The 49,227-nt window shown below is 60.1% G+C and carries 73 protein-coding genes, 5 tRNA genes and 1 pseudogene (2 of these 79 running past the window's edge); 33 read left to right on the top strand and 46 right to left on the bottom strand.

The features are described from left to right. The 36 genes from ACQZ5H_RS05085 to ACQZ5H_RS04910 form a co-directional block, all read right to left on the bottom strand. Positions 1-2,544, bottom strand: the 5' portion of a protein-coding gene (locus ACQZ5H_RS05085; RefSeq protein WP_449096904.1) for a hypothetical protein. It extends 132 nt beyond the left edge of the window; the window shows 2,544 of its 2,676 coding nt (coding positions 1-2,544); the start codon lies at positions 2,542-2,544; the stop codon falls past the left edge of the window. Continuing rightward, positions 2,544-3,212 (bottom strand): hypothetical protein, encoded by a 669-nt coding sequence (locus ACQZ5H_RS05080; RefSeq protein WP_449096903.1) that lies wholly within the window; start codon positions 3,210-3,212, stop codon positions 2,544-2,546. Before ACQZ5H_RS05080 ends, ACQZ5H_RS05085 begins: the two co-directional genes overlap by 1 nt. A 5-nt stretch (positions 3,213-3,217) precedes the next feature. Then, positions 3,218-3,664, bottom strand: coding sequence for a hypothetical protein (locus ACQZ5H_RS05075; protein WP_449096902.1), 447 nt, complete (start codon positions 3,662-3,664; stop codon positions 3,218-3,220). A 67-nt stretch (positions 3,665-3,731) separates the two neighbouring features. Then, on the bottom strand, positions 3,732-4,037 hold the full coding sequence (locus ACQZ5H_RS05070; RefSeq protein ID WP_449096901.1) for a hypothetical protein: 306 nt from the start codon (positions 4,035-4,037) through the stop codon (positions 3,732-3,734). 13 nt (positions 4,038-4,050) lie between these two features. Beyond that, on the bottom strand, positions 4,051-4,887 hold the full coding sequence (locus ACQZ5H_RS05065) for a phage capsid protein (RefSeq protein WP_449096900.1): 837 nt from the start codon (positions 4,885-4,887) through the stop codon (positions 4,051-4,053). A 204-nt stretch (positions 4,888-5,091) separates the two neighbouring features. After that, positions 5,092-6,075, bottom strand: coding sequence for a hypothetical protein (locus ACQZ5H_RS05060; RefSeq protein WP_449096899.1), 984 nt, complete (start codon positions 6,073-6,075; stop codon positions 5,092-5,094). Further along, a complete protein-coding gene (locus ACQZ5H_RS05055) occupies positions 6,002-6,391 on the bottom strand; it encodes a hypothetical protein (protein ID WP_449096898.1) in 390 nt (129 codons plus the stop codon). Before ACQZ5H_RS05055 ends, ACQZ5H_RS05060 begins: the two co-directional genes overlap by 74 nt. Before the next feature lie 135 nt (positions 6,392-6,526). Then, the gene (locus tag ACQZ5H_RS05050) at positions 6,527-6,820 is read right to left on the bottom strand and encodes a hypothetical protein (protein ID WP_449096897.1); all 294 of its coding nucleotides are present in this window, start codon (positions 6,818-6,820) and stop codon (positions 6,527-6,529) included. Then, on the bottom strand, positions 6,813-8,477 hold the full coding sequence (locus tag ACQZ5H_RS05045) for a portal protein (RefSeq protein WP_449096896.1): 1,665 nt from the start codon (positions 8,475-8,477) through the stop codon (positions 6,813-6,815). The genes ACQZ5H_RS05050 and ACQZ5H_RS05045 overlap by 8 nt, the downstream gene beginning before the upstream one ends. Then, positions 8,477-8,689 carry a hypothetical protein gene (locus ACQZ5H_RS05040; RefSeq protein WP_449096895.1) on the bottom strand — a complete coding sequence of 71 codons (213 nt, stop codon included), beginning with the start codon at positions 8,687-8,689 and terminating at the stop codon, positions 8,477-8,479. The genes ACQZ5H_RS05045 and ACQZ5H_RS05040 overlap by 1 nt, the downstream gene beginning before the upstream one ends. Beyond that, a complete protein-coding gene (locus tag ACQZ5H_RS05035) occupies positions 8,689-10,275 on the bottom strand; it encodes a terminase large subunit domain-containing protein (RefSeq protein ID WP_449096894.1) in 1,587 nt (528 codons plus the stop codon). The genes ACQZ5H_RS05040 and ACQZ5H_RS05035 overlap by 1 nt, the downstream gene beginning before the upstream one ends. After that, on the bottom strand, positions 10,262-10,891 hold the full coding sequence (locus ACQZ5H_RS05030; protein WP_449096893.1) for a terminase small subunit: 630 nt from the start codon (positions 10,889-10,891) through the stop codon (positions 10,262-10,264). Before ACQZ5H_RS05030 ends, ACQZ5H_RS05035 begins: the two co-directional genes overlap by 14 nt. Further along, positions 10,884-11,078 carry a hypothetical protein gene (locus ACQZ5H_RS05025; RefSeq protein ID WP_449096892.1) on the bottom strand — a complete coding sequence of 65 codons (195 nt, stop codon included), beginning with the start codon at positions 11,076-11,078 and terminating at the stop codon, positions 10,884-10,886. The genes ACQZ5H_RS05030 and ACQZ5H_RS05025 overlap by 8 nt, the downstream gene beginning before the upstream one ends. Positions 11,079-11,120: 42 nt before the next feature. Beyond that, positions 11,121-11,456, bottom strand: a complete 336-nt coding sequence (locus tag ACQZ5H_RS05020; RefSeq protein ID WP_449096891.1) for a hypothetical protein — start codon at positions 11,454-11,456, stop codon at positions 11,121-11,123. Further along, a complete protein-coding gene (locus ACQZ5H_RS05015) occupies positions 11,456-11,656 on the bottom strand; it encodes a hypothetical protein (protein WP_449096890.1) in 201 nt (66 codons plus the stop codon). Before ACQZ5H_RS05015 ends, ACQZ5H_RS05020 begins: the two co-directional genes overlap by 1 nt. A gap of 43 nt (positions 11,657-11,699) precedes the next feature. Beyond that, complete coding sequence (locus tag ACQZ5H_RS05010) at positions 11,700-11,828, bottom strand: hypothetical protein (RefSeq protein ID WP_449096889.1); 129 nt, start codon at positions 11,826-11,828, stop codon at positions 11,700-11,702. 524 nt (positions 11,829-12,352) lie between these two features. Beyond that, complete coding sequence (locus ACQZ5H_RS05005; RefSeq protein WP_449096888.1) at positions 12,353-12,613, bottom strand: hypothetical protein; 261 nt, start codon at positions 12,611-12,613, stop codon at positions 12,353-12,355. 405 nt (positions 12,614-13,018) lie between these two features. Further along, the gene (locus tag ACQZ5H_RS05000) at positions 13,019-13,870 is read right to left on the bottom strand and encodes a hypothetical protein (protein ID WP_449096887.1); all 852 of its coding nucleotides are present in this window, start codon (positions 13,868-13,870) and stop codon (positions 13,019-13,021) included. Then, positions 13,867-14,340 (bottom strand): hypothetical protein, encoded by a 474-nt coding sequence (locus ACQZ5H_RS04995; protein WP_449096886.1) that lies wholly within the window; start codon positions 14,338-14,340, stop codon positions 13,867-13,869. The genes ACQZ5H_RS05000 and ACQZ5H_RS04995 overlap by 4 nt, the downstream gene beginning before the upstream one ends. Then, entirely contained in the window at positions 14,337-14,540 is a 204-nt protein-coding gene (locus ACQZ5H_RS04990) for a response regulator transcription factor (RefSeq protein WP_449096885.1), read from the bottom strand. The genes ACQZ5H_RS04995 and ACQZ5H_RS04990 overlap by 4 nt, the downstream gene beginning before the upstream one ends. Further along, positions 14,537-15,346 carry a helix-turn-helix domain-containing protein gene (locus ACQZ5H_RS04985; protein ID WP_449096884.1) on the bottom strand — a complete coding sequence of 270 codons (810 nt, stop codon included), beginning with the start codon at positions 15,344-15,346 and terminating at the stop codon, positions 14,537-14,539. The genes ACQZ5H_RS04990 and ACQZ5H_RS04985 overlap by 4 nt, the downstream gene beginning before the upstream one ends. Next, positions 15,343-15,645, bottom strand: coding sequence for a hypothetical protein (locus ACQZ5H_RS04980; protein WP_449096883.1), 303 nt, complete (start codon positions 15,643-15,645; stop codon positions 15,343-15,345). The genes ACQZ5H_RS04985 and ACQZ5H_RS04980 overlap by 4 nt, the downstream gene beginning before the upstream one ends. Continuing rightward, positions 15,642-17,000: a DUF4942 domain-containing protein gene (locus ACQZ5H_RS04975; protein WP_449096882.1), complete on the bottom strand. Its 1,359-nt coding sequence runs from the start codon at positions 16,998-17,000 to the stop codon at positions 15,642-15,644. The genes ACQZ5H_RS04980 and ACQZ5H_RS04975 overlap by 4 nt, the downstream gene beginning before the upstream one ends. Further along, positions 16,997-17,257, bottom strand: a complete 261-nt coding sequence (locus ACQZ5H_RS04970; protein ID WP_449096881.1) for a hypothetical protein — start codon at positions 17,255-17,257, stop codon at positions 16,997-16,999. The genes ACQZ5H_RS04975 and ACQZ5H_RS04970 overlap by 4 nt, the downstream gene beginning before the upstream one ends. After that, positions 17,257-18,687, bottom strand: coding sequence for a DnaB-like helicase C-terminal domain-containing protein (locus tag ACQZ5H_RS04965; RefSeq protein ID WP_449096880.1), 1,431 nt, complete (start codon positions 18,685-18,687; stop codon positions 17,257-17,259). Before ACQZ5H_RS04965 ends, ACQZ5H_RS04970 begins: the two co-directional genes overlap by 1 nt. After that, positions 18,684-19,250, bottom strand: a complete 567-nt coding sequence (locus tag ACQZ5H_RS04960) for an MT-A70 family methyltransferase (RefSeq protein WP_449096879.1) — start codon at positions 19,248-19,250, stop codon at positions 18,684-18,686. Before ACQZ5H_RS04960 ends, ACQZ5H_RS04965 begins: the two co-directional genes overlap by 4 nt. After that, positions 19,247-19,837: a hypothetical protein gene (locus tag ACQZ5H_RS04955; RefSeq protein WP_449096878.1), complete on the bottom strand. Its 591-nt coding sequence runs from the start codon at positions 19,835-19,837 to the stop codon at positions 19,247-19,249. Before ACQZ5H_RS04955 ends, ACQZ5H_RS04960 begins: the two co-directional genes overlap by 4 nt. 11 nt (positions 19,838-19,848) lie before the next feature. After that, entirely contained in the window at positions 19,849-20,244 is a 396-nt protein-coding gene (locus ACQZ5H_RS04950) for a hypothetical protein (RefSeq protein ID WP_449096877.1), read from the bottom strand. Between the two features lie 91 nt (positions 20,245-20,335). Further along, positions 20,336-20,905 carry a hypothetical protein gene (locus ACQZ5H_RS04945; protein WP_449096876.1) on the bottom strand — a complete coding sequence of 190 codons (570 nt, stop codon included), beginning with the start codon at positions 20,903-20,905 and terminating at the stop codon, positions 20,336-20,338. Positions 20,906-20,908: 3 nt separating this feature from the next. Further along, the gene (locus tag ACQZ5H_RS04940; protein WP_449096875.1) at positions 20,909-21,307 is read right to left on the bottom strand and encodes a hypothetical protein; all 399 of its coding nucleotides are present in this window, start codon (positions 21,305-21,307) and stop codon (positions 20,909-20,911) included. A 75-nt stretch (positions 21,308-21,382) separates the two neighbouring features. Further along, positions 21,383-21,598 carry a hypothetical protein gene (locus tag ACQZ5H_RS04935; protein ID WP_449096874.1) on the bottom strand — a complete coding sequence of 72 codons (216 nt, stop codon included), beginning with the start codon at positions 21,596-21,598 and terminating at the stop codon, positions 21,383-21,385. Next, positions 21,595-21,804, bottom strand: a complete 210-nt coding sequence (locus tag ACQZ5H_RS04930; RefSeq protein ID WP_449096873.1) for a hypothetical protein — start codon at positions 21,802-21,804, stop codon at positions 21,595-21,597. The genes ACQZ5H_RS04935 and ACQZ5H_RS04930 overlap by 4 nt, the downstream gene beginning before the upstream one ends. Then, entirely contained in the window at positions 21,801-22,151 is a 351-nt protein-coding gene (locus tag ACQZ5H_RS04925) for a hypothetical protein (protein ID WP_449096872.1), read from the bottom strand. Before ACQZ5H_RS04925 ends, ACQZ5H_RS04930 begins: the two co-directional genes overlap by 4 nt. Before the next feature lie 244 nt (positions 22,152-22,395). Beyond that, on the bottom strand, positions 22,396-22,818 hold the full coding sequence (locus tag ACQZ5H_RS04920) for a hypothetical protein (protein ID WP_449096871.1): 423 nt from the start codon (positions 22,816-22,818) through the stop codon (positions 22,396-22,398). Further along, positions 22,815-23,135, bottom strand: a complete 321-nt coding sequence (locus ACQZ5H_RS04915; protein WP_449096870.1) for a hypothetical protein — start codon at positions 23,133-23,135, stop codon at positions 22,815-22,817. Before ACQZ5H_RS04915 ends, ACQZ5H_RS04920 begins: the two co-directional genes overlap by 4 nt. Next, positions 23,132-23,347 carry a helix-turn-helix domain-containing protein gene (locus ACQZ5H_RS04910; RefSeq protein ID WP_449096869.1) on the bottom strand — a complete coding sequence of 72 codons (216 nt, stop codon included), beginning with the start codon at positions 23,345-23,347 and terminating at the stop codon, positions 23,132-23,134. The genes ACQZ5H_RS04915 and ACQZ5H_RS04910 overlap by 4 nt, the downstream gene beginning before the upstream one ends. A 93-nt stretch (positions 23,348-23,440) precedes the next feature. Here ACQZ5H_RS04910 and ACQZ5H_RS04905 point away from each other — a divergent pair, with 93 nt between their 5' ends. Then, the gene (locus ACQZ5H_RS04905) at positions 23,441-24,082 is read left to right on the top strand and encodes a S24 family peptidase (protein ID WP_449096868.1); all 642 of its coding nucleotides are present in this window, start codon (positions 23,441-23,443) and stop codon (positions 24,080-24,082) included. 29 nt (positions 24,083-24,111) lie between these two features. Here ACQZ5H_RS04905 and ACQZ5H_RS04900 read toward each other — a convergent pair whose 3' ends face one another. Then, positions 24,112-24,915: a hypothetical protein gene (locus tag ACQZ5H_RS04900; RefSeq protein ID WP_449096867.1), complete on the bottom strand. Its 804-nt coding sequence runs from the start codon at positions 24,913-24,915 to the stop codon at positions 24,112-24,114. Between the two features lie 200 nt (positions 24,916-25,115). On the opposite strand from ACQZ5H_RS04900, the gene ACQZ5H_RS04895 reads away from it, so the two are divergent. The 20 genes and pseudogenes from ACQZ5H_RS04895 (at position 25,116) to ACQZ5H_RS04800 (ending at position 33,620) form a co-directional block, all read left to right on the top strand. Continuing rightward, positions 25,116-25,304 carry a hypothetical protein gene (locus ACQZ5H_RS04895; RefSeq protein WP_449096866.1) on the top strand — a complete coding sequence of 63 codons (189 nt, stop codon included), beginning with the start codon at positions 25,116-25,118 and terminating at the stop codon, positions 25,302-25,304. Then, the gene (locus tag ACQZ5H_RS04890; protein WP_449096865.1) at positions 25,304-25,657 is read left to right on the top strand and encodes a hypothetical protein; all 354 of its coding nucleotides are present in this window, start codon (positions 25,304-25,306) and stop codon (positions 25,655-25,657) included. Before ACQZ5H_RS04895 ends, ACQZ5H_RS04890 begins: the two co-directional genes overlap by 1 nt. Next, positions 25,657-25,953 (top strand): hypothetical protein, encoded by a 297-nt coding sequence (locus ACQZ5H_RS04885; protein ID WP_449096864.1) that lies wholly within the window; start codon positions 25,657-25,659, stop codon positions 25,951-25,953. Before ACQZ5H_RS04890 ends, ACQZ5H_RS04885 begins: the two co-directional genes overlap by 1 nt. Beyond that, positions 25,950-26,273, top strand: a complete 324-nt coding sequence (locus ACQZ5H_RS04880; protein ID WP_449096863.1) for a hypothetical protein — start codon at positions 25,950-25,952, stop codon at positions 26,271-26,273. The genes ACQZ5H_RS04885 and ACQZ5H_RS04880 overlap by 4 nt, the downstream gene beginning before the upstream one ends. Continuing rightward, the gene (locus ACQZ5H_RS04875) at positions 26,270-26,548 is read left to right on the top strand and encodes a hypothetical protein (RefSeq protein ID WP_449096862.1); all 279 of its coding nucleotides are present in this window, start codon (positions 26,270-26,272) and stop codon (positions 26,546-26,548) included. Before ACQZ5H_RS04880 ends, ACQZ5H_RS04875 begins: the two co-directional genes overlap by 4 nt. Next, complete coding sequence (locus ACQZ5H_RS04870; RefSeq protein ID WP_449096861.1) at positions 26,545-26,826, top strand: hypothetical protein; 282 nt, start codon at positions 26,545-26,547, stop codon at positions 26,824-26,826. Before ACQZ5H_RS04875 ends, ACQZ5H_RS04870 begins: the two co-directional genes overlap by 4 nt. Next, positions 26,813-27,037 carry a hypothetical protein gene (locus ACQZ5H_RS04865; protein ID WP_449096860.1) on the top strand — a complete coding sequence of 75 codons (225 nt, stop codon included), beginning with the start codon at positions 26,813-26,815 and terminating at the stop codon, positions 27,035-27,037. The genes ACQZ5H_RS04870 and ACQZ5H_RS04865 overlap by 14 nt, the downstream gene beginning before the upstream one ends. After that, positions 27,037-27,219, top strand: a complete 183-nt coding sequence (locus ACQZ5H_RS04860; RefSeq protein WP_449096859.1) for a hypothetical protein — start codon at positions 27,037-27,039, stop codon at positions 27,217-27,219. Before ACQZ5H_RS04865 ends, ACQZ5H_RS04860 begins: the two co-directional genes overlap by 1 nt. Beyond that, on the top strand, positions 27,216-27,890 hold the full coding sequence (locus ACQZ5H_RS04855; protein WP_449096858.1) for a ribonuclease H-like domain-containing protein: 675 nt from the start codon (positions 27,216-27,218) through the stop codon (positions 27,888-27,890). The genes ACQZ5H_RS04860 and ACQZ5H_RS04855 overlap by 4 nt, the downstream gene beginning before the upstream one ends. Beyond that, positions 27,890-28,555: a Rad52/Rad22 family DNA repair protein gene (locus tag ACQZ5H_RS04850; RefSeq protein WP_449096857.1), complete on the top strand. Its 666-nt coding sequence runs from the start codon at positions 27,890-27,892 to the stop codon at positions 28,553-28,555. The genes ACQZ5H_RS04855 and ACQZ5H_RS04850 overlap by 1 nt, the downstream gene beginning before the upstream one ends. After that, positions 28,555-28,854, top strand: a complete 300-nt coding sequence (locus ACQZ5H_RS04845) for a hypothetical protein (protein WP_449096856.1) — start codon at positions 28,555-28,557, stop codon at positions 28,852-28,854. The genes ACQZ5H_RS04850 and ACQZ5H_RS04845 overlap by 1 nt, the downstream gene beginning before the upstream one ends. Continuing rightward, positions 28,854-29,612 (top strand): recombination protein NinB, encoded by a 759-nt coding sequence (locus tag ACQZ5H_RS04840; protein WP_449096855.1) that lies wholly within the window; start codon positions 28,854-28,856, stop codon positions 29,610-29,612. The genes ACQZ5H_RS04845 and ACQZ5H_RS04840 overlap by 1 nt, the downstream gene beginning before the upstream one ends. Next, positions 29,609-29,992 (top strand): HNH endonuclease, encoded by a 384-nt coding sequence (locus ACQZ5H_RS04835; protein ID WP_449096854.1) that lies wholly within the window; start codon positions 29,609-29,611, stop codon positions 29,990-29,992. The genes ACQZ5H_RS04840 and ACQZ5H_RS04835 overlap by 4 nt, the downstream gene beginning before the upstream one ends. A 146-nt stretch (positions 29,993-30,138) precedes the next feature. Beyond that, a pseudogene (locus ACQZ5H_RS04830) lies at positions 30,139-30,315 on the top strand (hypothetical protein); the annotation flags it as partial. Then, positions 30,312-31,121 (top strand): hypothetical protein, encoded by an 810-nt coding sequence (locus ACQZ5H_RS04825; RefSeq protein WP_449096853.1) that lies wholly within the window; start codon positions 30,312-30,314, stop codon positions 31,119-31,121. The pseudogene ACQZ5H_RS04830 and the gene ACQZ5H_RS04825, both read left to right, overlap by 4 nt. After that, positions 31,118-31,684, top strand: coding sequence for a hypothetical protein (locus ACQZ5H_RS04820; RefSeq protein WP_449096852.1), 567 nt, complete (start codon positions 31,118-31,120; stop codon positions 31,682-31,684). The genes ACQZ5H_RS04825 and ACQZ5H_RS04820 overlap by 4 nt, the downstream gene beginning before the upstream one ends. A 206-nt stretch (positions 31,685-31,890) precedes the next feature. Further along, complete coding sequence (locus ACQZ5H_RS04815; RefSeq protein WP_449096851.1) at positions 31,891-32,022, top strand: hypothetical protein; 132 nt, start codon at positions 31,891-31,893, stop codon at positions 32,020-32,022. Beyond that, positions 32,019-32,351 (top strand): hypothetical protein, encoded by a 333-nt coding sequence (locus ACQZ5H_RS04810; RefSeq protein ID WP_449096850.1) that lies wholly within the window; start codon positions 32,019-32,021, stop codon positions 32,349-32,351. Before ACQZ5H_RS04815 ends, ACQZ5H_RS04810 begins: the two co-directional genes overlap by 4 nt. Beyond that, positions 32,344-32,526, top strand: a complete 183-nt coding sequence (locus ACQZ5H_RS04805) for a hypothetical protein (protein WP_449096849.1) — start codon at positions 32,344-32,346, stop codon at positions 32,524-32,526. Before ACQZ5H_RS04810 ends, ACQZ5H_RS04805 begins: the two co-directional genes overlap by 8 nt. Continuing rightward, positions 32,526-33,620 (top strand): site-specific integrase, encoded by a 1,095-nt coding sequence (locus tag ACQZ5H_RS04800; RefSeq protein ID WP_449096848.1) that lies wholly within the window; start codon positions 32,526-32,528, stop codon positions 33,618-33,620. The genes ACQZ5H_RS04805 and ACQZ5H_RS04800 overlap by 1 nt, the downstream gene beginning before the upstream one ends. 8 nt (positions 33,621-33,628) lie before the next feature. Here ACQZ5H_RS04800 and ACQZ5H_RS04795 read toward each other — a convergent pair. The 3 genes from ACQZ5H_RS04795 to ACQZ5H_RS04785 form a co-directional block, all read right to left on the bottom strand. Then, positions 33,629-33,705 (bottom strand) — tRNA-Arg (locus ACQZ5H_RS04795). Positions 33,706-33,747: 42 nt separating this feature from the next. Next, entirely contained in the window at positions 33,748-34,053 is a 306-nt protein-coding gene (locus ACQZ5H_RS04790) for an ETC complex I subunit (protein ID WP_112711677.1), read from the bottom strand. Between the two features lie 169 nt (positions 34,054-34,222). Continuing rightward, positions 34,223-35,872 (bottom strand): phosphoethanolamine transferase, encoded by a 1,650-nt coding sequence (locus tag ACQZ5H_RS04785; protein WP_449096847.1) that lies wholly within the window; start codon positions 35,870-35,872, stop codon positions 34,223-34,225. Positions 35,873-36,056: 184 nt separating this feature from the next. On the opposite strand from ACQZ5H_RS04785, the gene ACQZ5H_RS04780 reads away from it, so the two are divergent. Both ACQZ5H_RS04780 and ACQZ5H_RS04775 read left to right on the top strand, forming a co-directional pair. Then, positions 36,057-36,133, top strand: a tRNA-Pro gene (locus ACQZ5H_RS04780). A gap of 56 nt (positions 36,134-36,189) precedes the next feature. Beyond that, positions 36,190-36,399: a hypothetical protein gene (locus ACQZ5H_RS04775; protein WP_130278408.1), complete on the top strand. Its 210-nt coding sequence runs from the start codon at positions 36,190-36,192 to the stop codon at positions 36,397-36,399. A gap of 15 nt (positions 36,400-36,414) precedes the next feature. Here the strand turns inward: ACQZ5H_RS04775 and ACQZ5H_RS04770 are convergent, their stop codons facing one another. Further along, a complete protein-coding gene (locus ACQZ5H_RS04770; RefSeq protein WP_449096846.1) occupies positions 36,415-36,915 on the bottom strand; it encodes a DUF192 domain-containing protein in 501 nt (166 codons plus the stop codon). Next, positions 36,915-37,493 carry a cold-shock protein gene (locus ACQZ5H_RS04765; protein ID WP_112711631.1) on the bottom strand — a complete coding sequence of 193 codons (579 nt, stop codon included), beginning with the start codon at positions 37,491-37,493 and terminating at the stop codon, positions 36,915-36,917. Before ACQZ5H_RS04765 ends, ACQZ5H_RS04770 begins: the two co-directional genes overlap by 1 nt. 195 nt (positions 37,494-37,688) lie before the next feature. On the opposite strand from ACQZ5H_RS04765, the gene gloA reads away from it, so the two are divergent. The 4 genes from gloA to ACQZ5H_RS04745 all read left to right on the top strand — a co-directional run bounded on the left by gloA (position 37,689) and on the right by ACQZ5H_RS04745 (position 39,795). After that, positions 37,689-38,129 carry a lactoylglutathione lyase gene (gene gloA / locus ACQZ5H_RS04760; protein WP_130278410.1) on the top strand — a complete coding sequence of 147 codons (441 nt, stop codon included), beginning with the start codon at positions 37,689-37,691 and terminating at the stop codon, positions 38,127-38,129. A gap of 154 nt (positions 38,130-38,283) precedes the next feature. Continuing rightward, positions 38,284-39,375: a D-Ala-D-Ala carboxypeptidase family metallohydrolase gene (locus tag ACQZ5H_RS04755; RefSeq protein ID WP_449096845.1), complete on the top strand. Its 1,092-nt coding sequence runs from the start codon at positions 38,284-38,286 to the stop codon at positions 39,373-39,375. A 196-nt stretch (positions 39,376-39,571) separates the two neighbouring features. Next, positions 39,572-39,646: transfer RNA gene (locus tag ACQZ5H_RS04750), tRNA-Glu, on the top strand. A gap of 74 nt (positions 39,647-39,720) precedes the next feature. Beyond that, positions 39,721-39,795: transfer RNA gene (locus ACQZ5H_RS04745), tRNA-Glu, on the top strand. A 34-nt stretch (positions 39,796-39,829) separates the two neighbouring features. On the opposite strand, the gene ACQZ5H_RS04740 is transcribed toward ACQZ5H_RS04745, so the two are convergent. Next, positions 39,830-39,997 carry a hypothetical protein gene (locus ACQZ5H_RS04740; protein ID WP_165402600.1) on the bottom strand — a complete coding sequence of 56 codons (168 nt, stop codon included), beginning with the start codon at positions 39,995-39,997 and terminating at the stop codon, positions 39,830-39,832. Positions 39,998-40,250: 253 nt separating this feature from the next. On the opposite strand from ACQZ5H_RS04740, the gene ACQZ5H_RS04735 reads away from it, so the two are divergent. Beyond that, positions 40,251-40,325: transfer RNA gene (locus tag ACQZ5H_RS04735), tRNA-Glu, on the top strand. 129 nt (positions 40,326-40,454) lie between these two features. On the opposite strand, the gene ACQZ5H_RS04730 is transcribed toward ACQZ5H_RS04735, so the two are convergent. After that, positions 40,455-41,336 (bottom strand): capsular polysaccharide synthesis protein, encoded by an 882-nt coding sequence (locus ACQZ5H_RS04730; protein WP_165402601.1) that lies wholly within the window; start codon positions 41,334-41,336, stop codon positions 40,455-40,457. Positions 41,337-41,611: 275 nt separating this feature from the next. Here ACQZ5H_RS04730 and ACQZ5H_RS04725 point away from each other — a divergent pair, with 275 nt between their 5' ends. Genes ACQZ5H_RS04725 through rfbA form a run of 5 tightly spaced genes read left to right on the top strand, consistent with a single transcriptional unit; the run spans position 41,612 to position 47,010 of the window. Further along, the gene (locus ACQZ5H_RS04725) at positions 41,612-43,588 is read left to right on the top strand and encodes a glycosyltransferase family protein (RefSeq protein ID WP_449096844.1); all 1,977 of its coding nucleotides are present in this window, start codon (positions 41,612-41,614) and stop codon (positions 43,586-43,588) included. A 9-nt stretch (positions 43,589-43,597) separates the two neighbouring features. Further along, on the top strand, positions 43,598-44,164 hold the full coding sequence (gene rfbC, locus ACQZ5H_RS04720) for a dTDP-4-dehydrorhamnose 3,5-epimerase (RefSeq protein WP_449096843.1): 567 nt from the start codon (positions 43,598-43,600) through the stop codon (positions 44,162-44,164). 20 nt (positions 44,165-44,184) lie between these two features. After that, a complete protein-coding gene (rfbB, locus tag ACQZ5H_RS04715; protein ID WP_449096842.1) occupies positions 44,185-45,240 on the top strand; it encodes a dTDP-glucose 4,6-dehydratase in 1,056 nt (351 codons plus the stop codon). A 2-nt stretch (positions 45,241-45,242) separates the two neighbouring features. Beyond that, complete coding sequence (gene rfbD, locus ACQZ5H_RS04710) at positions 45,243-46,130, top strand: dTDP-4-dehydrorhamnose reductase (protein ID WP_449096841.1); 888 nt, start codon at positions 45,243-45,245, stop codon at positions 46,128-46,130. Between the two features lie 10 nt (positions 46,131-46,140). After that, positions 46,141-47,010 carry a glucose-1-phosphate thymidylyltransferase RfbA gene (rfbA, locus tag ACQZ5H_RS04705; protein WP_449096840.1) on the top strand — a complete coding sequence of 290 codons (870 nt, stop codon included), beginning with the start codon at positions 46,141-46,143 and terminating at the stop codon, positions 47,008-47,010. A 1-nt stretch (position 47,011) separates the two neighbouring features. Here the strand turns inward: rfbA and recJ are convergent, their stop codons facing one another. Further along, entirely contained in the window at positions 47,012-48,817 is a 1,806-nt protein-coding gene (gene recJ / locus ACQZ5H_RS04700; RefSeq protein WP_449096839.1) for a single-stranded-DNA-specific exonuclease RecJ, read from the bottom strand. 108 nt (positions 48,818-48,925) lie between these two features. After that, positions 48,926-49,227, bottom strand: partial view of a homoserine dehydrogenase gene (locus ACQZ5H_RS04695; protein ID WP_449096838.1) — the end only. Its footprint extends 1,021 nt past the window's final position; only the last 302 of its 1,323 coding nucleotides appear in the window; its start codon lies off the right edge, out of view; its stop codon occupies positions 48,926-48,928.

The following is a 49,227-nucleotide window of genomic DNA, read 5'->3' as shown; positions in this document are numbered from 1 at the left end:
GATCACCTGCCCCTTGGTCAACGCCTTGCCCTTATAGCTCTCGGCCATCTTTCGCAGCGTATCGAAGTCCTTGCCGACCTTGACCCGATCAACGGCAGTGTTGAGCAGGTACATGCCGAGCTGCGAGACCTTCTTCGGCTGGAATAGGGCCGTTCCACCCTGTGCGCCATAGGCGAGCTTGGTGGATTCGTAGTCGGCCGTATATGGAAGGCCGATGACGACGCTTCCGCTGTTCACCGTCTGCGACAGAACGACCTGACCGCTCGTGACCGGGTAGAGATTGTCCTGATCGTGGATAGCGGTGCCGTTTACCCAGACTGTGACGTCGAGACCATCGAGATGAGGCACTGCGAATATGGTCTGTGGGCTCGATACGGTGAACCGTTTGAACCCATCGGCAAGGCAATTGAGCGCACCACCGCGGCAATCTTTCAGGCTTGCTAGACGCTCAAGGCGCTGCGTTCCGTCACGGACGACAGCGAAATAGACATTGTCCTGGCCTGCGCCGCGATTTGCCACGACCCGCTTGAACTCGCCATCCGTGACGACGCGCGACCATGCGATGACCTTTTCGATCGGCCGGTACGTCAGAGCTCGAGCTTCACCATTCTCCAGGATGAACCAGATGCAACTGTCCGGCTTGCGCTGCACGGCGACATCAACGATCGCGAAGCCGTCGCAAATCTCCTCGTGCATGGCCGTCAGGTCATTGGAGCTATAGTCCAACGTGCCCTGCCCCGTCGTCAGGGAGAACACCCGCTCGCCGGTCGTTTGCACGAAGATACCGTCTGTATCGCATTTGACCGAGCGGAGATTGAGGCAGCCTTCCGTCGAACTCTCGATCGGGAACCAGCTTGAAGCGGTCAGCGGTTCGTCGAAGCTGGAGGACTTCACCGATACCTCAGAGCTATCCGTCCCGGCCAACAGGCGTTGAAGGCCAAGAAGCCAGAGGATACCTCGATCCGTATTGGCCCCGATCGATCGAGCGATTGGGGCAGAGTCCCCATCCACCGTGTCGTCGAAGCTCTTATAGGCGTCAGGTATCGAGCCATAGATGAAATCGCCCTGGCCCCAATAGAGGCGGCCACCGAAGGATTCCACAGCAGCAGGCCAGCCGTCATAGTCTGACCAGACTGAGGTGTCCCATTCGAACGATGCCGTGGTTGAATACAGGCGCTTCAGCAGCTCTGCCGATACCGATGTTGGACTGGTATAGCCTGTGACGCGAGCAACTCCGGACTGGCTGCCACCAGAATAGGTCAGCGCGGTATCGATTGACCCGCTGGTATAATCGCCGCTGTTGAGCGCAAAGCGGAAGAACTTGACGACATTGTTGTCGGCATCTTGGTAGTTCGCAGCGGCGTTTGCCGTAAATGCCGAGACATCAGCCCAAGACGTTGGATTCCCAGATCCATCATCGACGGAGACCTGAAGGCGAACCGTTCCTGCCCATGTGCCTGTGATTGCGTAGCTGAAGCGGCGGGCAACACCAACGCCGGCAACACGAATGAAGGCGCCTGTCGCGGGAGCGGCCACGAAGCTTTCGTTGACCGTCTGGCCGCTCTGGAAGATGCGGAACAGCTTGCCGATCATCTGCGGCGTGAAATAGTTCCGGTTCGACGTGAGCGTGACATTGCCTACCAACGCGCTGGGCGCCAGCGACGTCATGCCATCGGAGCCCACGAACGGGCCATCATCGACCTTGTAGCGCTGGACCGCCCAGCCAGTATCAGAACGCCGCTGGATCTGGCGCTGCTGATAGACGCCAGAGGCGATGTAGAGGACATCCTTGTGCTGACGGAACCGGATCAGTTCATCATCAATGTCATCATCGCTCCACGGCGTCGGGATGACCATCGTACCGGCGGCCTCGATGGTGCAGGCATTGACGAGCGCCTGGCGGGCATTGTCGTTCGATAGCTCAAGGAAGACGCTGCCGACATTCGGCGTGAAGGCGATCGAATGCTGCCCATCGTCAAGGCTCAAGGCTTCAACAATGTCCGACGCGCCGCTCACTGTGCCGAGACGCAGATTGATCGGGCCGCGCACCACATCAAGGCGGATGGCGTGCTCCTTCGGCTGGTCGCCTGCCGCCACGGTGAGCGTCTGACGGGCAACCGCTCTTGCCTGTGTCGTGCCGACCAATACAAGATTGCCGCCGCTTGCCGATGCGCTGGCGCCGCCAGTGCTGGCGTTCGTCCATCCAGTGAAGGAAGAGAAGTCGCCGTTGGTGATGGCGGTTGCCACGGCCACCCGGCTGACAAATGCGTCATCCTTTACGACCCGCATCTCGCCATCCGACAGGATCGGGATCAGGCTTGACCCGCCAGAGTATGAATATTCGAGCAGTTGCACATCGCCAAGATCGATATCCACGATGTGTTCCAGCCCCGGCCGAATGGTCATTGAGCCAATCACGCGCGGCAGCATGTTCCGATACAAAGACCCGGCGAACTGCAGGCGCTCAAGATCGAGCCGGGACAGCCCTTCGTCGCCGACTTCCCCGCCGTTCAGGGAATAGATCGGGGCATTGACCTTCGCCATTAAACGTCACCGTCCCCGAGAACGATCTCGCCGCCTACGATGGTGTTGCCGATCCGGTTGCCGTTGCCATAGAAGCCGCGGCGGGCTCGGAGCCACGACCCGGGCTGCTCGACCTTGTTGTTCTCGTTGCGGGCGTCCACGCTCTTGGCCTGACGCAGCGCTTTCTCCTTGCGCTTCTCAAGCTTGTCTTCCTTGGTCGAACCGCTGGTGAGCTTGCCGCAGGTCTCATAGGCGAGCTTCACCGCTACATAGCGCCAGAACATGGTCGGCCAGGATGCAACCGCCTCATCCGCCATCTTCGCGCTGCTGATATAACGGAGATACATCACGTTCTGGTTGGCGTGGATGAACCCGCCTTGATCGATGTAGTCGTAGAAAGCCTGCCGGAAATCCGGGATGTTGGCGACCGCGATGGTCCGGAGGTAATCATCCGGGTAGTCGAAGACATATGACCAGCCAGCAGCGGCCGTCTCGGCGCCATTCAGCACCAAAGCTGCAGAGACCTTGGCAAAGTTCCAGTCTCCCTCGTTGAACGCCTCCTCGACCACTCCCGGCCAAGCATCGTCGAAGACATAGCGTGCCTCGACTTCGCTGGTGAGAGTGAAGGCCGAAGAGTCCTTCTCAAGGTGGATCAGAGCCTGCTTCATGACCTGCAGCTTTGTTGCCATAGTGGTTATCCGTTTGCCTGGGCCACGTACTTTTCAGCGGCTTCCTGCGCTTCGCCCTGGGTGACGAAGCCATGCTCAACCACGGTGCGGTTGTGGAGGAATCGCCACTTGTGGTTCGGGCCGCCATAGTTGACCTCGATCCCAGCCATGGTGACTTCCGGCATCTTGGTCTCGTCCGTCTCGACGCCAGCGCCGGCATAGACGTCAAGAACCCGCAGCTTGGCCGTGGTCTTGCTCGTCGTCAGGACGCGCAGGCGCGCATCGAGCTCGAAGTCTTCGGATAGAACCGAGATTTCCATGCCCGGTCGCATATGGGCGAGGCAGTTGCCGAAATATTCGGGGTGAAGGATGTCTTCCAGCGTCGTTCCAGACGGCACGCTCGCGGCATACCGGTGGATGACGTAGTCGGAAGGCGTGAAGCGAGTGTCGCTCAGTTTGACGATGTCCGTCATGGGTCAATTCCTGCGAAAAGAAAAAGGAAAAGGGGCCGCCGAAGCAGCCCCCATGATGGATCGAACCTTAGTCGGTATCGGTCGCGGTGACGGCGAGACCGTCGGTCAGGTCCACGCCCAGCGTGTCGGTGCCGGTGCCAACGTCGATGACGAAGCACAGGTTGAGCGCGGAGACAGCTCCGTTCGGCAGCGAGGCCATGGTGATCACGGTGACCTGGTCACCCTGCCCCATGCCGCGCTTGACGCCGTCGGAGATGTAGTTGGACGTGTTGACCGTCGCAATCGCGTCGGTGGTCTTGAGCTGCCACTCCTTGCGGCCGCCGCCCGAGAGGGCATCGCGGACAAGGAAGAGGCCAGAGGGATCATATGCCATGGTTCAGACCTCCTTAGGTGAACGCCGCAGTGTCGTCGGTGACAACCTTGAGGACGCCTGCCTGCTGCAGGATCGTGGCGCCATCGAAGATCGTGTGACGCGAGTACGAGTAATCGTCCTCGTCGTTGTAGCCGGCGGCAACCTGGATCTCGCCCTGTGCGACGGCATGACCGACGGCGCCCTTGGCGAAGATGAAGTTCGAAGCCGTTGCCGTGCCCTTGCCCGGAAGACCGGTGTGCATGATGTGCATGGCACCGAGCCACCACTTCGGCTTATCGGCGGCAAGACCGGACAGGAACTTGCTGTCGATGTAGTCGGCGGAGACGAACTGGTTGATGGTGAGCAGACGCGCCCAGGTCTTCGGCGTCCACAGGCAGGTGATTTCCTGGCCTGCCATGACGTCGTTGTTCCAGAGCGTGGAGAGTTCGTCGACGAACTTGCCGAACGTCTGCGTGACTGCAGAGCCGGAGTTGTACGAGTTGGTCGCAGTCGCCAGCGCGTCGATGATCGTGTAGTCGATCTCGCGAGCGGCAGCGAGAGCGCCTGCGTTCTGCATCGCCTGGCGAAGGTTCGCCGGTGCGGTGAAGACGTTGAAGCTCGTCTGCGTTTCCTTCGAGTGCTTTTCCTTCAACGTAATCGACGGCTGGGTGTCCGTGCGGTTACGGGAAGGAATGAGGCCGTTGACGCCTCGCTCACTCATACGACCTGCGGCGCCCTGGACTGCGAACTTCGCATTGAGGCCGGAGATCATCACTTCTTCGGAGACACGGCTCTTGAGGTATGTCTCGCCGCGCTGAAACGCGACAATCCACTCCTCAACGAACTGGTCCTTCGTAATCATGTAAGCCATGATCGGACGTTCCTTTGAGATGGGTTGAGGTTGGTTTCAGCCGTGTGTCGGGTGTCCGGCGGATCGCGTGGCGGGGTGGCCTTGGGCATGCCAAGGGGGCCGCGTGGATGGCGATCCAACGGGTGCGCTACATCAGCTTTTCAGGATGGGCATTACGGTGCGGAGGCCGTTGCCGGGGTGTCCGCGGGTACTCCAGACGCTCGCTTACTTCTTGCGGGCGTTAATCTTGGCGCGCTGTTCATAGAGCTTGGTGATCTTGCCCTGAACGTCGTCGCTGAAATACTTCTTCTCGTCGGTCTCGCGGAGCTTCAGAAGCTCATCGATCTGATCCTGGACCGTCTTTGCGGTGGTCTCGACGTCACCACTGACGATCGAGGTGCCGCCGTAATAGTCGGAACCGAGCTGGGCCATCATCTTGACGAAGGCCACGTTGTCCTGAAGGCGGGAGCCGTCCATCAGGCGCAGCCCCATCATCTTCTCGAAGCCTTCCTCGCCGAGCTGCGAGGTCATCAGTTCGGCCGCGGCGTTGATATTGCCGTCGTATTCCCCGCCCCATTCGTTACGCAGGGTGGACTGCGTGTCCTTGGCGACCTTGGCGAGATTGCCGTCGAGCGCCTGGCGCTGTTCGGTGGCGAAGTCCTGATACCATTCCAGCGCGGCACCGGCGGCGCGCGGGTCAGCGTTCTTGTCGTGCAGATAGGCCTTGAAACTGTCGAGGATGGCTCCGTCACGATCGGTGGCCTTGAACCCCTCACGGAAGGCGACGGGATAATCCTTCGCGTCATCAGGGATGCCCATGGCCTCGCGGTATGCCTTCACCTCTTCAGGCGTGGCCTTCTCGCCCAGCGTCAGCGGCTTGCCGGCGCTCTTGGCGGCATTGCGTGCTTCCTTGAACGACTTGCTGATGGACTCGACGGACTTGTGCCGCTCAAGCTGCTTCAGCAGGCCCGCATCACCGCCGGCCAACTGCTCGCGAAAGCGCTGAAGCTCGCCTTTATCGGCACCGCTGTCCGCATCTGCCGTGGTATCCTCACCGCGGCTCTCGACAGTGCCAGTCGATTCCGTGGTCGTGCTCGTCGTATCCGCGCCAGTGCTCTGGGTAGCGGTGGACGTGTCACTGTTTTGCGCGGTCTGCGTTTCGCTCGTCTGCTGGCTTTCCTGTCCGGCGGTCGTGTTCTCGTCTGCCATTTGCCTCACCTGTGAGTAAATTCAAAGGATGTGAAACGAGTTTGCGGAGCTGAAGGCCGACATGCCTCATTCCGCCTTTGAACGCACTGTCGCGCTCCCCGCCGAACTCTACGGGCAGGTATTCAAGATCGCTGATTGCGCAGATATGCAGGATCGCAGCGAAACCGCGCTTCTGCTGGTCTTCACTGGCAGTGCCGGAGGCGATGGCCTGGATAGCCACGCAGTCGGCCTTGCGGATTTCGAGATGGTCTCTCGGCTGATCATTGTCCGATCGAACAGAGACGGGGTGCCAAGGGCGGTATCTGCGCTCAGCCATTGTGCTTGCGGTCCAACCACAGCCACAAAAGATACACCCCGGCGATACTTGCTAAGATGATGTCCCCTAGATTCAAGAAAACGGTCACTTCAAGCACCTATAAAATTAAACCCGGATGCCGTCCGGTGCGGATCTCTAGCCCTTGAGCGTCAGATTGGGCCGCCAGTCATCGGCGATATCGCTGGACCGGATGTCCTCTCGAAGAACGTGGGCGATGGTGTCTGCAAATGACCACAGAGGCAGGACCGCGCCTGTGTCCCAACGGGCGTAGGCAGAACCGTCGGCGGCGATAGCAACGAAAGCGTAGGCCCTGACGTCATTCTCGCGGATGATGTCCTCCACCTGAGCCTTGGCATTCTTTGCCAGTTCGCGCTTGCGTCTGGCTTCGACCTTGTTCTTGTGGACCGTGAGCGAGACAGACTTAGCCATTCATCGCCGCCTGAACTTCCTGTGCCGCTTGTCCTGCTCTGCCAGCCACGTCTGCAACAGCGCCGGTCTGAGCCAGCGCCGCCTGCTGTGCCTGCTGCTTCTGCATCTGGGCGCGCTGGGCGTCTGCCGCTTCCTGATCGTTGAGCCAGTCAGCATAGCCGCCCGGGACTGCCCCGAAGGCATCACGGAAGGATTTGCGGACATCGACATCAGCCGTAACGCCGGGATCGATCTGGGCAGCAGTTGCAATCAGTGCAGCGCTCTCGTGGAAGCCGTTGATCACCTGACGGTCGCGAGCTTCCTTGAGCGTGGAGTTGAACTCCTGCGTGATGTTCTGGCCGAGCAAGGCTTCCGGCATATCCACCGGGATGCCGTTGCGATCGACGGCGCCGTAGCCACCGGCCCGCATCACCTTCTCGGAGACGAGGTCGAGCGTCCGCAGCGCATCCTCATCTTCGATCGGCTCGAAGAGCGGCAGGGCGTTGCGAATATATTCCTGAACAAGCTGCGAGGTCTCGTAGGCCGTCTTCTGGCGATCCTGCGGCAGGTTCAGCTTGTTGATGTAGAAGGCGTCAGCGAGCAAGCGACGAGCGTCAGCGATGAGGTTTTCGCCGAGACCAACGTCCTTGCCAAGATCAAGCGGTCGAAGGGCTGCGCCAAGGCGCTCGTCATATTCGCTGTCAATGTAGGTGATACCGCCGGAAGAGATGTCGATCGCCGAGTTGATAACGTCCTCAGTCGCTACCAGCGGCGGGTCAACACGCTTCTCCCCCGCCTCGATCAGCGTCATCATCATGCGCTGGATCATGCGGGCCTGAGGCAGGGCGATGATCGTTGCCGGGCTGAACGCATAGAAGTGGCCGCTGATCGTCGCCCATCGCGGCACGATGTAATCGAAGGTGAAGGCTGGCTGCTCCTGCAGGATGTGGCCGTCTTCCGTGACGTAGATGTCAGCCCAGCCCGCGCCCTTCGGGAATTTTCGGTATGGGTCGTACTTGTCGAGCGGGACGAAGATGTGCCGTACCGTGAAGGTGCGCTCATAGTCCTTCTTCGCCAGCGCGTCCTTGGCGGCCTGCGGCAGCTTTGCCTCGCCGAACCAATAGGCCATCGTGTGGGCCTTCATATCCTCCTTGCGGTGAACATGATTGACCCGGCCGTCCGGACCTTCGCATCCGGCCATCTTCTTCGGATGGTGGCAGCGGAAGAGCAGATTGTCGCGCTTCTTGTTGTAGCTGACCTGCTTCCAGGACATGCCGAAGGTGGCCCAGTCGTGATCGGCTTCCTTGGCTGCGCGGCGGAATCCGCTGTCGGGGCTGTAGAGGATAGCCCAATTGACGCGGGTCATGAACTCCAGATACTCCGAAGCATCCCGACGACGGGCGATATCCTTGTTCGAGGTGGTCGACTTGAACCACTGACGATCTGCCGGCCGCACCATGGCGCCGATCTGATCGCCGAGCTCGCGCCGCACCAGCGTCGGATAGAAGTCCGTCAGGTGCGATCCGAAGTCCGACCCATACGAAATCTTCGTCGTAAAGTCGGCGCGCTCGCAATAGAAGAACTCGGCAATTTCCTGATGGAGGCTATCGATGCTCTCCTTGGCGGAGAACATGCGAGAGTCCATCGCCATCAGGTCTTTGCCCTGCTGATCAGCCATCAGTTAGCACCAAGCGTTGAACGGGAGTATTCACGGCCGATCGTGCCAGGCACCGGGGCAAGCTTGTCGGTTGCCGAGCTGCTGGTCTGCGTGGTGACGCCCGTGGTCTGTTGACGCTTCTTGCGCTTGGCAAGCTCGTCGTTCGGGTCGGGCATCGTCGCCGGCGGCTCCGGATCGGGATAGTCGGGTGATCCACCAAAAAGTCCGCCCATTATCGCTTACCTCTCAAACGTTGCTTCATCGCGCTCTGCGCGGTTATGGCTTTGACGTGGCGCTGCCGGGCTTCCCTGCGCTCCTGCGCCGCCTTGGGACGCTTCAGCCCGCCGGCGCCCGATGCGTTGAGCATGATGGTCGTGTCCCCCTTGTCTGGGGATCGGCCAAGCCGCTCTTTCATCTCTTCCTTGGGGCCGATGAGGATTTCGCCCTTGCGCTCTTCCCATCGATAGGCGGCCAGATCGGCGGCCATTTCCGGATCAGGAGGCAACGCGATCTGCGAATTGTATGCGGGGTCCAGCGCTTCCCTGAACTGCCAGACAGCTTGAGCCCGGAAGTTCTTAAAGCCGTACATCCCATCTCGTGTGCGGCTGCCAGATGCCGATGATCCCTGAAAGCCGAAGCAATCGACATCGGCGTGAGCGAGCTGCGTCAGGGCATCGCCGCCATACCCGCCGCCAGCATCGATGACGACGCGGCAACGATCCCGCATCACCTCAACGACCTTGCCGGCGACGGCCGGGCCATCTGGTGTTTCAGCGCCGGGGTAGCTTTTGAACTGGCTGAACCACCAATCGTATCGCGCCTGGATCTGTGTCTTATCGGCCCCGCCCTGAGCAACGTCTGCGGCTACAGCGGTCATCGGCACGTCTTCAGGCGGGGAGGAAAACCACCGCGCCTGCGCTTGTCGAATCCATTCCGACGGTATGACCTGCCACTCGTGATCCTGCCTGCCGGCGTTGAAGTCGCCATACAGAAGCTGGGAGCGCAGCGGCTCCGGAAGCGACTGCAGCTTGGCGCGGTAGCCGGTGTCCTTCAGGTACGGGTTATCATCGAGGTTAGCCGGGATGAAGGTCCGAGACATTGCCTCGTAGTCTTCACCGTTGCGCTCGTACACGCCCGGGCCTTCCACCCATTCAGTCTCGCCGCCGACCACGATCGCCCAACGAAGTTCGCCCGGCATAGCGCGGTTGGTGAAGCTCGGGTCGAGCCAGGGCGCGAACTCGACGATCATCCACTCGCCATCGCCGCCGCGGGGCGGGTTTGAACCAAGGATGACGCGGCACCGCTGCCCTTCTCGTGTCGACCGAAGCCAGCCGATCAGGGAGAAGACCTGCTCCTTAAGGAACTCGCCCGCTTCATCGAAGGCCAGATAGTCTTTTGCGTTACCGGCGTGCTTTCGCCAGTCGTCCGGCTGGTTGAGACCAGCGAACTTGAGGCGCCCACCGTCGTTCCGCTTGAAGACGTTCTCATTGCCGCCGACGAACTTGCCGAAGTGAGGCTCGCCAATCTGCTTGCAGAACTCGATCAGTCCGTCGAGTTGTACCGCTTCACGTCGAAGAACGAGCCCGGAATAATGGCCGTCGAAGAATGTGCCGATCTCAAGCGCTGACTTCCCGCCGCCTGCCTGCCCACCGTAAAGGAGGATATCAGCCTCGCTGAGAAGCGCTGCTGTCTGCGGGCCCGGGTTGGGCAGGAACGGCTTTGCGAGCTCGGCCGCAGCTAATTGCTCGAGTTCTTTCCGCTGCTCTCCGGTCAGGTTGGCAATGACCGCCTCAAGCTGCGACAGGTCAACCGTTTGCATTGAGGCCCTTGGCGAGGAGCGCGGCTATGGCCTTCGCCAGATCCCGGCTGCTGGTCTCCTTCGTCTCGATCGGGCCGCCGTCCTTGCCGGTCACCTCCACCTTGTCGTTGAATGCCTGAACGCCGACGTGTTTCCCGATCAGCTCCAAGCGCCGGATGCGGTCGCTGAGCTTGATCTTGGTGACGACGGTTTCCTCTTCAGGCTCTTCCTCTTCGTGTATGTCCTGGGCTTTACCATGCCACTGGCCGGTGCCTTTTGATCCACGAGGACGAAGAGTTTCAATTTCGATTCCGCCGACCAGACCTTGGCGCCAGATGAGTGGCCATTCCTTGATCGGCTTCAAGCTTCCCGCATCCGTGTACAGGTCAGCGATGTCAGCGGTGGCCTCTTCCGCAAGGCGTTCGAGCAGCCAATCAGCGTTGATCTTTGTCCGATCTGCCCGCTGTTCCTTCGCCTTCTGGATGGCAGCCTGAACGCCAACATTCTCCAACAGCCGGGGGCCTTGTGAATGGGCGGTCTTTTCGCTGTAGCCTGCGCGGATAGCCGCTTGCGTGGCGTTCAGGTCGAGAAGGTACTCCTGAACGAACCTCGCCTGTTTGGGGCTGAGATCAGACATCGCCCTCACCCAACTCGACATCACCAGAGCCGCTACCCTCTGACGGGTTCAGCAGCTCGGCAAAGCCAGCGATCAGGTCTTCGGTGGACGAGAATGCGGCGATGATCGGCGTAGGCACAGACGAATCCGCAACACCGAACACGACCCATCCTCCGTTCTCCGCCTGCGCGAACCGGAACTCTTTCATGACAATCACCAAAATTGAAAACCGCTTTGCCCACGGCAGGGCTTATTCCGATGCGGGCTGTTCTGCCTGAGCCTTTGCCTTGCGCTTGAATGCCTGCTTGGCGGCATCGGCGATGAAGGAGACGTACATGCCGCCGCCTACACCAGAGAGTGGACGGATGACGGATGGAAGGATGCGCCGGCTCCGGCCGATCGCGGCCTTCTCGTCATGCTCGCGCCCGACATGCAGCCAGCCAGGCTCGTCGGAGGAAACGACCATGGCGTCGTGCGAGCCTTCAAGCTTCACCGGGAAGGCTCCGCTCTTGAGTTCCATGGGCTCGGGACCGATGGCAGGGAAGCCGGAGGATGAGGCGTGGCCGAGTTCGATATAGCAGGGCATCAGGCGGCCACCCCCAGAAGGTTCAGAAGCTTGACGATGATGATCAGTATCGCGATAGCGATGACTGCGTATTCCGCCCATGCCTTGAACTCAGCAGGGATGAATGGCGCCCGGCGGATCAGGAAGACGATCAGGCCGGTAATCAACGCGACGATGAGAAGGAAGACGAGGAGCGCGATCAGCGCGGAGACAGAGAGCATTTCGTTTCTCCTAGGTTGACGCGCCCCACGCGTTGCCCTTGGGTTACTTGCTGACGCCTGCAGAGCGAAGCAGGTCTTCGGCGGCCTTGATGACCTTCGCCCATTCGTCCGGGGTTTCCGGCTTCTTGGCCAACGCTTCGGTCATTGCAGTTTTTGCAGCATCGAACGACATGGGAGCCTCCTTTGAGCGGAAAATCATTTCGGTTGGAGTGACGGCATGCGGATGAATTTTCTACGGCACCATCAACCAGCAATCCGAGCACGGCGGCTGATACGACTGGCATGCCGTGAGGAAAGCGGCGGCCATGCACGAGACGGCAATGCCGAGCAAAACGATGATGACCGCTCGTCTCATCTCACACCCTCGCACTTGAACTGGAGCCGGTCCACGGCGCGGAATCGAAGTCGACTTTCTGAGGGCCACGAGGGCTTATGCACTTTCGCCGGTATTCATTGTCGCGAGCTTCACGGGCAGCCAAGAAGATCTGGATGCGGAGCGCAAACAGGCATACGGAGGCTATCGGAAGGCCGAAGATGATCAAGAACGCCACGTTACTACCTCGCACTTGAACTGCTCCATGCGCCTGACATCCGATATCTTGGCGCGGTGCTGTATGCAGGAGCCCTGACGCTTCCAAGGCTTGCACATGAGGCAGCCGGAGCGGGTGGACTTGGGGCGCTTGCGCTTGTGGTGCATTAGGCGGGCAGCATTGCACCGGAAGCGACGAGACCGCGAAGCTTCTCAGCCTTACGCTCGCGCTTGGTCTGGGCGAGGCGCATGCGGTCTCGGATAGCCGCCTTCTCTTCTGCCGTCGCCTTGGGGCGCGCCGGCGGGATGTAGGGCTGGGAGAGATCGAGGTCGCCGCGGCGAACAAGCTGAGGCGCGGCGCGAGGCCAGCCAGACGATGCCATGACTGCAAAGGTCGCGGCTGCCGCAACCGACATGATGCTTCTCATCGTGCTCTCCAAATAGATAGCCCGCCTCGGCGAACCGAGGCTTGGCGGGCATTGTTTCCTGACGGCTTCAGCGATGTCGCCCGCCACGGTCTTGCCGCTGTGTGCACCAGCGCGGCAATGTGCTTGACCGGCCCGAGGGCTACCGTCTAGCGCCGGAGCGCTTCTGTGATTGGCGCCCTGGCCGAAGCCAGAGCATCAGGGGGCGGGATGCTCCCCGCCTGTCAGACCCTAACCGGAGCGAGCAGGAGTAAGCCCGTCACGCTGGTTCCGGTATCGTAAGGCCATGGCTCACTTGCCAACCCTGATCTGCAATTGGCTCCAACGGCCTCTGCTCTGCGCTATCGTTGGCTTGTCGGCGCCCCGTGAGGGGAATGCTGTACCCGCGAAGGTCAGCAATCTGAATTTCTATGCGGCGTGCGCGGGGCTTAACATCGGCTGCTGCCGGTTCGAATCATCTTCCCGCCGCTCGCACAAATCGGACGATATCGATTTGCATGACGGTTTTGCCGCTTCGTGTGCCACCTGTAAACCCGCCCCATCACGCAAGATAATTGCGTCATTGCAAAGTTTTGTTGCAACTTCATGCAATGATTTGCCAATCCATCGATAAATCGTTCGCTTAACCCATGCTTTTTCGGACGATGTTTTTCGGTTCCGCCGCTGGATTACCTCGTCCCAATCCCACCCGTTGGCCTTGCAGGTCGCATAGGCGATCAGCACGCGGCGCATCTCGTGATCGAAGACGTACTTCCCGAGCCAGGAGAATGCCTCTTCCATTCGGCTGATGCGCTGCGGAGAGCACTTGGCACGCCTGACGTCCGCATCGCTGATGGCGATATTCCGGTTGTAGGTATGGCTGCCATTGTTCTCGAAGAGCTCGGAAACCTCAAGGATCCAGACATCGATCGATCCGAACGCCGACGATGGCATGGCATTGCCGAATTGCTTCGGCCCTGTCCTGCCCGGCATGGCGATATCGGTCTCGCAGGCTTCGATGAGGCGCTCCAGGATGACGGTCGCAGGCTCTGACAGCTTCATGCCGACATTGGCCTCTCGGATCAGGTTATAGGACATGGCGCCTACCCAGTCGCGACCATCGGACTTCCAGAGCCTCCATTCGCCAATCCGATTGCCATCCCGGTCGACCTGATAGCCGTGGTAGATCCAGAGGGAGTTGTTGTTGACCTTCTGCCGGTTGGTGATGAGCACTGTCCGGCCGGCGACGTCGATGTATTGCTGACGCTCGGAAATCTTCATGCCGCATGTTCCTTTTCAATGATGGTATCGGCCAGTAGGCAGGCGATCACCGGCCATGTCTTGCTCATCCGCCCATAGCTGCCCGTGGTGAGGCGGTGAGCGCGTTTCTTGATCACTGCGATGTCTACGGCCCGGAAGGCGTTGAGCACGTCCGCTGGCTTCCTGTGGGCCATATGAGCCCCAATGAACTGCCAGACGCTCCAGATGACAACGTCGTCAAAGCAGGTTGGGTTGCTCTCCTGGATACAGCGGATGACGAGGCCAACGCGATCAATATCCTTTCGCATCAGGCGGGCCACAGTCCGTCCGCCATAGACTACGTTCGAGGGCCGCTCCTTCCAGCCCCTCGCCTCCGTGTAGGGCAGTACGCGAACACCATAGCCTTCCAGGAAGCGATGCACGTTGATGCCGTTCGGCGATCGAGGCCGACGCGGTGCTATTTCTTCGGGGAAGAGGGATGGATCGCTCAATCAATCACGCCCCTTCTCAGCGCGGCCGCAACCAGCGCCGTATCCTTGTAGACCTCGAACTTCGACATGATGATCGTCTTGTGCGCACGAACTGTTTCGTATGCCCGGCCGGTGATCATGGCTATCTCGTTGACGGTCTTGCCGTCGCAGATGAGGGCGAGAACTTCGAGTTCCGCCGGAGTGAGGTGGGGGTCGGTCATGCCGCACCTCTGCACTTCGTGTGGTGCTCCCGTTGCTCAATACCGAGTTTCCGGCGAATATTGGCCCATGTCCGCGCGGCGATTCCGTGCTTTTCAGCCAGTTCCTTGATCGGCATACCAGCATCATAGTCTCGCTTCATCGCCGCGAAGTTGTGAGCACGTGCCATAGCGCGATCAGGATCATACCATCCCTGCTCCTTGGCGACGGCAACGAACGTCTCGCGGCTACAATGGATCTCGCGGGCTATATCAGCAATGCTCCATCCATCCTCATAGAGCTTTCGGACCTTCGCCATGGTCACAGCGTCGGCGCGCAAGCGGACGAGCTTGGTCTGCTTCTCGGTGCAATGTCCCTTTTCTCGAAGCTGGAACTTGCGGACCGCGGCGACTGCGCAAGTATGATCCTTATTCACCAGCCTGCCGATATGGGGATAGGAGAGGTCGAAGGTCATCCGCAGCTCGTACATGATGCGCTGACGTGCATGGGTGACGTTCTTCGACCTGCTGGGGCCTATGACTTCTACGTACGAGACGCCCATCTCGATCGACCGGCGGCGAACGAACTCGACGTGCTTGTCCTTCTTCCTGCTCGCGAGATGCCATTGCCATGCCCTGACGTGCTCTTCGAAGCGGATCACCTCGCGCTTCCACAGCGGGCGCTCGACGACGACGTTCACGACTCTAAGTTCAACGGCGGGCTTTGCCGGCCGAACGGCCTTGACGGGGTTCATGAGGCGATTGCGCACCGCTGCGGCATGACTGATGCAGTCGGAGGCGGTTTCGAACTTGCGGGCGGTGCTGTTCATGCTGCTGTCTCCTTGCGCTCGACCTCGACTGTTTTCCCGCCGCCGCGAAACAACCTCTCCAACTGCGACTTCGCCAGCGCTCGCTTCGTCGTCGGCCCGGTGATCGCCTCCGAGACGATCGGGCTGTTCATCTGGCGGAGGAACTCATCCTTGGCCGCGGCCTCTGCTTCCTGCTCAGACGGGAAGATTATGTCGTCTCGACCGTCGCGGAGGATGCGGTTCTCGCCGTGGTGATATAATCTGATCCAGGCAATGAAGCCCGTGGGGCGCTTGAAGCTGCCGAATCCGCACTGGTTCATGCCGATTCCTTTCTGATCTTGAGGATGCCTGTTGGAACGTTGGTTCCAGCCTCGGAAAAGCTGCCGACTGGAAGGTCCGTCCATTGGCCCTGTAGCTCCTGATGATCGTAGTGAGCTGTCGCCGGAAGGATGGAGACGAGCGAGCCGCCTGGCTTCAGGAACTTGAGTGCATGATTGACGTGTTTGACGTAGTGCCGGCCGTAGAAAGGCGGGTTCATCACGACGAAGTCGAATTCCTCACGTGGCGGCTGTTCCAGGAAGTTGCCGGTTAGGACCGCATGGCCCTTGGCGCGGGCTTCAGCAGCTCGGCCGGCATGTACCTCAATGCCGAACGGGCGGCAGCCTCTCTCCCGCAGCTCGTCCAGGATTCGGCCGTCACCACAGGACGGCTCAAGCACCCTGTGCGCCGGCGCCTCACGTCCTGAGTAATCCTTGCGTGGGTAGATGCCGGCGACCTCCAAGGCTCGCGCTATGACGTCGGCGGGCGACCAGTAGAATTGAAGGTCTTTTGATACGGCTGTGCTTGCCTGCGGCTTTGCGTCTTCCTCCTCAGCGTCCGGCAGGACATCGCCGTAAAATTCCGCAAGCGCCCTGTTAATGTCGAGTAGCGATTCCGGGCTGAAGAATACGTGAGCGTTGCCATTCGAGAACTTGCGAACCGTCAGGCCGCGGTTCGGCGTGTAGATCACTTCATCCTTGCCGCCGCGAAACTTCTTCAGTTCCTTGCCATCAAGGACGGCGTCCTGGCCGATCCGGTGGCACGCGTCTATCTCGGCCAGCTCCTCGTATTCGATCTGAGGATCACCGCGATAGGCTGCGAGCGCATTGGCTATGTCACGGAACTTGTCCCTGCCCCAGCCGCTGCTGTAATCGCCCCAATAAACGATGACGCGCTTGGGAAGCCCCTTCACCCCGATCTTCACCTTGGAGTGAGACTTGTAGGCTGGATCCAGGTCGGCGAAAACCTCTGCAAGGCCGCGCAGGATATGGTAGCGGGGACGCATCAGATAATCGCCGAAGGTGGCCTTGGCGTTATCGAACGTCAATTCCGGCGGCTGCTCCAAGGTTCGTTCGAAAAGCTTCTTGTCCTTGGCGCTCGCGATGCGGTCGATCTGGAGCCGGTCATAGATTGCCTTCCAGCCAGACTTGAGCAGATTGGAGCGCAGTTCATTCGCTGAGACATATGGTCGATGCCTGGTGACCGGCGCTACGTACTTGCCCTGAACGCTTGCGGCCAGCTCCAGTTTGCTGAACGCCGCCTCGAATGAAGCGACCGCGTCGTCCATGGCGGCATTCTTCTCGTCGTACTCGTCGACGAGGTCGAGAACCGTGCGCTGTGTGACAAGCTGGTTCATGCTGCAAACTCCATCACGGCTATATCCGTCTGAGTCGGCTCTTCGATATGGTCGATATGCTCGCGTCCCCACATGCAGCTCAGATCGAAGACGACGCGCTTGCCGTAACTGGCTCCGGCATCGAGCAGCAGGCCTGTGAAGCAATCCGCGTCACTCTCGTTCGGCCAAACCTCAATTCTTGCTCCAGAATGCATCACGGCTATTTTCCCTTGCGGCGGATAGAAAAGAGGGCCTGGCCAATCAATGCGGCAGTTCATCAGAAAAGCTCCTTATCGCGCGCCGGCTGCAGCGGCTCGTAGCGGGTGTACTGGGCCTCGAAGCGAAGCTGTTCCCGAATGTTCGGATCGCCGAAGCGGCATTTGATGCTGCCGATCTCCGCGATGCCCTCGATATCTGAGCCGAATACCTTGTGGATCTTCTTCCAGTCCGCGTCGGTGGCGGCCGTCGCTACCCGGTCGGCCTTGTATTTCTCGGCGCGGTACAGGTAGATGATGCCATCATAGTCGGCCTTGGCGCCCTCACCCCCATACAGATCGGCCGAGATTGGCCGTGGGTTGTCTCGGCGGGTTCCGAAGCTGTTGCGCTGGTTCAGGACGAGAAACGCGCTCTGTGTCTCATCTGCGAGGGCCTTTAGCTCGACGGTCACTTCTCCGGAGATGCGATCAGGGGAGAGCTTGGCGTCCCGCGGTTTCACCTTGCCGATGTGGTCAAGGACGATCAGCGGCGTTCGGCCATTGGCGCGCTTCTTGATGAACCGGCGGGCGTAGGCGGTAAGCTGCCCTACCCCTTCCCGCTGGCAGCGGATGATCTCCAACGGCTGGCGCTCGATCCATGTAGCGAACTTGACGCACTGGTCCCGCTCGGTTTCGGTCATGAGCCTCATCGGCTCGTCTTGCTGCTTGACGCTGATGCCGTGAACCTGGGCAATCATCTGCCGGATGCACTGATAGGCAGACTGATCATAGGAGAGAAAGAGAACCGGATGGCCGGAGCGGATGGCGTGGAAGATGATCTGGATGGTGAGGGAGGTCTTGCCCTCGCCCGACGATGACAGGAGGCCATAGAGGTTGCCGCCGGCGAAGACCGATTCCGACAATACTCGCTTGATCTCTTCAAGGCCAATTGGAACGCCGATGAGACCATCTCGGCGAGAGGAAGCGTTGAAGGCGGTGAGATATTCGGAGCCGGGAGATTTGACGGCCACAGTCTCGGCAAAGCGCGAGCGCAGTTCCTTCAGCCTGACTTCCATCTGCTCGATTTCATCGCCGAGCGTCAGGAGCGTATGGCCTTCCTTCGCCATTGATGCGGCAAATTCAGCCTCTCGGACCAGTTGGCGGGCGAGAGACATACCCTTGATGATATCCAGGCTGCCATCAAGTTGAGACAGCGCGCGAGCGCCGGCTATCTGGAGCTTGCCGATATACTGGGCTGGGCTCATATCGCCCATGCCAGCGTCGAGCGGGATGAAAGGCTTGAGCGATACCGCGTTGATCCGCTGATGGCTGCTGTAGAGCTTCTGCGCGGCGGAGAAGACTATCTGATGCAGGGTCTCGGTGAAATCCGAGTCCTCCAGCCCGCATTCGTTGACGATCTCATTGTTCGCGAAGATGCTGGCAATGACTGTCTGCTCGGCTTCGATGACGTCGTCTTCGGTGATCTTGTCCATGAAGGTGGCGTGGGCGTTCATGCTGCAGCCTCATTGAATTTCAGGATTTCGTCGCCGAAGCCGTGCCAGCCGTCCCGCTGCTCGCGAGCGAAGACGTCAGCGCGGCGCGCGTGGGGCATTACCCGATCGCAGAGCGCGTAGAACTCATCCGGCTTGCGGCTGTGCTCGCGGGCGATTCCATCGAAGATGGTTTGGGGAATGACGGCCTGTTTCGGGTTGCCGAGCGTGGCGACAACGACCACCTCGCCGGTGGTGCGGACACGATAACCAGTCCCCATGCGAATCTTGCCGGCGGCCGTGGTCTTTCTCCAGACCAGAACGGATTTGTATTCGAAGCCCCAAGCCTTGACGCACTCGATAGCCAAAGGAAGCTGCGGAGCCGTTGCCCAGCAGTAAAGCAGGCAATCCATGCTGGCGAGCTTGCCGACAGGAAGCGCGAGGATCGCGTCATCCTTCATAAGGGCGTACTTTGCCAGCGCCGACTTCTTCGCGCCTTCCTTGCTGTAGAGATCGAAACCCCACGGCGGGTCGATGACGATGTGCTCGTAATGAAGGGGAACGAGGGGATCGAAGAACCAGGTCACGCCGCCCTCTCATTCCGCTGCATGCGCAGATCCATAAGCGGCTGATGGTAGCGTCCGGCATGAACCTTCATCTCGCGCACGCCCCAGCATATCGCCAAGGCGCAAGCTTCGGCCGCGTTGTGGCCTAGTGCCTTCTGAGGGGGGAGCTTGATGCCAAGCCGCTCGCATTCGCTGACGGCGGCGCTCTTCCAGTCCTTCTTGCCCTTGCTGTCGAGCGCGGGCTTGAACGTCTGACCGAAGAAGGCCTTGCGCCAGGTAGCCGGCGGCAAGGTTCCGTAGGGGATGCCGAAGTTGGCGATGGTGGAGACGATGGCCGTGGTGGCGATCCAAGGGTAAAGCATCGCGTCGGCGCTGGTGTTGCCGATCTTGGCGAGGGACTGCTCCTCGAGAACAACCCAATCTGGCCTACCATATTCACGGATGAGCGCTGTAACCTTCAGGCCGATCTGATCGCCGGTGTAATAGTGGTCGGCCTTATCCGGCATCTGCAGGACGCCGCACTTGATGTGCGCGTAGTTCCGGTCCACCTTCTGCTGGTCTGGGTCATAGACGCACCAGCCTGTAGATTTGGACGGGTCGAAGCCCATTATCATAACCACTATGCCCGCCCTCCCGCTTCCTGATGGCGTACTAGGCGATAGCCGGTGCCACGGATGGTTTCGATCGAGAAGCCGAGATCGTCCATGATGGGCCGGATCTGCGAGGCGTTGACCGCGATGATGTTCTTCTTGAGCTTGCGCCCGTTCCGATCGGGGAAGACGTCCCGCATGATGTTCTCGTTGGCCGCCATCAGCGGATAGGCATCGAGGAGGTACTTGGCGAAGACGAACTGCTTGCGCTTCATCAGCGCGGTCTTCGTGCCGACGGTAATCCTGCAGGTCGTCGGGTCCGCTAAGACTGTCACGCCTTCGACGAACTGCAGGCAGCAAGGGCAGATCATAGAGGTTGCCGGTGCTGACGGTTCTGGGAAACGCTCTACAATACTGGCTTGCATGTGGTGAACTCCGGAAGAAAAAGCTCCCGTCATTCGCGACGGGATAGGTGGTGCGGCTCAGCTGGGAGGAGGTAGCGAGCCGCCAGGGAACTCAGTTGGGCTTACCGGTTGGATTGGCGCCCGCGAAGGGGTCGGTGCCCGGCGTCACGGCAGGCTCTTCCTTGGTGACGGTCGCCTGCACGATCGACATTATTTCCGGCAACTGGGTATCGAACTCGGTCTTTCCGGCGTCGTACGATTCCAGCCAAAGCTTGTCGTCGACACTACCGCCGTCGAAACCGGACACGCGATCGAGGCCAAGGAGTCCAGCTTTGTAGCCCTTGGCGCGGATCATGGCCTCCTTGTCGACACGGTCACCAGCAGCAAACAGATCGCCAGCAGTGGAAGGAATGAGGCCCAACCACTCCAGATTTTCGCGATCCGACTTCAGCCGATCGACCGGCTTCTGATCGTCCTCGCCGAAATGGGCCTTGAGGTAGTGGTCGAACTTCTGACCGGTGAAGGACGCATCAGCGCCCTTGGCAAGCTTGCGATTGGCCGACTTCTCAGCCGCCGCCGCTCGGCGCGCTGTCTCCGCGGCAAGCTCCTTGCGGAAGTGGTAGGCGAACAGCTTCTGCCGCTGCTCGTCCGTCAATTTCTTGTTGTCACCGGCTACGCTCATTCGTCACCTTCCTTTTGCTCGCCTGACCTTTTCAGCCAGAGCTTCAACTTCACCCACCAGATCTTCAAAGCGATCATCGTTCCCTCGCACTTCCGCGATCTCCTTGCGGAGGTCGCTTATCTGTTGTTCGCAGTATTCGAGGTACGCGCCACGGATGGCGATGAACGCATCAACCGTGATCGACTTTGCCCTGCCCGCCCGCAGGTGCATGATCTGCCAGAAGGAAAGCCCGTGCTTGCGAGCAAGCCTCCTGATCGCGTTCTCGACATCTCCATTGCCGGCGGTTTCCCGCTCGACCATTCTCCTCACGTACTCGCTGGCAACTGCCGTACTCATGGCTTTTTGTCCCTGCTGCTTCTTTGTTGTTTTAGAAAACTCTGTCGGTACGAAATTCTCTGACACCGTGAATGCGCTCCTGCCGCCTTGGGGTTAGCTTCCTGGTGTCAGAGGAAGCGCACGGCCGGTTAGGTATTGCGTTCAGCCGCCGCCAGACGACTGAAAGGAAGCCCGCACGCCAAGCTTGGAACCGGAAGCGTTCGGGATGTTGATGTGGTGAATGTCGAGAGCCCCTTCGGGGGCGCCATAGTCTTCTTCGAGGCTTAGGCGTCCTGAGCTGCGGAAGACTGCCGCAAACATGCAGATGAAGAAGCCGCCAATGATGATGCCGAGAAGGATGCCGCCCGCCGTGATCATGAGAAAAAATACCTTTCGTCACGATGTCCGGCGGTAATCGCCAGCACGCAGCGGCGACGTTCAGCCATGATGGCCGTGGCGATACGCTCGTGGATCGTCCTCATAAATTCGATCTCTTCCCGCTTTTGCAGACGGGAAAGAACAAGCCCTTCCGTGCAGCGGGCTGCGGCTTCGCGAATGTCGTCCGGAATGAAGACGCGGGTCATGCCGCCTCCTCCGCGCTGATGGCGCGCTTGATGGCGTCAGGGTGGGCAGGAACCTCGAAAGGCATCCAGGCAATGGGCTGGTCGCTGTTCTCGCTGAAGCCAGCCCAACGGCCTGCAGACGTCTTCATGGCGGGGATCCAGTACGAGCGATGAACCTTGCCATCAGCCGTTGCCAGCCAGACCGGAGCGACATGATGCTCCTTGAACTGGCGATCCTGCTTTTCGCCATCGACAGTTACCTGCCGGGTGACGGTGACCTCTTTGCCGAGAGGCGCGGCAGTCATGTCGAAATTCCACTCCGAGATCAGGTCTCGGGCCTTCTGGAGGATTTCAGCGGTGGTGGTCATGCTGCGGTCTCCGCTGGACGCCCCTTGGCAGGTCGTGGAAGATTGCAGTTGCCAACGGAATCAACCGCAACCGCCAAGGAGCGAACTGGAATGAGTGACGAAACTGAGAAGCCGGTATTGTTTGACCTCGAAGAGGTGACGTACGACCGGGACATGGGGTACTGGCGTGGTACATTCCTCGCCAAAACTCGCTTGTGCGCGCCGTTCAAAATAAGCGTTTCCATAGCCGACTCCTCCTCTGGAACTATTGAAGGGGGCTATCCGCAGACGACGCCTGCTGAGATGGCTGGGGTTCGGCTTCGGGAGAAAGCCCACAAGGCTCTCCAGATGCTCGTAGAAGCATCTGCTCAAAATCTTCGGAAAGCCGACGATCTTCTTCCCGGCGCAGGCGGTCAGCCCTGACAGCCCGATGAGCGATTGCAGCTGCAAGCCACTCACCCGGATCAACGGAGCGATCCTTCTCGATGGCGACATAATCGCCGTCGAGACCAAGCACGAGAAGAAGCTGAAGGAGCTGCTGGCGACCAAGAAGCGCCGGCAGGCTTTCGAGTGCGTATTTCACGGGTTTGTTCGACTTCCAACGGTTGCGGAGATTCAGGAGACGCGACTGCAGAGCAGCAATCTCAAGTTCGAGCTCGCCTTCTGTGGGGACGGGATGCTGATTCATTCGCCTCTCCCAGCACGTACATTGAAGCTGACGATGTTTGTCGGGCTTCCATCGTCTCTTGCGATAACAGAGCCCTGCACCTCTAGAGAGCCGCGCTCGAAAGCTTCTGTGACCCGCTGGAAGACATGCTGAAGGTGGTCGTATTGCTTTTGACTGAGACCACCACGATCAAGGTAAAAGGCCAGAACACTGGCGACGAACTTGATGCTTTTGTCGCCCTTGTTCATTACCCGGATCAGCCAAGTGCAAACGTCCTGGATGTCAACCTTTTCGCCGCTGGGCGGATCGAAGGTGAATGTACTCATTGGCTTGGTCATTCGGCGTTCTCCGGTATCTCGAAGAAGAAGCGATCATCCCATTCGATGTCGCGGTCCTCGGCCGCAATCCGGATCGCCTTCATCTCGTCAAGGGATGGAGCCCCACCATTTTCCCAGCGGGACACGGTTGCCTGCGTCACCCCAGCCAGAGTTGAAAACTCAGCTTGGTTGACCTTGAAGACGTTCTTTCGGATGTGCTTCATCGTGCTCATGAAGCGGATAATATGCGCAAACGGATTATTTGCAAGCGCATTTTATCCGCGAACGCATTTTTGTTTATCCGCGCTCAGGAATAGCGTCTCGCCATGAAAACAATTCCTGACAAGATCCGCGCTATCATGGCTGCAAGCGGGTGGAAGCAGATGCAGCTGGCTGAGCACTTTGGCGTGTCGCAATCAACTGTGAACCGATGGCTGGCTGGTGCTGAGCCGGAAGGGCATCGACGGGATGCGATCAACGCGGAATATGACCGTCTCGCTGACGAAGGACCCAAGGCGGAGGAAAGCGACTGGCATCCGGTACCGGTGATGGGATTCATTGGCGCTGGCGCAGAAATCATGCCTGAGTTCGAACAGGTGCCTCCTGAGGGGATTGATCAGGTGCACGTACCATTCCCTTTACCGGACGATATGATCGCCTTGGAAGTAAGGGGGGATTCAATGCTGCCGGTCTACAAGGATGGGCATGTGATTGTGGTCTATCGAGATCAGAAGAAGCCCACGTCGGCGTTCTACGGAGAAGACGCCGCCGTAAAGACGACTGACGGCCGGCGCTTTCTGAAGACGGTCATGAAGGGGTCTCCGATCACCCTCATGTCTTTCAACGCGGCCCCGATCGAGAATGTTGCTCTCGACTGGATTGGTGAAATCTTCGCCGTCATCCCGAAGGCTCAGCTCAAGCGTGTCGACCGTTCAGGTGGCATCCAGGGTAATCTGAGGCTCGCGTGACGCGCGCGCGCAGCCTCTTGCTCTGCCCTTTATTCGCAGGGCTGCGCCCCGCACCCCCCAAGGAGCTTCGCCCCTTGACCCAAAGCGACGGCTTCGCCATCGCCGTTCTCACAGGGTGGCTCATCGTCGTCGCCAAACAGCCACGCCCCAAGCGAGGGAGCGTCGAGCTTTGCTTTTGAAGGGGGGACCACCGGAAAGGAAGGCGTTCCTGGTTTCATGCTGGAGGTGCGGCGGACATCGGCTTCCGCTTGAACAGCATAGGCCTCAGCGTGCCCTCTCTCGTCGAACCTGCCGAGGTCCATCGTCACTCCGTCTACCGTGATGCTGGATCGCCATTTGCATCGCCCCCTATCAAAGCGAACGTGCGTCGATACGCTGACGCTTCGAGATGATTCAGGTGGTGAGGACAGAGAAATACGCTGCGCGTGCGTGCTATCTATATGGCGAATGTCATTTTGGCCTGTGGGCGCTCCGGCATCCGGTGCCGGTTGGTCCCAAGATGATATGCCGGTTGGTCCCAAAGAACGATGACTCATGATCGCTTCCCTTGTGAGGTGAAATTCCAGACCAGTATTCAGGGCGATAAGATCTGCTGACCTTCCGCGTTTCGCCCAATCCTTCTGCCGGTGCCTCGAAAGCACACCGAACGTTTCAAGCACCACTAGAGCGTTACGAAGCGCTCTTTCTTTGATGTTGGCCGCATCAGCTAGAGACCCTTGCGTCTCTTTGCATTCATTCCCCTTGGTTGCGGCGGCAATCGCCATGACAACAGCCTTCAGTGTTCGGTCCTCGATCACCTGGCGCTTTGCCCATTTCATTGCAGATGCACTCATTCTCACTGCCTTCGGGTAAATTCCGATGCCCTGAGATTATCCGCCAATATCCGCCCGAGCAATAAATTTTATCCGTTTGCGCATTTTCTTGCTTGCTATTTATCCGTTTGCGCATAATATCCGTATCATCAACGCAGCCGATCGACCATCCCACGGGAAAGTCAGGACGGCGGCAGACACCAGAGCAAGGGATGATGGGGATGACCAAAACAGCGACGATCCAGATCAGCCATATCGAGCTGATGGCGCTGAAGAAGCTGGCACTGATCAACGGGGCGTTGGCGAAGTCGTTGAGCGGTGTGGCCGCGCAAGAGCAGGGAGCCCTTCTTCGGGTTCTCGTCGATGTCTGCAGCCGCGCCGATCTGGCAAGCGCCAAGGCAGGTGCGTGATGACCTGCACTTACTTCTTCGAAGAGCTTCAACTCCCCGGCCTCGGAACCGGCATGCTTCTCTACGGCAAGGCCGAACTGGTCGCCAATGACGAGCGCTATCCGGATGAGTTCCGGGTCGAGAATATCCAGATCGGCGACAAGTGGCTCCCCCGCGCTCCCCGAGATGGCGGCGGCACGTTCGAGCAGATGCTCTACGCCGCAATCGAGAAAGTTCTTTACGACGAGAAGACGGTCCACGGGCGCGAAGCCGCTCTGGAATGGGCGGACTTCGTCTCCGGTGAGGCTCCTGTCGTCCCCATGTTCAAGCGCCGTTCTGGTCTGGATGCGCTGGTTAGAGGAGCAAGCATCTGATGAGCGAGCACACCATTGAAATCGAGAAGGTGCCCGGCTTTGTCCTGCGCGATGCATGGATAGACGGCCTTATCTCGACGGAACAGTACAGCGAGGAAGTGAGGCGTCGTCAGGAAGTTCGGCAGGCTGAAGTTTATGAACTGCAGCGGACCCGCGAAGCCCTTGAGGGCCTTCTTGTTCAGGCTCTCCAGAGCAACGTCAATTCGGCCGCCAACGCGTGGGGCCTTGAGGCTATCACAAAGGCAAGGGCTGTGCTCGGTGGCCGGTGGGCACTGCAGTCGGCGGTGCTGTCATGAGCAATCGCACCTACGATTGGAACGGCCACACGGGCTTGCCGATATCCTACCCCGACCTGACTGACGAGCAGATGGCTGGCACTGTCCGCATGCTGATGCGGAATGACCTCTGCCACGAAGGCATCGTTTGCGGTGCTAGAGACCGGATCATGTGCCTCGTCAAAGAGACCGCCGCCAAAGATGCGGAGATAGCCAAGCTTCGCGAGGCTTTGGAACTCATCCTTCCGTTGGCGAAGGGCTACGCGGCCACGAACAATGTTGGGAACAACGGCGCTTACATTGCCCAAGCAGAAGCCGCGCTGGAAGGCGGTGCATCATGAGCCACACGCCCGGAGAATGGATCGTCAACGGCGACCAGATCGAAGTTAAGTCTGAGCATAACGATGGATACCGCATCTGCGACGTGTTCGGCCCTGACTACAAGGCGAATGGTCTTCTGATCGCCGCTTCACCTGACTTGCTCGCAGCATGCAAGCTGATGGTCGAGTGGCATGGGAAAAGGGAAAACAACGAAATTCTGATGTCCCCGTCTGAGCAGGAAGCGGAAGTTCGCAAGGCCATGGAAGCCATCGCCAAGGCGGAGGGCCGGTCATGACCAAGCATATCCCAACTGGCGGACCAGCCTTCCCGGTCGAGTGCAACATCGTGAGTGGCTACCGCGATGATTCCGGCATGACGCTTCGCGACTGGTTCGCCGGTAAGGCTCTTATGGGCCTCATGGCAAGCGAGCGCGCTACCGACGACGCTCAATATCAGCCTGATATGGCGGCTGATCGCGCCTATCGGATGGCCGACGCCATGCTGGCCGAGAAGTTCAAGGCTGAAGAGATCAACGCGCAGGCTGCAAGGGAGATTGAAGATGATCCCTTCTGAACGCTGTGATTTCAAATCCATGGGCGAATGCGCCTGCCCTACCGGCACCTGCCAGCAGCAGCCCACCACTCCGGCTCCTGTCGTTCAGGCGTCCAAGCGTGACGCTGCGGTGATCTGGGCTTTCTGCATCGTCATCGCACTGATCGGCGCGGGTACATACGAGGCGCTTCGAGCGCAGGAAATCATCTACCAACAGCAAGCGAGGGTCTGATGACCAGGATCGCAGAACTTCATTCCGAGGCCGAGCGTCTCGGCTCAATCACAGACCGTCTCGTCAAGCGCATGAACCCGGAAGGGTACATCGAATACCAGCTTCGGCAGGCAGTGTCGGACGCAATCAAGGAAATCGGCCGCGAACGCGCCATGGAAATCATCCGGGAGGCTGCAGAGTGACATACCTCTATCTCGACATCGAAACTATCCCTGCACAGGCGGATGAAGCCCGATCCCGCGTAGCAGCATCTGTCAAACCGCCGGCACAGATGAAGAAGGCAGACACCATCGCGGCATGGGAGAAGGAATCCAAGCCCGCTGCGATCGAGGAAGCCATCGCCAAAACGAGCTTCGATGCTGCCTACGGCGAAATCTGCTGCATCGGCTGGGCATTCGACGATGAAGCCCCGCAGTCTGTCTCCCGCATTGCTGCCGATGACGAGAAGGCCACTGTCCTTCGGTTTTTCCAGCGCCTTGAGCAGGGGTACACCCACCAAAGCCCCACGATCGTCGGCCACTACGTTGCAGGCTTCGATATCCGGTTCATCACTCGGCGTTGCATGATCCTCGGCATTCGTCTTCCGTCCTTCTGGCCTCTCGATCCGAAGCCTTGGGATGACAAGGTGTTCGACACCATGACGGCATGGTCCGGTGTCCGCGATACGATCAGCATGGAAAATCTGTGCCAGGCGCTCGGCATCCCCGGCAAAGGCGATATCGACGGCTCCATGGTCGCGCAGCTCTTCGCGGAAGGAAAGCACGAGGTCATAGCCGACTATTGCCGCGGCGATATCTGCCGCACACGCGAGATCCACAAGAAGATGCTCTTCACATTCGGGGAGGCCGCTTGATGGCTACCACCGAAGACATCAAGCTGCTGTTCTCGGAGTTCCCGCGCGATGCCATCAGCTGGCGTGCCCAGACCGTCACCAAGAACGGCGACAAGGCCATGGCACTCGCCTACATCGATGCTCGCGACGTGATGGACCGTCTCGATAGCATCGTCGGTTCTGACAACTGGCAGGACCGCTACGAGTTCAGCGGACCTCGCACCATCTGCTACCTGTCGATCAAGGTAGGTGATGAATGGATTACCAAGGCAGATGGTGCCGGCGACACTGACGTTGAAGCCGAGAAGGGCGCCATATCTGACGCTTTCAAGCGCGCCGCGGTGAAGTGGGGCATCGGCCGATATCTCTATTCCCTGCCGACGCCGTGGGTTCCCTGCGAGAGCTACGAATCCGGCGGGAAGCTACGCTGGCGCAAATGGACGGATGATCCGTGGAACCACATTCGCACGCCGAATGCTCCATCGGTCAGCGCCGCCCAGATGAAGCGCGGCCTTGAAGAGATCGAGCGCGACCTCCTCGACTGCCACACCATCGCCGATGTCAACAAGCTGGCAAAGTCTTGGGGCTCGCAGATGGACAGAGACGGGTGGTCAAAGGACTACCGCGATATCGCCACCCCGAAATTCGGCGCTCGCCGTGAATCCCTTCAGAAGGAAGCCGCCTGATGACCAACCGTTACGACGCCGTGGCTGTGCGCCGCTACAAGGATAACCAGGGCAACGACAAGGCCACCTTCACGACGATCGGCGTTGCCTTCGCGATGCGGGACAAGGACGGCTACACCGTTCGCCTCAACGCCGTGCCGGCGCCCGTAGACGGCGAATTCGTCATTCTGCTGATGCCACCAAAGGAAAAGGGCGAAACGCGCTCTGGCGGCCAGTCTCGTGGCGAAGCACAGGGTCGCCAAGCCAACTTCTCGCAGGATATGGACGACGATATTCCGTTCGCCCCGGAGTTCCGCTGATGACCCGCGCCCTCGTCGTTATCCAGACACAGGCAGATCGGGACAGGGCAGCACGCTGGGCGCAAGGCGTTCCCGTGGGCAGTCGTATTGAGTTCAAGGAGACAAAGCGCTCCTTGCCTCAGAATGACCGCCTGTGGGCTATGCTGACGGATATCTCCGCTCACATGAAGAAGCTCGGCCGAGATCACACCCCCGATCAGTGGAAGGTGATCTTCATGGCCGCCTACGGCCACGAGGTGAAATTTCTTCCGACGCTTGACCAGAAGTCTTTCATCCCGCTCGGGCACTCCTCGTCAGACCTCTCCGTCAGGGAAATGACGGACCTTATCGAATTCATGCTCGCGTGGGGCGCTGAAGCTGGCGTCGAGTTCAATGACCCGAAAGAACAACCCAATTCCGGCTCCGACTCCCAGCCGGATAAAGACGAGGACTCCCCCTCCTCGTCTCAGGAGCCTGCTGACCCGCCCCCGTTGGCAGGCTCCTCCCCCATTGCTCCGCAAGCATGGCTTCTGGCCGTCAGCAAGATGCTCTGGGCAGCGACCAACTACGGCGGCGATATCGAGGTGCTGAAAGCGCAAAAGGTTGCTGCCATGTCTTCCTTCGAGGTTCCGACCGCAGAAGGCTACGCAGCCAAGGCAAACGGCGTCTATGGCTACTGCCGGCAGGTTGTCCTCAAGGAGATGAGCAAGGCTGATGGCTTGGCGATGGTGGCAGGTGTCGTGGGCGTAGACCAGCACGAGATCGGCGGTGCCGCATGAGCCGCAGCGTGGAAGAATGGATAGGCAACAGCGATGACGCCAAGGTGCCTCCTCGCGTCCGTCAGCGCGTGTTCGACGCTCACGGCGGTGTCTGCCACCTGACGGGCAGAAAGATCGCCCCAGGCGAAGCTTGGGAGCTTGAGCACGTACATGCGCTCATCCTCGGCGGCCAGCATCGCGAGACGAACCTAGCGCCAGCCTTGAAGGAAGCCCACAAGGCAAAGACTGCGATGGAGATGGGCGTCAAGGCCAAGATCGCCCGCACCCGCCAAAAGCACATCGGCATCAAGAAATCGGCTGGTGGCTTCAACAAGCGCTTCAAACGGAAAATGAACGGCGAGGTAATTGACACTCGCACTGGGGAGATCGTGTCCAGATGACCGACCGCATTTCAGAATACCTCAACCGAGTCCCCGGAGCTTATCAGGCGGATGACGGTAGGCGGTACTGGACGAGAGAGCAGGTTGTGGAGGCTGTGAAGGAGTGCGGGTCCCCACCGCCCCAGACACAAATGGTGGCGGGCAAATTCTCCCTCGGCGCCCGCGTCCGCAAGACCAAGGGCTCATCCTGGCAGGGTCGCATCGTCGGCTTCTACAGCACCGAATTGACGCCAATCGGTTACGCCGTCGAGAGCGAGCGCGAACCCGGTTCAGTTCAAATTTACCCTGAAGCCGCCCTCGCCAAACTGGAGGACCAGCCATGAGCGAACACAAGAGCCATATCGGCCACAGCCTTGAGAACGACACCTGGTTCGTTCGTGTGTACGGCTTCGAGACTGAGGCCGCTGCGCAAGCTTATCAGACGTCCAAAGCATCGCCTGCGGATCATGTGGCGGTGACCTACGACCACATCGAACGCCTTCAGCGCGCGGTGGAAGGGGAATGCGACGGGCTGATGATCGACGGCGGACAGGCGCTCGCGATCCTCTCGTACGTGTTCCATGAAACGCCGTCGAATCCTCCCACTGATCAAACGGCAGGGAGCAAGCCGATAGCTTTGATTTCGGAAGGTGCCTTACGTCATCTCCTTCAGGACACCGGGGGTACTTTCCGAATCTCGGCGCCGAAATGGCCGACCAAGACCGAAACAGTTCCACTTTACCTCGCCCCGCCGCCAGCCACAGATCAAACGGTGGCGACCAAGTCGGAATCCACCGTTGATCAAACGGCAGGGAGCAAGTTCGGCTCAATTTTCCCAAGAAAGTCGCCGGAAGAAGTGTCGCGCGATCCGGCGTATCGAAAGGTTCAGCAAGAACTTTCCGGCCTTCGCGCCTCTATCGAGGGAATAGAGACAGCCCCCACGGATCATGTGATGGCGGGTGACGCGGTCGATAAAGCCCGAGCTTGTGACGCCGCGCAGGCGTCTTACGGCAAGGGATTCGCCAAGGCGACACAGCAGGCGATCTCAGCAGTTCAGACTTTCAGATGCGACACAGGTGAGTTCTTGCCGCGTGATAGCCTCGTCTCGGCACTCCGCGCCGCTCTCTCCGCACCGGAGGCAGAGGGATGATCGAAGGCCGCTCAGTCAAAGACGACGAAATCCACGCTCGCCTCGTCGAGGCTATCGAGAAGCCGGAACGCGCCCACCTGTGGGTTCCGGCTGACGCTATCGAGTTTACGCCGCACGTCCTTCCGCTCGTCTATGGCGATGGCCGCGCGCTCTTCACCATTGCGACGATCAACCAGCGCCCCGCCTATTGGGTCATCAGGGGCTGCAGCACATGGGGCTGCGACATGGATGGTGGAGATGCGACCGGTCCCGACTTCGGCGAAATGACCGATGATTTCCTGACCGATCTTGAAGAGCACTTCGGAAGCGGACGTTGCGGGTACTCAGGTGAGAGCCTTTTCTTCCCGAAGGGAGAGCGGCACTGCGACTGCGAAGAATGCCAGGATGACTATGTTGCATCGTGGCCGGAGGTTGACGGCTGCGGCGGCTGTAGCTGGTCACGTTGCGATTGGCCTGATGGCTTCGACGTCGAGCCAAATCCGCTATCTCGCTGGGGCGGCAATCTGCTCAAGCTTCCCCCATCACCCATTAAGAGCAGGATGGGGGCCGGCGACCATGACTAGAGGACCCTGCAGCGTTGAAGGCTGCGAAAAGCCGATAGATGGTCGAGGGTATTGCAAAGCCCACTACCGCCGCTGGCAACGGCACGGCGACCCACTCAGCGGTGGGATATCCCCCGGCGAGACCCTTCGGTATATCGAGAAGGTCGTTCTGTCCTACGAGGGCGATGATTGTCTGATCTGGCCCTATGGGACGGATGGACGCGGATATGGCTCTGTCGTCTTTCGTGGTCACCATGTCCGGGCTCATCGTGTCGTCTGCATCCTCGCCCATGGCGAGCCGGATGATCCGACGCTCCAAGCTGCCCACACCTGCGGCAAGGGCGCTGAAGGATGCGTGAACAAGCACCATGTCCGCTGGGCGACCCCGCTTGAAAATTCCCAAGACAAGTACGGGCATGGCACCATGCATCTCGGCGAGTATTCATGGAAAGCGAAACTTACGGCTGATCAGGTACTGGAAATCAGGGGCTTGGCCGCCGATGGCGTGGCGCATCGTTTGATAGCCGAGCGCTACGGGATATCTGCAACCCACGTCCAGAAGATCTCCGCTCGCAAGAAATGGCGTTGGCTGACCGATGAGCGCGAGCGCCTACGTGGCATCGCCGCCCTGCAGGCCAAGCTTCAGCGCGAAAACGATCGGATAGAGAGGGAGTCCGACAATGGGTAGAAGAGCGGTCGCCTTTACAGAGGATTCCGTCTCGCGCGCGATCCGCGCCGTGAAGAAGGCCGGGGTTGAAGTCAAGTCCATTCGCGTCGAACCTGACGGATCGGTTGTGATTAACGGGGATAGCGGGGGTTACACCGAGCGGCAGCTTGAAGAAAGCGCAGGCGGCTATCTCTGATGGAGGACATGCCCCGCCGCCGATATCAGTATGTCCAGAGACAGGTGACCAGACACGACACCGTCGTCTGGTATTTCCGCATTGGCGCCGGGAAGCGTACGCGACTGCCTGGGGATTATGGCTCTGACGAGTTCGTCAAAGCGTGGCGTGAACTCATGGTGGGGCAAGAGGTCTCGAAGGATAAGCCAGTCGGGAAATTCACCCTGCGGTGGCTGGTCAACAAGTATTTCGAGAGTGCCGCATTTAAGGGTCTCGCGTCGTCGACACAAGATAACCGACGGCGGATCCTGAATGAGGTCTGCAAGACTGGAGGCAACATGCTTGTGGCCCAGATCGACCGAGCGACGATTGCCGCCGGCCGAGATAGACGGGCGAGCACACCACATGCCGCAATCAATTTCATGAAAATCATGGGGTATCTGTTCGAATGGGCCGTTGATGCGGGCTATGCGCGCGAGAACCCCGCCCGTGGCGTCAAGCGGCCAAAGGTGAAGTCTGAAGGCTTCAAGCCTTGGAGCGCTGAAGACGTCATCGCCTTCTATCAGAAGCACGGCCCCGGCACTCAAGCACGCCTTGCGATCGAGATGATCCTCTTCACCGGCCTGCGCCGCGGTGATGTCTGGAGGATAGGTCCACAGCACATCCGCAACGGCGCGATCGACATCAAAGCCGAGAAGAATAAGGCCGCGCTGTTCATCAAGCTCCATCCGGTGCTGATGGAATCGCTCGATCGCGTGAAGACGGGTCACCTCGCTTATCTGGTGACGCCGGTGCACGGGCGACCGTTCAAAAGCAAGGAATCATTCGGGAACTGGTTCGGCAAGATGTGCGCTGAGGCTGGTGTTCCCTCGCGAGCCCACGGCATCCGAAAGACCGTGGCGCAGCAACTGGCGGAAGCCGGGGGGAGCAACGCAGAGCTTAAGGCTCTCTTCGGGTGGTCATCTGACGCAATGGCTGCGCTCTATACCCGGAATGCCGACAAGCGGAAGCTTGCGGAAGCGGCGACTGAGAAACTGAAGGTGAACAGTCTATCCCCTCACCCCGAAACCGGTGAGGGGTTAGCTGATAATATTGAAGCGAAATCAGCTACTTAAGAATGTGTTGGCGACCCCTGCAGGACTCGAACCTGCGACCTGCTGCTTAGAAGGCAGCTGCTCTATCCAGTTGAGCTAAGGGGCCGGCCGGCCGCCATGAATGGCGGCGAACGCGGTATGCCTGAAATCAGTGCGTCCAGGGCTGCGTGCGGGTATAGCGGAAATTATCCGGATAGGCGACAGTCTGGCGGATCGGGTCCTTCGGCTGCAGCACGCGGTATTCGATGCCGTTGCGCTTGGCATAGGCTTCGGCCAGTTCCTGCGTCTCGAAGGTCAGCTTGACCTGCTGGCGCATGTCGCCGGACGAGGTGTAGCCCATGACCGGATCGATCTTGCGCGGCTGCTCCTGATCGAATTCGAGCACCCAAAGATGCGTCTTGGCCTTGCCGGACTGCATGGCGGTCTTGGCTGGACGGTAGATCTTGGCAGACATCGCGGCATTCGCCTCCGGATAAGCGGTTTCACCCGCGGATATTTCAACCTTCCGCGCCTGATCCGGCACGGTTCTCTGCGCCAGTGATAGCGCAAAGAGATGAATTTTGCTTATCCGCGAATCCGCCGGGTTTCAAGAAAAAAGCCGAGGCAAAGCGAACTGCCGCAGCTCAATTGGAGGCAAGCTTGTCCGCCGGCTTGCGGCAGGGCGAAACGAGGTCGAGCGAAGCGTCGCGAACGCTGGTCTCGACTTCCATCAATCCGAGCACGCTGTGGAACATGTTGTCGTGCGAGGCCGGGTGCTTGGCGCGCTCGGCGATGCAGGCGGTGTCGAGCCGCGTCTCGCTGGCGAATTCATCCGACAGCCACAGCGCCATCGGCACATGCGTCTGCTCGGCGGGCGCGATGAAATAGGGAGCGCCATGCAGATAGATGCCGTTTTCACCGAGCGATTCGCCGTGATCCGAGAGATAGAGCATGGAGCCGGCGAGCTGGTCCTGATGGGCCTTCAGCTTGTCGATGACGGCAGCGATCACCTGGTCGGTCATGACGATCGTGTTGTCATAGGCGTTCGTGATTTCCTCGGGCTTGCAGGTGGCGAAATCGGCGGCGCGGCAATCCGGGGTGAAGCGGCGGGCCGAATCGGGATAGCGCAGGTAATAGGCCGGGCCGTGGCTGCCGAGCTGGTGCAGCACCAGCACGCTGTCGCCCTTCACGTTGGCGAGCCAGTCGTCCAGCTTGTCGAGCAAGATCGTGTCCAGGCATTCGCCATCCTTGCAGAAGCGCGGATCGCGGGTGTCGGGCAGATACTTGTACTTGATGCGGTCGGCGACGCCGTAGGTGCCGGTATCGTTGTCCCACCATTCGACATCGACCTTGGCGTGGCCGAGCACGTCGGTCAGATTGTCGGTCGTCAGGCCCTTGCGGTAATTATAGACGCCGCGTGGATAGACCGAGAACATGCAGGGGATGGAGACGGCCGTCTCCGTGCCGCAGCTCGTCACATCCGGGAAGAAGGTGACGCCACGGGCCTTCATTTCGGGATTGGTGTCACGGCCGTAGCCGGCCAGCGAGAATTCCTTGCCGCGCGCCGTTTCGCCGGCAACGATCACCAGCACGCGCGGCTTGCCGGGTGCGGCGGGCGGCAGCTGATGCGCATCGGTGCCGATCGGCTGGCGCACGAGGTTCAGGTTATCGCCATAGGTGGCCGTGTAATAGATCGCGCTGCCGATCGGGAAATGCGGATTGATCGTCATCATCATATCGCGGTGAATGCGCCCGATGGCGGCATAAGTCGGATAGAAGCCCATGCCGACGATCGCGATCAGTGCGATGCAGGGGATGATGACCGCCATGTTGTGCAGGAATTTGCTCGGGAACGGCCGGTGGATGATGCGCACGGCGGCAATCAGCAGCGACGGCATGACGCCCAACAGCAGCATGTAAAGCATGAATTTGCCGGTGATCAGGTGCCCGGCTTCCGACGAAGTGGTCACCGCGGCGTTGCGGATCATCTCGCGGTCGATGATCGTGCCGAATCGATCGGTGAACCATGCGGCGGCGACGGCCGCGAGCAGCAGCACGATCAGCACCGGCTTCATCAGATATTTGACCGAAAACGTGACGGCGATCGCCACCGTCAGCGCGATCATTCCGGCGACGAAGCCGATGAAGGCCGGCCGGTGGCCGTCGAAATAGACATAGGCCCGGCTCCAGAAGGTGTAATTGGCGACGATGAGGATGTAGAGGGAAACGATGACGGCGAGCGTGATGCTGCCGATCGCCGGGCGCCACGACGCCGTCTTCTGTTCTGTTGCCATGCTATCAGGTTCGCTCCGGCGCAGCGGCACTTTACGACTCGCGCCAGCACCGCAATCTCAAAATCGGGGCGACCATGGCGGTGCTTCCTGACACTATCCTGAACGCAAAAGCCGCAACGAAGCACGGGACAAGCGCGTTTTTGATATTGCGGGGTCACGGTGAAGCGTGTATTGCCCCCTCATTCGGAGTGTAGCGCAGTCTGGTAGCGCATCTGGTTTGGGACCAGAGGGTCGGGAGTTCGAATCTCTCCACTCCGACCATTTCCCTTAAATCTCTATCTTCCGCAGGCGGTGACCCGCCCGAGCAGGAGCCGGTCATGCAAGTCGAAATCCCCTGCCCCAAATGCGGCAAGACGCGAATGAACTTCCCGCGTCCGCAGCCGCTCGATGACGACATCATCACCTGCTACAGCTGCAATTTCGAGCTGGGGACCTATGGCTCGGTGAAGGCGAAGATGGCGCGGTTCATGGAACGCGTGCGCCAGGAAGCCGTCGCCCAGGCGCAGGCTGCCCGCAAGAAGCAGTAGGCTTCTTCTTCTCTTCTATTTCTTGGTGATTGTCGGGCTGGCGGCCTTGTCGCCGACCTTGATGCCGAGCTTCTTGACGATGCCGGCGTTGAGCTCGACGACATATTTCACCGATCCCATCGAATCGATGATCTCTTCCGAATAGGGAACGGCATTTTCCTTGATGTGGCGGATGACGCCGGTGCTGTCGATGAACAGCATGTCGAGCGGCAGGATGGTGTTTTCCATCCACATCGTCACCCGGCGCGATTGGCCGAAATCGAACAGCATGCCGGCATTCTCGGCCATTTCCTTGCGGTACATCAGGCCGTATTGCCGCTGCTCGTTGGTCGAGGCGATCTCGACGGTGAAGTTCAGCAGCTTGCCGGATACCGTCTGGACGACCAGCGGCTCCTTGGCGAAGACCATCTGCTGTTCCTGCTGCGCGAAGCCGGGCATGGGGGCTGCCGTCGCCACAATGAAAAAAAGCGCCAAGAAGGCGCCTTTGATTCTATGCATTGTCCTCATCCTGAACATCAGTGGGCGCGGCTTGCCGGGCTCGGCATATCCGGGTGGATCTCGGCAGCCATCAGACCCTTGTCACCGGGCCCGAAGCGCACCAGCACAACCTGACCCGGGCGCAGCTCGGTGAGGCCGAAACGGCGCAGCGTTTCCATGTGAACGAAGATATCCTCGGTACCCTCGCCGCGCGTCAGGAAGCCGAAGCCCTTGGTGCGGTTGAACCACTTGACCAGCGCACGCTCAAGGCCGCTCGTGGCGGTCACCTGGACGTGGGTACGAACCGGCGGCAGCTGCGAGGGATGAACCGCTGTGGACTGGTCCATGGAGAGGATCTTGAAGGCCTGGTAGCCACGTTCGCGGCGCTGGATCAGCGCGACGATGCGGGTGCCTTCGAGGATCGTCTGGTAGCCATCGCGGCGCAGGCATGTGACGTGAAGAAGGACGTCCTGCATGCCGTTGTCTGGAACGATGAAACCGAAACCCTTGGCAACATCAAACCATTTGACGACACCGGTGATTTCAATGAGATCGACGGCATCCCCCGATAGCTCGTCGAGATCACTGAACTCCTTCGATGAAATCCTATCAGCCATGTCGCCAGCCCCTCATTACGCGTCACACTGTTACGGTTAACTGATTCTTGAAATCAAGATTAACATCTTGGTAACGGATAAGCGCAAGTCCTGTTTTTGGTTATTCCCAGTTGCTGATTTTAGCGGCATGTCTTGCCCGAAGCTGACCATGCGTCACCTATCCGGGCTAGGCTCCAACATTCGAAAGGAAATAGAATGCGTTATCTTCATACCATGGTTCGCGTGAAAGACCTCGACGCCTCGTTGCATTTCTACTGCACATTGTTCGGACTGAAGGAAATCCGCCGTTCCGAGAATGAAAAAGGCCGTTTCACACTCGTTTTCCTTGCTGCCACGGATGATATCGCCGAAGCACAGCAAAAGGGCGCCCCCTGCCTCGAGCTCACCTACAATTGGGATAGCGAGGATTATACGGGCGGACGCAATTTCGGCCACCTCGCTTATGAGGTCGACGATATTTATCAGACCTGCCAGCAGCTGATGGACCAGGGAATCACCATCAACCGTCCGCCGCGCGACGGGCGCATGGCCTTCGTGCGCTCGCCGGATGGAATCTCGATCGAGATTCTGCAGAAGAACGGCAGCCTGCCGGCAGCCGAACCGTGGCTTTCCATGGGCAATACCGGCGCCTGGTAAGCCGGGGCTTTAGCGAGGCTTGCGGCTTTGGCGATTTCGGGCTCCGGCCACGTCTTCGCTCTTGCCGCAGCCACGGCCCGCATGCACCCTCCGGCCAAATCAGGCAGCCCGGCCTATCCGTGGCTGCTCCCATATTTGTCCGGAGAGCTTTCGCTTGCCCCATCTTCGAACGCGACCGTTCCTCTTTCTGACCGCCGTTTCGGCCCTTGCGCTGACCGGCTGCGTCTCCAGCCAGAAGGCGCTTGATTCTGCCGAGGCGACGCCTGCTCCGGCGGCCGCCGCCGCGCAGCAGCAGACCGCCATGGCGCCGGGCGCACCCGGCCAGCAAACCCAGAAGACACCTGGCTATCGCGACCCGATGGTCAGCAATGTCGGCCAGCAGCAGACAACGGCGACCGATCCCAATGCCACGGCAAACATGGCACCGGGCTCGACTCAGATGCAGCCCGCCAATATCGGCGGCATGGCGATGCAGTCGACCCGCATCAACGCCAATTCGATGAGCATCTTCTCGTCGCAGCCGGTGATGCCGCAGAACAACCGGACGTCGACGATCATCCAGCCGGCCGATGCCAATGCCTATGCGCCGGTTCAGGGCGGGCTGACGGGCTCGCGCGCCGGCGTGTTCGGCACGCAGCCCGGCCAGCAGGTGCAGCCGAATGCGCAGGGCGAAATCCTGCCGCCGCAGCAATCGTCGCAGAATACCAGCACGCAGATCGCGCCGTCCTACCAGACCGCATCGCTTGCAACCGGCAGCCTGCCTGGAGGCTCCAGCAATGCGCTTTATGCCGCGCCGAAGCAGAACCTGATGGGCAGCCTCTCCGGCCTCCTGCAGAAGGCCTCCCTGCCCGGCATGACCCGTGTCGCGCCGAACGGCGTGCATGTGCAGAATGCCAGCGTCGAAGTCAGCTGTTTCAAACCGAATCTGCTGAACGTCATCAAGACCGTCGAGACGCATTTCGGCAAACCCGTCGTCGTCACCTCAGGCTACCGCGATCCCGAGCATAACCGCATGGTCGGCGGCGCCGAGGAATCGATGCACAAGAGCTGCGATGCCGCCGACATCAAGATCGACGGCGTTTCGAAATGGGATATCGCGAGCTACATCCGCTCGCTGCCGGGCCGCGGCGGTGTCGGCACCTATTGCCATACCGACTCCGTCCATCTCGACACCGGTAACAACCGCGACTGGAACTGGGGCTGCGGCGCCCGGCGCGGCAGCCCGCCAAGCGCTCGCGCAATCTGAACGAAGAGCGCGGCTGCCGTGCCTTAACGTCAACCGCGCGGCCCTCATCAAACACCCATTCACAGGGCATTGATTTAGCAGGGTAAATTTGAATCTCCCTGCACAAACATAGCCTTGTCATTTTTTTGATAGAATTGCGATTTTCCCGCTTGCGGGATTCCAAGACCCTGACTATAAGGGCGCCACCACGAAGGAAGCGCCCTTCGTCTATCGGTTAGGACACCAGATTTTCATTCTGGGAAGAGGGGTTCGACTCCCCTAGGGCGTGCCACTTCTCTCATCAAAACATCGCTGTTCTGACGCTTGTACAGCAAGCACTCTCTCCCCATTTATTCCTCATCGCCGGCGCCCTTCGTCTATCGGTCAGGACGGCAGATTCTCATTCTGCAAAGAGGGGTTCAATTCCCCTAGGGCGTGCCAGAAAAAGGCCCCGCCGAAGCGAGGCCCCTCTCCACTATCCGTCGTTGGCTCTTGCCTTCGGTCCTTCCTTGGAGGTGACCGAGGCGGTCTTGCCATCGGGCTGCTGCCCGAAATAGGTCCCGCCGAGATGGCCGCCACCGCTGGTGTGCTCGACCTGGCGCTCGGCGCGCTTCTGGATTTCCTTGACGTCAGTCTTGCTCATCAGCGTCTCCATTGTTGAGGTGGTGACATCTGAACAACCGGTGACGGCCAGATTCGTTTCAAACTTTTCCGGGCGACAACGCGTAGACGCGGCAGATCGAGGAAAGAGCGCATGGCGCGATCCCCTGCTCTCCAGGGGCTTCAGCGCCTTCTCGGGGCCATTTCCACAAGCCGTGAAAAAATCTACGGAATTTCGCATTTTACCGCTTGCGGGTCAGAAAGGTGCTGACTATAAGGGCGCCACCACGAAGGAAGCGCCCTTCGTCTATCGGTTAGGACACCAGATTTTCATTCTGGGAAGAGGGGTTCGACTCCCCTAGGGCGTGCCACTTCTTGATCTTCCAGAAATTATTATTCTTGAGTAATTCCGCTTCGCCTCGCGGCGTTCTGGGCTGGTTGCGTCAGTTGATGCGGTGCCGCCGCAAGACGTGATGTCCTGCGGCGGGGAGCGTCCCCCCCTATCGGAAAATCACCGGGTCTTCGCGGGCGATCATGTCGAAGAACGAGCCGGCGGCCGGTGGGCTCACCTTGTAGGTCAGCTTGTGCACCGGCATCAGGTTCTCGATCGCCTTGAAGGTCGATTCGTCGAACGGATACATCAGCCGGTGCTGCATCTCGTGGGCGTGGTAGGAGCTATAGCGCGGTGCCTTCTGCCATTCGGCGTTCAGATCCGCGTTGATGGTCACCGCGCATTCGAACAGGTGATGGAAGATGAAGTAGTTGATCAGCTGGTCGTTTTCGAGCCAGTAGCTGATCAGCATTTCCCTCAGGGCGCTGACGAGCGGATGTTCGGGTCGCGCGGTCATGAACCAGTTGGACAGCAGATATGGATCGGCGTCGCGCGTGAAAGCGAAGAATTCCGAGTTCATCATATCAGGCCGCGGCGCGTCGGTCAGAAACACCGTTGCATCCATCCAGGTGCCGCCGTATTTGTGCAGCAGCTCGACGCGCAGCATATCCGAAAAATGCGTCTTCGATTTTGCCTTGACCCGCTCGGATGCAACGGGATGCGGCTTGATATAGCGGCCGATCGCATTGTCATCGAGAATGATGATCTCACGATCCGGAAGATGGCGTTCGACCGATCTCAGGCAGCTCTGGACGATCGGCGGAGCATTGTCGCGGCCCTGCGCCCAATATAGCCAGACCGGGCCTTCGAACGAGGCCGGCACCGGGCGTGGCTGCGTCTGGTGATAGGTCAGCCTTTCAGGCACTGCATATTGCAGCAACACGGCGCGGGCCTCGATCTCCTTCCGGTTCCGGGAAACCATGGTTTCCAACCAGCGGCGGAGATCGTCCTCACGCGAGGCGAAAACGTTCTCGGTATTATTGTCGGTCATGAGGGACCTCTTTCGTCGGAACAGCCAGGGCCTGAAATATGTGCCCAGATAGCAAATAGGGTTGAATGAAGCCGCGGCGGCGGGCGGCAGCGACTCTTGTACAGGAGATTCGCATCGGTTTGCTATGGCGAGATGACAGCGGGAATCCCGGCCTTGGCAGGCCATTCTTCCAACAGGGTGGCGCAAGCTTCGATGCCGATAGTCCGGCCGATAACGCCGGATTGGGCTTGCGGAACCTCCGTTTCCGCGGCGGACGGCATTCGAAGGACCGGACTTTGACGATCAACCAGCCAATTCCAACCACACTGCCCGCCGGCCTGCCGAGCCTGGAAAGCCTGAGCGGCAAGGCGGCGCAATCCGGATCGGTGATCGTCTACCAGCCATACCTCGACGCCGGGCAGCTCGCCCAACTCGATCCGGCAGCGCTGCCCTTCGACATTTCCTTCAATACGCAATCGACGACCCGCGAATACGAGCTGTTCCGGATCCTTCACGAGCATCATCTGCAGGCGGGCCTGCCGGACGACATGTTCTGGGGGCTGCTGTCCAGCAAGTTCGAGACGAAATCGGTCTCCAGCCTGCAGTCCTTCATTTCCGAAGCGACGAAGGCGCGCGCCGATGGCGCCGATGCCTATCTCTACAATCCCTTGATCGGCCACGCGGCGATCTACAGCAATGTCTGGGAACATGCCCTGATGGGCGGACATCCGGGCATGGAACCGATCTTCACCTTCCTGAGGGATAGCGGCTTTGCAATCGCGCTTCCGCAGGGGCAGACGACCTTCTTCTTCTGCAACTATTTCGCCGGTAACCGGAAATTCTGGTCCGGCTATTTCGCCTTCTGCGAACATGTGCTGAACGCACTCGAACAGGAAGCCTTGCGTGGCACCGCGGCCGGACGCGCCTATAGCGGCACCGCGAATTACAGCCGCGATGGCAACGCCGCGATGCGGCCCTTCGTCATCGAGCGGCTGCTTGGCCTCTACATTCCGCATGCGGTCGCGAGCGGCATGAAGGTTTCGGCTTTCTCGCCGTCGGCTGCGGATTTCGAATGGAAGTTCGGCGCCCGCACCGGCCGCCTGCTTCACGATCTCTTCGAGCGCAAGGAAGCCTTCCTGCAGACCCGTGAGCCGTCCAGGCTGGAAGCCTGGCAGGAGGGCCGCATGCCTGTCGCCAAGGAGCCGCATCTGATCTGGAACGCCGACGATCCGCCGGCCTGGGTGCCGCGCGGCGCCTTCCCGAAGAGCGAACTTGCGCCCCGCGCCTCCAGCGTCAACGACACGTCGCTACCGCCAGTCAATCCGGCCGCACTCGCAGCCCTGACGCAGCCGCTTGCGCCGCTGTCGGCTGCGGCACCGGCCGCAATGATGCTGCAGGCCTTCGAGGGCGGCTGGGAGGCCCACAAGGACAAGCACTGCATCTGGATCGTCACGCCGCGAGGCTACAATCACAGCCACGCATTCGACGAGGTGGCGCTCGCGCTGCAGGGCGCCTTCCAGGAGCTCGGTGGTTCGGCTCCGATCGTTCGCGAGATGCACGAATTCGCCGGGCGCTCGCCGATCATCTACGGCGGCAACCTGCTGTCTCTCGAGATTATCCAGAAACTGCCGAAAGACAGCGTCGTCATCAATCTCGAACAGGTCTCGGACGAGAGCACCTGGATGAACGAGCGCTACAGCGCCGTTCTCAAGGCTTTCCCGGTGCTGGATTACAGCCCGCGCAACCGGCGCAACCTTGCGGCCAAGGGCATCGAGCATGCCGGCGTGCTGGAGATCGGCTACAGCGAATGTCTGTCGCAAATCCGGCATGCGCCGGTGAAGGATATCGACGTCCTGTTCTATGGTTCGATGAACGATCGCCGCCGCGAAATTCTCATTTCGTTGCATGAGGCCGGCCTGAAGGTCGTGCATCTCTTCAACGTCTATGGCGCCGAACGCGATGCCGCGATCGCGCGCGCCAAGATCGTCATCAATATCCATCACTATGCCAGCGGCGTTTTCGAGATCGTCCGCATCTCCTATCTGCTCGCCAATCGCGTCTGCGTGTTGACCGAGGGCGATATCGAGGATCCGGATCTCGATCCCTTCATCGGCGGGCTCGCCGTCGAGCCCTATGACGATCTCGTCGAGCGCTGCAAGGAATTGCTCGCCGACCAGGCGGAACGCGAACAGATCGCCGAGAACGGCTATAATGCCATGCGGGCACGCTCCCAGGCGGCTATGCTGATGAGCCTGATGCAGGCTACGGATTAGAGACTGACGATGCGCATCGAGACCACGAAAATTGACGGCGTGCTGAAGATCATCCCGGCGCGCCATGGCGATTACCGCGGCTATTTCTCCGAGGTGTTCAAGGACGGCTGGTTCCGTGAGAACGTCGCCGATGTGTCCTTCGTTCAGGATAACGAATCGCTCTCGGCGCAGGTTGGCACTTTGCGCGGGCTGCACTTCCAGACGGTGCCCTTCGCACAGGGCAAGCTGGTGCGCTGCCTGCGGGGCCGGATCTTCGACGTGGCCGTCGATATCCGCGCCGGATCTCCGACGTTCGGGCAATGGCTCGGCGAAGAACTGACGCCTGAGAACGGCGTTCAGCTGTGGGTCCCGGCAGGCTTTGGGCATGGCTTTGCGACCTTGGAGCCTGATACCGTCATCAGCTACAAGGTGACCGCACCTTATAGCCCGGCGAATGACAGCGGCATTTTGTGGAGCGATCCTCATATCGGCATTGCCTGGCCGGTTGCGGAGGCCGATGCGGTACTTTCGGACAAGGACAGGAAGCTTCCGAGGCTCGCCGATATTCCGGCCTATTTCCAATATTCTGCGCAGTGATTGAAAAGGACGTTCCGGTAATGCGGGTGATGGTAACGGGGGGAGCGGGTTTCATCGGTTCGGCGCTGGTGCGCCATCTGGTGGGCACGGTCGGAGCTGACGTTCTCAACATCGACAAGCTGACCTATGCTGGCAATCTGGCCTCGCTGTCTTCGGTCGAGAACGCCGCCAACTACCGGTTCCTGCGCGCCGATATCTGCGACCGCGCCGCGATGCAGGAGGCGTTTGCTTCCTTCCGGCCGGAGATCGTCATGCATCTCGCCGCCGAGAGCCATGTCGACCGGTCGATTTCGGGTGCGGGCGACTTCATCCAGACCAATATCGTCGGCACGTTCAGCCTGCTCGATGCGGCGCGCGGCTATTGGGATGGTCTTGAGGCCGAGGCCAAGAGCGCTTTCCGCTTCCTGCATGTCTCGACCGATGAGGTCTATGGCTCGCTCGGCGATGACGGGCTCTTCGAGGAAGTGACGGCTTACGACCCGTCCTCGCCCTACTCTGCCTCGAAGGCGGCCAGCGACCATCTGGCGATCGCCTGGCACCGGACCTATGGGCTGCCGGTTGTGGTGTCGAACTGTTCCAACAATTACGGCCCGTTCCATTTCCCGGAAAAGCTGATCCCGCTGATGATCCTCAATGCGCTGGAGGGCAAACCGCTGCCGGTTTACGGCAACGGGGCAAATATCCGCGACTGGCTCTATGTCGAGGATCATGCGCGGGCGCTGTTCACCATCGCCTCGCGCGGCCGGCCGGGCGAGAAATACAATGTCGGCGGTCGCAACGAGCGGCGCAACATCGAGGTGGTCGAACGCATCTGCGCGATTCTCGATAGCGTATTTCCGGGCAAGGAGGCGCATTCGCGGCTGATCACCAATGTCACCGACCGGCCGGGTCACGATGCCCGCTATGCCATCGATGCCACCAAGCTCGAGACCGAGCTCGGCTGGAAGGCGGAAGAGAATTTCGACAGCGGCATCGAAAAGACCGTTCGCTGGTATCTCGACAATGAATGGTGGTGGCGGCCGCTGCGCGACAATGTCTATTCCGGCGAACGCCTTGGCACTTTCAAGGGGCGATGACGATGCGCATCGCAGTCACGGGCAAACAGGGACAAGTCGTCCAGTCGCTTCTGGCAATGGCTCCGGCCCACGGGGTCGAGCTCATCGCCATCGGTCGACCGGACCTCGACCTTACCGATCCCGCCAGCGTGCTGCCGGCTCTAGCGGCAGCGCAGCCTGACGTGATCGTGTCGGCGGCAGCCTACACGGCGGTGGACAAGGCCGAGAGCGAGGCCGAGCTTGCTCATGCGGTCAATGCCATTGGTGCGCGCGCCGTTGCCGAGGCCGCCTCGGCACTTGGCGTTCCGGTGATCCACCTCTCGACCGACTATGTATTCAGCGGCGATAAGCCGTCGCCCTATGTCGAGACGGATTCGACTGGGCCGATCTCGGTCTACGGCAATACCAAGCTCGAGGGCGAATTGCGCGTCGCGGCGGGCAATGCCAATCATGTCATTCTGCGCACAGCCTGGGTCTATTCGCCGTTCGGCGCGAATTTCGTGAAGACGATGCTGCGGCTTGCCGAGAGCCGTGACGAACTGCGCGTGGTCGCCGACCAGCGCGGCTGCCCGACGTCGGCGCTCGATATTGCCGAGGCGGTGATTGCGATCGCGACGCAGCTCTCCGCGGATGCTGACCCTGCCTTGCGCGGCACCTTTCACCTGACCGGCAGCGGCGAAGCCACCTGGGCGGAATTCGCGCAGGAAATCTTTGCGCGGTCGAAGGCGCTCGGCGGCAAATCCGCCAAAGTCGTGCCGATCACCACGGCGGAATATCCGACGCCGGCGAGACGCCCGGCTAATTCCCGTCTGTCGGGCGACAAGCTCGCGGAGACCTATGGCATCCGCCTGCCGGACTGGAAGCGCTCGACCGACGTTGTGATGCAAGCCATTTTGAAGAATGCGATTTGAGGAGACTGGCATGAAGGGGATCATTCTTGCGGGCGGTACCGGCACCAGGCTTCATCCGATCACGCAGGCCGTGTCGAAGCAGCTGATGCCCGTCTACGACAAGCCGATGATCTATTACCCGCTGACGACGCTGATGCTCGCGGGGATCAACGACATCCTGATCATCACCACGCCGCATGACGTCGAGGCCTTCAAGCGCTTGCTCGGCGACGGCTCGCAATGGGGCATTTCGCTGACCTACGCTGTGCAGCCGAGCCCGGATGGTCTGGCACAGGCCTTCATCATCGGCGCCGATTTCATCAACGGCCAGAACTCGGCGCTGGTCCTTGGCGACAATATCTATTTCGGCCACGGCCTGCCCGAGATCATGAAGTCGGGGACGGCGCGCACCAAGGGCGCCACGGTCTTCGCCTATCACGTCACCGATCCCGAGCGTTACGGCGTCGTCGAATTCGACAGCAAGATGAATGCGCTGTCGATCGAGGAAAAGCCGAAGCAGCCGAAGTCGCAGTGGGCGGTGACCGGTCTCTATTTCTACGACCCGCAGGTGGTCGATATCGCCGCCAACCTGAAGCCATCACCGCGCGGTGAACTGGAGATCACCGACGTCAACCGCACCTATCTGGAGCGCGGCGAACTCTTCGTCGAGCTGATGGGGCGCGGTTATGCGTGGCTGGATACGGGAACGCCGGACAGCCTGCTCGACGCGGCGGCCTTTGTCAGCACGCTGGAAAAGCGCCAGGGCTTCAAGATTGCCTGCCCCGAGGAAGTGGCATGGCGCATGGGCTATATCGATCAGGACCAGCTCGCCAAGCTTGCCGAGGCGCTCGGCAAAAGCGCTTACGGGCAATATCTGACCAAGCTTTCGGCCGACTGGTAATTCACTTCGCGGGAGCGGCGTCGGAGACGCGCAGCTGGATGCGGCGCGAGCCCTGATAGTGGTCGGCGCCGATCGAGCCCGCGACATGCAGGTTGGCGCCGCGCGAATTGAGCAGGAGATTGCCGAGTGCCGTATCGGCAGCGCGGAAGGCGATGCCGTCGAGTCGGCCGCCGTCCATGGCTTCCAGCGTCACCTTTACGTGCTTCTCCCCAACAGTCCTGACATCGCGCAGGCGATGGGCGGGGATTGCGAATACCGGCTGCGAATGGCCGGAGCCGTAGGGTCCTGCCGTCTCCAGCCGGTCGATCAGGTCGAGCGTCGCGCCGCTCGCACCAATCGCGCCGTCGATCTTCAGGGTTTCGTTGGCCACCAGATTGGCGACCGTCTTCTCGGCGCGTTCGGTGAAGAAGCTGCGCAGCGCGCCAAGCTTCTCGCGTTCGACAGTCAGGCCGGCGGCCATCGCGTGTCCGCCGCCTTTGACGAGGAGGCCCTCATCGACAGCCGCACGCACCATCCGGCCCATATCGAAACCGTTGATCGAGCGGCCGGAGCCGGTACCGCGTCCGGACGGATCGAAGGCGATGGCGAAGGCCGGGCGTTTGAACTTTTCCTTCAGCCGCGCCGCCAGCAAGCCGACGATGCCGGGATGCCATTTGTCGCGCGCCGTGACGATGACCGACGCGCCCTGCCCGTCGCCGTATTCGGCAAAAGCCTCGGCTTCTGCTTCCTGCAGCATGGCGGCTTCCATCGCCTGGCGGTCGCGGTTCAGCTCGTCGAGTTTCTGGGCGATCGTTTCGGCCTCACCGGCGTCGTCCAGCGTCAAGAGGCGGCTGCCGAGTGCCGCATCGCCGATACGACCGCCGGCATTGATGCGGGGGCCGACGAGAAAGCCGAAATGATAGGGCGTGACCGGGCCGGAGAGACCGGCCTTGCGAAACAGCGCCGCAAGGCCCGCATTGCCCTGATGGCGCGCAGCGACGAGGCCCTTGACCACATAGGCGCGGTTCAACCCCTTGAGCGGCACGACGTCACAAACGGTCGCGAGCGCCACGATATCCAGCCATTGCAAGAGGTCGATTGCCAGAATGCGCTTGTCGCCTGCCTCGCGCAGCAGCCGCAGCGTCGCGACCAGCACAAGGAAGACGACGCCGGCGGCGCAGAGATGGCCCTGCCCTGAGAGATCATCCTCGCGATTGGGATTGACCAGGGCGTGGCAGTGCGGCAGCGCGTGTGTCACCTGGTGGTGATCGATGACGACGACGTCGATATTGCGCGCCTTGGCCGCATCCAGCGCCTCATGGCTGGTCGATCCGCAGTCGACGGTGACGATCAGTTGCGCGCCATTGTCGATCAGCTGGTTGATGGCGCCCGCGTTGGGGCCGTAGCCTTCAAAGATGCGGTCGGGGATATAGATCTCGGCCTTGACGCCGAAATGCGCCAGGAAGCGGTACATCAGCGCCGAGGACGCGGCGCCGTCGACATCGTAGTCGCCGAAGATCGCGACGTTATCGCCACGGCGGATCGCTTCGGCGAGGCGCCTAGCCGCCTTCTCGCAATCGGTCAGCGTGTAGGGATCCGGCATCAGGCTGCGGATCGTCGGATCGAGGAACTCGACGGCTTCATCGACGGCAACGCCGCGCCCAGCGAGCACGCGTGCTATGAGATCCGGCAGGCCGTGGACCTGCGACATGGCGAGCGCACGGTTCTGCCCGGCCTGATCGAGCCGTGAAATCCAGCGATTGTCGAGGATGGATTTCTCCACCCCGAGGAATGCACGCTGTATCGGATCGGCGGGGATATCCACCATGTTGCCAATGCCCCATCATGTCACCGCCCAGTGACGGGGCGGTAATAATTCACCGTGCACATTTATGCAGGCTGGAAGCGGCTGGCAACGGCTGGGTTGCCGTTACCCTCAGTCTTCCTTGGGGCGCTCGATGCGGATGACCTGCGGTTCGCCCACGAGGTAACCCTCGCCCTTGATGGCGGCGACGGCCTTGCGGACAGAATCCTCGGTCGTCGCATGGGTGACAAGGATGATCGTCTGGTGATGCGAAGGCGAAAGATGCTGCTGCGAGCGCTGCACGATCGATTCCAGCGAGATCTGATTTTCGGCCATGCGGGTCGCGACGCTGGCAAAAACGCCGGTGCGGTCAAGAACCGTCAGGCGAATGAAATAACCGCCTTCATGGCTCTGCATCTGCGCCTTGCGGTAAG

The sequence above is a fragment of the Rhizobium sp. 21-4511-3d genome (genome assembly GCF_053522545.1).
This window is presented reverse-complemented; position numbering and strand designations above follow the sequence as displayed.

What these genes read in the sequence shown, in the direction of transcription:
- ACQZ5H_RS04885 (WP_449096864.1), top strand. Translation starts at nt 25,657, where the DNA reads ATGAGCGAGCACACCATTGAAATCGAGAAGGTGCCCGGCTTTGTCCTG.
- ACQZ5H_RS05080 (WP_449096903.1), bottom strand. Translation starts at nt 3,212, where the DNA reads ATGGCAACAAAGCTGCAGGTCATGAAGCAGGCTCTGATCCACCTTGAG.
- ACQZ5H_RS04875 (WP_449096862.1), top strand. Translation starts at nt 26,270, where the DNA reads ATGAGCCACACGCCCGGAGAATGGATCGTCAACGGCGACCAGATCGAA.
- rfbB (WP_449096842.1), top strand. Translation starts at nt 44,185, where the DNA reads ATGCGGGTGATGGTAACGGGGGGAGCGGGTTTCATCGGTTCGGCGCTG.
- ACQZ5H_RS05060 (WP_449096899.1), bottom strand. Translation starts at nt 6,075, where the DNA reads ATGGCAGACGAGAACACGACCGCCGGACAGGAAAGCCAGCAGACGAGC.
- ACQZ5H_RS04990 (WP_449096885.1), bottom strand. Translation starts at nt 14,540, where the DNA reads ATGACCGACCCCCACCTCACTCCGGCGGAACTCGAAGTTCTCGCCCTC.
- ACQZ5H_RS04800 (WP_449096848.1), top strand. Translation starts at nt 32,526, where the DNA reads ATGGAGGACATGCCCCGCCGCCGATATCAGTATGTCCAGAGACAGGTG.
- ACQZ5H_RS05055 (WP_449096898.1), bottom strand. Translation starts at nt 6,391, where the DNA reads ATGGCTGAGCGCAGATACCGCCCTTGGCACCCCGTCTCTGTTCGATCG.
- ACQZ5H_RS04895 (WP_449096866.1), top strand. Translation starts at nt 25,116, where the DNA reads ATGACCAAAACAGCGACGATCCAGATCAGCCATATCGAGCTGATGGCG.
- ACQZ5H_RS04815 (WP_449096851.1), top strand. Translation starts at nt 31,891, where the DNA reads ATGGCTCTGTCGTCTTTCGTGGTCACCATGTCCGGGCTCATCGTGTCG.
- ACQZ5H_RS04920 (WP_449096871.1), bottom strand. Translation starts at nt 22,818, where the DNA reads ATGAATCAGCATCCCGTCCCCACAGAAGGCGAGCTCGAACTTGAGATT.
- ACQZ5H_RS04805 (WP_449096849.1), top strand. Translation starts at nt 32,344, where the DNA reads ATGGGTAGAAGAGCGGTCGCCTTTACAGAGGATTCCGTCTCGCGCGCG.
- ACQZ5H_RS04900 (WP_449096867.1), bottom strand. Translation starts at nt 24,915, where the DNA reads ATGAGTGCATCTGCAATGAAATGGGCAAAGCGCCAGGTGATCGAGGAC.
- ACQZ5H_RS05065 (WP_449096900.1), bottom strand. Translation starts at nt 4,887, where the DNA reads ATGGCTTACATGATTACGAAGGACCAGTTCGTTGAGGAGTGGATTGTC.
- ACQZ5H_RS05025 (WP_449096892.1), bottom strand. Translation starts at nt 11,078, where the DNA reads ATGAAAGAGTTCCGGTTCGCGCAGGCGGAGAACGGAGGATGGGTCGTG.
- ACQZ5H_RS04860 (WP_449096859.1), top strand. Translation starts at nt 27,037, where the DNA reads ATGACCAGGATCGCAGAACTTCATTCCGAGGCCGAGCGTCTCGGCTCA.
- ACQZ5H_RS05010 (WP_449096889.1), bottom strand. Translation starts at nt 11,828, where the DNA reads ATGTCGTTCGATGCTGCAAAAACTGCAATGACCGAAGCGTTGGCCAAG.
- rfbA (WP_449096840.1), top strand. Translation starts at nt 46,141, where the DNA reads ATGAAGGGGATCATTCTTGCGGGCGGTACCGGCACCAGGCTTCATCCG.
- ACQZ5H_RS04845 (WP_449096856.1), top strand. Translation starts at nt 28,555, where the DNA reads ATGACCAACCGTTACGACGCCGTGGCTGTGCGCCGCTACAAGGATAAC.
- ACQZ5H_RS04765 (WP_112711631.1), bottom strand. Translation starts at nt 37,493, where the DNA reads ATGGCTGATAGGATTTCATCGAAGGAGTTCAGTGATCTCGACGAGCTA.
- ACQZ5H_RS05070 (WP_449096901.1), bottom strand. Translation starts at nt 4,037, where the DNA reads ATGGCATATGATCCCTCTGGCCTCTTCCTTGTCCGCGATGCCCTCTCG.
- ACQZ5H_RS04950 (WP_449096877.1), bottom strand. Translation starts at nt 20,244, where the DNA reads ATGCAAGCCAGTATTGTAGAGCGTTTCCCAGAACCGTCAGCACCGGCA.
- ACQZ5H_RS05075 (WP_449096902.1), bottom strand. Translation starts at nt 3,664, where the DNA reads ATGACGGACATCGTCAAACTGAGCGACACTCGCTTCACGCCTTCCGAC.
- ACQZ5H_RS04850 (WP_449096857.1), top strand. Translation starts at nt 27,890, where the DNA reads ATGGCTACCACCGAAGACATCAAGCTGCTGTTCTCGGAGTTCCCGCGC.
- ACQZ5H_RS04970 (WP_449096881.1), bottom strand. Translation starts at nt 17,257, where the DNA reads ATGAACTGCCGCATTGATTGGCCAGGCCCTCTTTTCTATCCGCCGCAA.
- ACQZ5H_RS04785 (WP_449096847.1), bottom strand. Translation starts at nt 35,872, where the DNA reads ATGGCAACAGAACAGAAGACGGCGTCGTGGCGCCCGGCGATCGGCAGC.
- ACQZ5H_RS05045 (WP_449096896.1), bottom strand. Translation starts at nt 8,477, where the DNA reads ATGGCTGATCAGCAGGGCAAAGACCTGATGGCGATGGACTCTCGCATG.
- ACQZ5H_RS04980 (WP_449096883.1), bottom strand. Translation starts at nt 15,645, where the DNA reads ATGAACCAGTGCGGATTCGGCAGCTTCAAGCGCCCCACGGGCTTCATT.
- ACQZ5H_RS04965 (WP_449096880.1), bottom strand. Translation starts at nt 18,687, where the DNA reads ATGAACGCCCACGCCACCTTCATGGACAAGATCACCGAAGACGACGTC.
- ACQZ5H_RS04905 (WP_449096868.1), top strand. Translation starts at nt 23,441, where the DNA reads ATGAAAACAATTCCTGACAAGATCCGCGCTATCATGGCTGCAAGCGGG.
- ACQZ5H_RS04945 (WP_449096876.1), bottom strand. Translation starts at nt 20,905, where the DNA reads ATGAGCGTAGCCGGTGACAACAAGAAATTGACGGACGAGCAGCGGCAG.
- ACQZ5H_RS04865 (WP_449096860.1), top strand. Translation starts at nt 26,813, where the DNA reads ATGATCCCTTCTGAACGCTGTGATTTCAAATCCATGGGCGAATGCGCC.
- ACQZ5H_RS04770 (WP_449096846.1), bottom strand. Translation starts at nt 36,915, where the DNA reads ATGTTCAGGATGAGGACAATGCATAGAATCAAAGGCGCCTTCTTGGCG.
- ACQZ5H_RS04840 (WP_449096855.1), top strand. Translation starts at nt 28,854, where the DNA reads ATGACCCGCGCCCTCGTCGTTATCCAGACACAGGCAGATCGGGACAGG.
- rfbD (WP_449096841.1), top strand. Translation starts at nt 45,243, where the DNA reads ATGCGCATCGCAGTCACGGGCAAACAGGGACAAGTCGTCCAGTCGCTT.
- gloA (WP_130278410.1), top strand. Translation starts at nt 37,689, where the DNA reads ATGCGTTATCTTCATACCATGGTTCGCGTGAAAGACCTCGACGCCTCG.
- ACQZ5H_RS05030 (WP_449096893.1), bottom strand. Translation starts at nt 10,891, where the DNA reads ATGTCTGATCTCAGCCCCAAACAGGCGAGGTTCGTTCAGGAGTACCTT.
- ACQZ5H_RS04930 (WP_449096873.1), bottom strand. Translation starts at nt 21,804, where the DNA reads ATGACCCGCGTCTTCATTCCGGACGACATTCGCGAAGCCGCAGCCCGC.
- ACQZ5H_RS05000 (WP_449096887.1), bottom strand. Translation starts at nt 13,870, where the DNA reads ATGAAGATTTCCGAGCGTCAGCAATACATCGACGTCGCCGGCCGGACA.
- ACQZ5H_RS04880 (WP_449096863.1), top strand. Translation starts at nt 25,950, where the DNA reads ATGAGCAATCGCACCTACGATTGGAACGGCCACACGGGCTTGCCGATA.
- recJ (WP_449096839.1), bottom strand. Translation starts at nt 48,817, where the DNA reads ATGGTGGATATCCCCGCCGATCCGATACAGCGTGCATTCCTCGGGGTG.
- rfbC (WP_449096843.1), top strand. Translation starts at nt 43,598, where the DNA reads ATGCGCATCGAGACCACGAAAATTGACGGCGTGCTGAAGATCATCCCG.
- ACQZ5H_RS04730 (WP_165402601.1), bottom strand. Translation starts at nt 41,336, where the DNA reads ATGACCGACAATAATACCGAGAACGTTTTCGCCTCGCGTGAGGACGAT.
- ACQZ5H_RS04975 (WP_449096882.1), bottom strand. Translation starts at nt 17,000, where the DNA reads ATGAACCAGCTTGTCACACAGCGCACGGTTCTCGACCTCGTCGACGAG.
- ACQZ5H_RS04910 (WP_449096869.1), bottom strand. Translation starts at nt 23,347, where the DNA reads ATGAGCACGATGAAGCACATCCGAAAGAACGTCTTCAAGGTCAACCAA.
- ACQZ5H_RS04775 (WP_130278408.1), top strand. Translation starts at nt 36,190, where the DNA reads ATGCAAGTCGAAATCCCCTGCCCCAAATGCGGCAAGACGCGAATGAAC.
- ACQZ5H_RS05020 (WP_449096891.1), bottom strand. Translation starts at nt 11,456, where the DNA reads ATGCCCTGCTATATCGAACTCGGCCACGCCTCATCCTCCGGCTTCCCT.
- ACQZ5H_RS04890 (WP_449096865.1), top strand. Translation starts at nt 25,304, where the DNA reads ATGACCTGCACTTACTTCTTCGAAGAGCTTCAACTCCCCGGCCTCGGA.
- ACQZ5H_RS04985 (WP_449096884.1), bottom strand. Translation starts at nt 15,346, where the DNA reads ATGAACAGCACCGCCCGCAAGTTCGAAACCGCCTCCGACTGCATCAGT.
- ACQZ5H_RS04740 (WP_165402600.1), bottom strand. Translation starts at nt 39,997, where the DNA reads ATGAGCAAGACTGACGTCAAGGAAATCCAGAAGCGCGCCGAGCGCCAG.
- ACQZ5H_RS04915 (WP_449096870.1), bottom strand. Translation starts at nt 23,135, where the DNA reads ATGACCAAGCCAATGAGTACATTCACCTTCGATCCGCCCAGCGGCGAA.
- ACQZ5H_RS05040 (WP_449096895.1), bottom strand. Translation starts at nt 8,689, where the DNA reads ATGGGCGGACTTTTTGGTGGATCACCCGACTATCCCGATCCGGAGCCG.
- ACQZ5H_RS05005 (WP_449096888.1), bottom strand. Translation starts at nt 12,613, where the DNA reads ATGAGAAGCATCATGTCGGTTGCGGCAGCCGCGACCTTTGCAGTCATG.
- ACQZ5H_RS05035 (WP_449096894.1), bottom strand. Translation starts at nt 10,275, where the DNA reads ATGCAAACGGTTGACCTGTCGCAGCTTGAGGCGGTCATTGCCAACCTG.
- ACQZ5H_RS05050 (WP_449096897.1), bottom strand. Translation starts at nt 6,820, where the DNA reads ATGGCTAAGTCTGTCTCGCTCACGGTCCACAAGAACAAGGTCGAAGCC.
- ACQZ5H_RS05015 (WP_449096890.1), bottom strand. Translation starts at nt 11,656, where the DNA reads ATGCTCTCTGTCTCCGCGCTGATCGCGCTCCTCGTCTTCCTTCTCATC.
- ACQZ5H_RS04790 (WP_112711677.1), bottom strand. Translation starts at nt 34,053, where the DNA reads ATGTCTGCCAAGATCTACCGTCCAGCCAAGACCGCCATGCAGTCCGGC.
- ACQZ5H_RS04835 (WP_449096854.1), top strand. Translation starts at nt 29,609, where the DNA reads ATGAGCCGCAGCGTGGAAGAATGGATAGGCAACAGCGATGACGCCAAG.
- ACQZ5H_RS04870 (WP_449096861.1), top strand. Translation starts at nt 26,545, where the DNA reads ATGACCAAGCATATCCCAACTGGCGGACCAGCCTTCCCGGTCGAGTGC.
- ACQZ5H_RS04820 (WP_449096852.1), top strand. Translation starts at nt 31,118, where the DNA reads ATGATCGAAGGCCGCTCAGTCAAAGACGACGAAATCCACGCTCGCCTC.
- ACQZ5H_RS04935 (WP_449096874.1), bottom strand. Translation starts at nt 21,598, where the DNA reads ATGATCACGGCGGGCGGCATCCTTCTCGGCATCATCATTGGCGGCTTC.
- ACQZ5H_RS04955 (WP_449096878.1), bottom strand. Translation starts at nt 19,837, where the DNA reads ATGGGCTTCGACCCGTCCAAATCTACAGGCTGGTGCGTCTATGACCCA.
- ACQZ5H_RS04925 (WP_449096872.1), bottom strand. Translation starts at nt 22,151, where the DNA reads ATGACCACCACCGCTGAAATCCTCCAGAAGGCCCGAGACCTGATCTCG.
- ACQZ5H_RS04825 (WP_449096853.1), top strand. Translation starts at nt 30,312, where the DNA reads ATGAGCGAACACAAGAGCCATATCGGCCACAGCCTTGAGAACGACACC.